Below are 57,671 nucleotides of genomic sequence, written 5' to 3' on the forward strand. Positions count from 1 at the left end.
TCGCAGGGATCTGGAGGGCAGCGAGGAAGCCGTTGGCGATCTGGCCACGGCAGGCCGCGATGATCTGGCGAAACTGACCGGCATCTGGGCCGATCTTGCCCCGTCCACCGTGGCGCGAAAGGTTTCCGCGCTGCGCCAGTTCTTCGGCTTTTGCATCGATGAAGGGCTGCGCGAGGACGATCCCTCCACCGTGCTTCCCCGCCCGCAGGCCCGCCGCCCGCTGCCAAAGGTGTTGGGCCATACAGAGATAGAGGCCTTGTTCCAGCAGGCAGAGACGGAGGCGCAGGCAGGCCGCCGGCCCGGTGTGCGGCTGCTGGCGCTGCTGGAACTGCTTTATGGCTCCGGCCTTCGCGCAACGGAGCTTGTCGCCTTGCCCGTTGCCGCCGTGCCGCGCGATGCGCCGTTTTTGACGATCACGGGAAAGGGCGGGCAACAGCGCATGGTGCCGGTATCCCGCCGTGCGCAGGCCGCCGTTGCGCGGTGGATGGAGGTGCGCGAAAGCGGATCGCCCTTCCTGTTTCCATCGCGGCAATCGCACATCACCCGCGTCAGGCTGTTTCAGCTGGTAAAGGATCTGGCCGCGCGCGCCGGGCTGGACCCTGCAAAGGTTTCGCCGCACGTGCTGCGCCATGCCTTTGCCACCCATCTTCTGGAGGGTGGGGCGGATCTGCGCATGCTGCAAACCATGCTGGGCCACGCCGATATCGCCACCACGCAGATCTATACCCACGTCGACTCCGCGCGCCTTGTTGCACTGGTGAATGAACGGCATCCCCTTGCAGCGGAGCGCGGGGCGCGGTAGCGGCCTTGGCATGACTTCATACCTCGAATTCGAGAAGCCGGTTGCCGAACTGGAAGCCAAAATATCCGACCTGCGCAAAGCCGCGGGCGAGGATAGCGATGTCGATATTTCAAACGAGCTGAAGCGGCTTGAATTGAAAAGCGCGCAGCTTCTGGAAAACACCTATCGCGATCTCTCTCCGTGGCAGAAAACGCAGGTTGCGCGGCATCCTTCTCGCCCGCACTTCCACGATTATGTCAGCATGGGTTTCACCGATTTCATGCCGATGGGCGGGGATCGGGCCTATGGCGATGATCAGGCGATCATGGGCGGACTGGCGCAGATCGACGGCCGCAAGATCGTGCTGATCGGCCATGAGAAGGGCAATGATACCGAAAGCCGCATCCGCCACAATTTCGGCATGGGCAAGCCGGAGGGGTATCGCAAAGCCATCCGCTTGATGGAGTTGGCAGACAGGTTCGGCCTGCCGGTGGTCACCCTTGTGGACACTTCCGGCGCCTTCCCCGGTATCGAGGCGGAAGAGCGCGGTCAGGCTGAGGCCATTGCCCGCTCTACCGAGGCGTGCCTTGCGCTTGGCGTGCCGCTGATCGCTGCGATCGTGGGCGAGGGCGGCTCTGGCGGCGCAGTGGCCTTGGCCAGTGCAGAGCGGGTTCTGATGTTCGAACACGCCGTATATTCCGTCATCTCGCCGGAAGGTTGCGCCTCAATCTTGTGGCGCACGGCGGAAAAGGCACCGCAGGCGGCAGAGGCGATGAAGATGACCGCGCAGGATCTGGCCAAGCTGGGCGTGATCGACAGGATCGTGCCGGAACCCATGGGCGGTGCGCAGCGCGATCCGCAGGCAGCCGTGGCGAACCTTACAAAGGCCATCGGTGAGGAGCTGGACGAACTCTCCGGCCTCAGCAGCGAAGAGCTGCGTCGCAAGCGTGAGGATCGCTTCCTGGCCATCGGACGCGAGTCGCTTCAATAGGCTGATCTGATAGTTAGCGGGCAGAAGTAAGGGCCGGTTTCGGGAACATCCCGCCGCTATTGCGGTTTTTCGGGATAACCAGTGCAAACCTCGGTTTGTATTGACGCAATTTCCCCGGAGGAGGCCCCAATGCCAATCAAGAAATTCCGCAAATTCACTGCCATGGCTCTTGCCGGGGCTGCTTCGCTTGCCCTTGGCGCATGCGCCAGCATTCCCGGCGCCAATGTCGCGCCAGGATCACCCATCACGGCGGAGGAAGCGCAGGTTGGTGCGCAGTATCACGATCAGTTCGTGGCGGAGTTCGGCGGCGAGATGACCGGACCCTACGCCCGCTATGTCGAGCAGGTAGGCTCCAACATCGCCGTGCAATCGGGCCTTGCCACCCGGCCAGATGCGTTCGACGTGACTTTGCTGAATTCCAGCGTGAACAACGCCTTCGCCGTTCCCGGCGGATATGTTTACGCCACGCGCCAGCTGGTGAACCTGATGAACAACGAGGCAGAGCTTGCCGCCGTGCTGGGGCATGAGGTTGGCCACGTGGCTGCCCGTCATTCAGCCCGCCGCCAGGAAAAAGCGCAGCGTAACCAGCTGCTTGGCCTGCTCGGCGCAGTGATCGGTGGCGGTCTGCTGGGCAGTTCGGATCTCGCGCAGCTCAGCCTGCAGGGATCGCAGCTTGCCACGCTCAGCTATTCACGCAGCCAGGAACTGGAGGCCGACCAGCTTGGCATCCAGTATCTGAACCGTGCCGGATATGATCCGCATGCGATGGCCACGCTGCTCACCAGCCTGGCCGCGCAGAATCAGCTGGATGCGCAGTTGCAGGGACGCGGCGATGCCACCATTCCCGCGTGGGCATCGACTCACCCCGATCCTGCCAGCCGCGTGCAGAATGCACTGCAACTGGCGCAAGGCGGCACCGGCGTCATCAATCGCGACACGTTCCTGAACCGAATCGATGGCATGGTTTATGGCGATGATCCGGCACAGGGCGTGATCGAAGGGCGGCAGTTCATCCATCCCGAGCTGCGCCTCAGCTTCACCGCGCCGCAAGGCTTTTACATGGTGAACGGCACCCGGGCGGTTACGATCAATGGCGATCAGGGCCGCTCTCAGATGACGGTGGGCCAGTTCAATGGCGATCTGAACAGCTATGTGCGCGATGTGTTCACCAAGCTGGGTGGGGAGCAGCAGCAGGTCACGCCGTCCAGCATTGAACGCACAACCGTGAACGGACTTCCCGCCGCCTATGGCACCGCGCGCGTCAACAATGGGCAGCAGCAGGTGGACGTTACTGTCTTCGCCTACGAGTTCAGCCCCAACACGGCCTATCACTTCATGTCGATCACCCCTGCAGGACAGGCAGGCACGTTCAATTCGCTGTACCAGTCGATGCGTCGGATCAGCGCCAGCGAGGCAGGCGCGGTGGTGCCACGCCGCGTTGACGTCGTGACAGCGGGCCGCGGCGATACGGTGCGATCGCTGGCCAACCGTATGGCTTATACCGATGCACAAGAAGCGCGCTTCCGCGTGTTGAACGGGCTATCTGCCAGCGATCAGATCGTGCCGGGCCAGGAATACAAGCTGGTCATCCGCTCAAACTAAGACAGATCGACACAACGAAAAACGGGCCGACGCACTGTCGGCCCGTTTTTATTTTACCAAACTGGCAAACAAAAAGGGCGCCAGGTTTCCCTGACGCCCTTTCTTGAACTAGGTCAGTCGACTTAGATCGAGTTATCCAGCTTGGTCGAAACCGTGCCGAACGTGTCGTCCAGGCTGTTGCCCAGGCTCTGCATTGCAGTGATGGCAGCAACGGCGATCAGGGCAGCGATCAGGCCATATTCGATGGCGGTGGCGCCCTGTTCGTCACGGATCATGTTCTTGAAGAAGGTCATTTGTAGTCTCCTGGTTAAGGTCTTCGGTTCCCGGCTCAACCGGAGTTTTCCGAGAGAGCGATTTGGTTTCTACGTATGATGTGTTGAGAAAGTGCTAATCACATCAGATATTGTTTGCGTTATCGAACTTCGTCTCCACGCCAGACCACATCTCGGTCGATTCATTGGCGAAGTCCTGCAGCGCAACGATCATGCCGATCACGATAAGGCCGGCGATAAGCCCGTATTCTATGGCGGTCGCACCCTGGGTATCGTGCATCAGACGCTTGATGAATTTCTTCGCAGACAATGCCGGTCCCCTAAGTAAAGTACGACGACCATGGGTTTTGCAGCATTGATTTAACAAAACCTTTCAACGGCAGGTGAAAGTGGAAAATAATCCGACATGGATGCTGGTGGTTGCACTGGCGCTGTTCGATAAAAGCGGCCGGATCCTGCTGCAGCAGCGATTGCCCGGAAAGCATCATGGCGGCCTGTGGGAGTTTCCCGGTGGCAAGGTGGAAAGCGATGAAACACCAAGGGTTGCCCTCGTACGGGAGATTGAGGAGGAGCTGGGCCTTCACCTGGAGCCCGGCAGCCTGACACCGGCCTTTTTCGCCGAAGAACCGGGCGATCGGGCCGTTGTACTAAATCTTTACACCGCATCCTTCGAAGGCGGGGAACTGGTTGGCCGGGATGGGCAGGCGTGGGGCTGGTTCGCGCATGAAGACGCCGCCAATCTGCCGCTTGCCCCCATGGATCGGCAACTATTGGCCTTTCTCCACAGATAGGCCCTTGCCAAGCTGCAAAGGCCCGCTTATGTGCCCGCCTCTCAAGTGCGCCAGTAGCTCAGCTGGATAGAGTACCTGACTACGAATCAGGCGGCCGGAGGTTCGAATCCTTCCTGGCGCACCAAGAAAGCCCATCCCCGCAAGGGGGTGGGCTTTTTTGTTGGTGCGGGGGTGTGTGCGGGCGCGGATCTAATGGGAACGCCGCCTTGCGACATGCGAACTTACCCCCTTTGGTCCATTCGGGCCGCGTGTCCGGAACCCTCCATCCGCTCACCTGTTCAGTCTGCAACAACCAAACAGGAGTTCCCCGACATGTCCGATGATATTTTTGCCCGCCTGAAGGAAGATCACGAATCGCATCGCAAGATTCTCGATCAGATGGCCGAGACCAGCGGCGAGAGTGACGAGCGCAAGGAACTGCTGGAACAGTTCACCAAGGAAGTGAAAAGCCACGCCGCAGCGGAAGAGCAGGCTTTGTACTCCACCATGCTGCGCAAGCCGCCCACCACAGACATGACGCGCCACTCCGTTGCAGAACATCACGAGTTGAACGAACTTCTGAACGATCTGGCTGCGCAGGACATGTCCTCATCCGCATGGATGGCTTCCTTCAAGAAGCTGGACCATGATTACCGCCACCACATCAACGAAGAAGAGGAAGACCACTTCCCCGAATTCGAACCCTATCTGACCGAAGAAGACAGGCAGCACATGCGTTCCGTCTTCGATCGCCGCAAGGCCGAGGAAAAGGACGAAGCCAAAGTCACCCCCGAAAAGATGGAAGACGCCAAGGAATAGTGACTGGACGTTTGAAGGGGAGGGCTTGTGGAAAGGCTTGAGAAACGCGTCGAGGGTTTTCACGATACCTCGATCGAGACGGGCGTGTGGCGTTATGCCCGCGCCCAACGCGTTCGTGTGGTTATCGACGGTGCGGATTATTTCGATCTGATTCAGCAGGCGATGCTGAAGGCGCGCCAGCGTATTTTGCTGATTGGCTGGGACTTCGATACCCGCATTCACCTGCAACGTGGGCGTCGCTGGTGGCAGAAGGGCTGGCGTCGCCAGTACCCATCTCGCCTGGGCAGCTTCATCGTGTGGCTAAACAATCACCGCCCGGACCTGGAAATTCGCATCCTGAAATGGAGCTATGGCTTCCTGAAATTCTTCGGGCGCGGCGCGATGGTGTTCGATCTGATTCGCTGGTCACGCCACCGCCGGATAGATTTCAAGTTCGACACGGCCCATCCCGTTGGCTGCTCACATCATCAGAAGCTGGTGATCATTGATGACGATTTCGCCGTGTGCGGCGGGATCGACATGACAACGCGCCGCTGGGACACGCGGGAACACATTGAGGTGAACGAGGATCGCACGCAGCCCAATGGCGATCTTTATGGCCCATGGCATGACCTGACGATGATGATGGAGGGTGACGTTGCCGTGGAACTGGAACGGCTTGGCCGGGCCAGGTGGGTGCGTGCAGGCGGGAAGCCGCTGTCCAAGCTGAAGGAAGACAAGGGCAGCGCCTGGCCGGACAAGCTGAAACCGCATTTCGAAGATGTCGAAATCGGCATCGCCCGCACACGCGCCGCCTATGACAATGATCCCAAGATCGACGAGATCGAGCAACTCTACATAAAGCAGATCGCCGAGGCGAAGCACTTCATTTACGCCGAGAATCAGTATTTCACCTCTCGCACCATTTCCGAAGCGATTGCGAAGCGGCTGTCGGAGCCCGACCCACCAGAAATCGTGATCGTCATGCCGATCAGTGGCGATGGTTGGGCAGAAGCTGCCGTGATGGACCCGGCGCGCGCCGAGTTGATGGAAGCGCTGGAGGAACTGGACAAGCATGACCGCTTCCACCTCTACGTTCCATTCACCGGCAAGACGCCGATCTATGTCCATGCAAAGCTGTTCATCGTTGATGACCGGATTTTGCGCGTCGGCTCTGCCAATATGAACAACCGGTCCATGGGGCTGGATAGCGAATGCGATGTGTTCATCGATTGCGATCGTCCCGGCAATGACAAGGCCGAGCCGGTTATTCGCCGCATTCGCGAATCGCTGCTGGCGGAACACTTGGGCTGTTACGAGCAGGATGTGCCGCTGAAGATCGAGAAGAACGGTTCAATTGCCGGAATGATTGCCAGCATGGGAGACAGGAATCGCCGTCACTTGCGGCCGTTGCACCCCGGCCGGCATGAGGAATGGAGCCGCGAATTGGCCGTGCGCGAGACATTCGATCCTGAAGAGCCGGAAGAGCTTTTCGAGTTCGATGCCTCCAAACGTGGCCTTTTCCATCGCGGCGGCCTATTGGCCAAGGCGCGTAACAAGCTGAAGAGAAGGCGCGACAGGGCGAATGAGTAGTCTGGTAGGTCCCGATGAGGACGATCCCCGCGGCAAGCCCGCGGTTCCCGAACATGTGCAGGATGCGATCCGCACGCTGATAGAATGGGCGGGCGACGATCCAACGCGTGAAGGCTTGCTGGACACGCCAGCACGCGTGGCACGCGCGTGGAAGGAATATTGCCTGGGTTACAACGAAGATCCAGCGCACCACCTTGCCCGCGTGTTTGAGGAAGTGGGCGGTTATGACGAGATCGTGCTGCTGAAGGATATCCCGTTCCAGAGCCATTGTGAGCATCACATGGCCCCGATCATCGGCAAGGCGGCCATCGCCTATCTGCCGACCGATCGCGTGGTGGGAATATCGAAGCTGGCCCGCGTTCTGCACGGCTATGCCCGGCGCCTGCAGGTGCAGGAGCGGCTGACGGCAGAAGTGGCGCATTGCATTCAGGAACATCTGAACCCGCGCGGCGTGGCCGTGGTGATAGAGGCCAGCCATGCCTGCATGACGGCGCGCGGCGTGCGCACCCCCGGTGTCAGCATGGTCACCAGCCAGGTGATGGGCACATTCCGCAAGGATTCCAAAAGCCGTGAAGAAGTCCTGAAACTGATGGGCTACTGATCAGCGGCACGACAAGCGGCGCCCTTGGGCCGATGAAGACATTTAATTGAAAGGAATATGATGACCGCATTGCGCGTAAGAGGCGGACAGAAACTGGTGGGCAAGATCGATCCATCCGCCAACAAGAACGCGGTGCTGCCGGTTCTGTGTGCGACGCTGTTGAGCGATGCGCCGATCATGCTGCGCAATGTGCCGGAGATTACCGACGTCCAGCGCATCCACGCCTTCTTCAGCGACCTTGGCACCACGGTGGAATGGGACAAGGACGCGAAGACGCTGCGGATCGATCACTCCACGATCTCATCCAGCGCTAAGGCCAAGCTGCCGCAGGCGATGCGCGCTTCCATCATGATGATCCCCGGCCTGCTTGCGCGCCTTGGCGAAGCCCGGCTGGAGCATGAGGTGAAGGGCTGCACACTCGGCGCGCGGGAGATCGACCCGCATGTGCAGGTGTTCAAGGCCTTTGGCGCAGAGACATCCTACGAGGGCAAGGACATCGTGTTCCGCAACACCCACAAGGTGGACGGTGCGCGCATGTGGCTGGAATATGCCTCCGTCACCACGACGGAGAATTTCATCATCAGCGCGCTGACCGCGAAAGGCACCAGCCAGATCGTGAACGCCGCGTGTGAACCTCATGTGCAGGAACTCTGCACCTTCCTGGAGAAGATGGGCGGCAAGATCCGCGGCAAGGGCACTTCGATGGTGACCGTGGAAGGCTGCGACAAGTTCCAGAGCGTGGATTATACCTTCGTGGAGGATTTCCACGAGGTCGCCACCTTCCTGGCGCTGTCAGCCGTGACCGGCGGAGATATCTCGGTGCGCAATACGCAGCCGGAAGATTTCATGCTGATCGATCGCACGTTCGAGAAATTCGGCGCGCATGTTTCGCACGAAGATGGCTGGTCACGCTTGGAAGCGCCTGCCGAACTTTGCGTGCAGCAAAATTTCACCAGCCACCTCACCACCAAGGTGGAGGCTGCGCCGTGGCCCTATATCCCGGCTGACCTGCTGCCGATCTTCATCGCGCTTGGCGTAAAGGCCAAGGGGCAGACGATGTTCTGGAACAAGGTGTATGAGGGCGGGCTGACATGGCACACCGAACTCAGCCTGTTCGGCGCGCACACCCTGCTGTGCGATCCGCACCGCCTGATCACCTTTGGCGGCGATACGCTTCGCCCGGCAACGGTCACCAGCCCATACATCATCCGCGTGGCCATCGCCCTGCTGATGGTGGCGGCCAGCATCGATGGGGAGAGCACCATTCTGGATGCCGATCCCATTCGCCGCGCGCATCCGGACTTTGTGAAGAACATCGACAGTCTTGGCGTGGATGTAAGCTGGGACGATTAACTCCGATCCTGCACAACGAGAAAGGGGCGCCTTCCGTGTGGAAAGCGCCCCCTTTTTATTCATCGTGCCTGAAAATCAAAGCTGGCCGAGCATGTGCTCTGCGCTGGAAACCCTGAATTCGCCGGGGCCTTCCACGTTGATTTCGGTCACCACGCCATCGTCCACGATCATGGAATACCGGTTGGAGCGGGTGCCCATTCCGTATCCGTCCATTTCGGTGGACAGGCCCAGTGCCTTGGCAAATTCGGCATTGCCGTCTGCCAGCATGGTGATGTCGTCAGAGCCATCGGCCTTGTTCCATGCGCCCATTACGAAGGCATCGTTCACCGATGTGCAGGCCACTTCGTCCACGCCCTTTGCCTTCAGGTCAGATGCCTTTTCGACATAGCCGGGCAGGTGCTTTGCAGAGCAGGTCGGCGTGAATGCGCCGGGTACTGCGAACAGCGCCACCTTGCGGCCCTTGAAGAAATCGCCCGACTGCACGGCCTCGGGGCCATCGCCGGTCGGCTTCACCAGCTTCACGTCGGGTATCTTGTCGCCTTTGGAAATCGTCATTGGTAATCCTCCTGTCACCGTCCGCGCATGCACATAGGTACTGCGCTGGCTGGCGCAAGCGGTTGCAGTCGTTTGCAGGGGTTGTCCAATGCGCAAGCCGCCACTAAGTGCGAGGCCAACATAGGCGTTGCATGGAGCCCCGGCGACGCATCACCCGCACATCACAGGAGAAGTGCCCGTGGCCGACGCCGCTTTTGACGACTACATCATCAAGGATATTTCGCTGGCCGATTATGGCCGCGCGGAAATCAACATTGCCGAAACCGAAATGCCGGGCCTGATGGCCACGCGCGAGGAATTTGGCGCTTCCCAGCCTCTGAAGGGCGCACGGATTACCGGTTCGCTGCACATGACGATCCAGACAGCCGTGCTGATCGAAACCCTCACCGCGCTGGGTGCAGAAGTGCGCTGGGCAACCTGCAACATCTTCTCCACGCAGGATCACGCCGCTGCCGCCATCGCCGCGCAGGATATTCCCGTATTTGCCGTGAAGGGCGAGAGCCTGGCGGATTACTGGGATTACGTGGGCAAGATCTTCGACTGGTCGACCGACGATGATGCGAACCAGACTGCCAACCTCATCCTGGACGACGGCGGCGATGCCACCATGTTCGCCCTGTGGGGTGCGCGCGTGGAAGCGGGCGAGGAACTGCCTGAGCCGGGCAATGCCGAAGAAGTAGAGATGCAGCGCGCGCTGAAGGAATTCCTGAAGCGCAAGCCCGGCTATCTGACCGCGTCTGTAAAGAACATTCAGGGCGTTTCCGAGGAAACCACCACCGGCGTCCACCGCCTTTACCAGCTGGCCAAGAAGGGCAAGCTGCCGTTCCCCGCCATCAATGTGAATGACAGCGTGACCAAGTCGAAGTTCGACAACCTCTACGGCTGCCGCGAATCGCTGGTGGACGCCATCCGCCGCGCTACCGACGTGATGCTTTCGGGCAAGGTCGCGCTGGTTGCCGGTTTCGGTGACGTGGGCAAGGGCAGCGCGCAATCGCTGCGCAACGGCGGCGCGCGCGTGCTGGTGACAGAGATCGATCCGATCTGCGCCCTGCAGGCCGCAATGGACGGTTTCGAGGTGGTAACCATGGAAGACGGCGTGAAGCGCGCCGATATCTTCGTGACCACCACCGGTAACGAGGACGTGATCACGGCAGAGCACATGAAGGCGATGAAGCCCATGAGCATCGTGTGCAACATCGGCCACTTCGATTCGGAAATCCAGATCAGCGCGCTCGACAATTACGACTGGACCGAGTTGAAGCCCGGCACGGATTTGGTGAAGTTCCCCGATGGCAAGGAAATCATCATCCTTGCAAAGGGCCGCCTGGTGAACCTGGCCTGCGCCACCGGCCACCCCAGCTTCGTGATGAGCTGTTCCTTCACCAACCAGGTGATGGCGCAGCTGGAACTTTGGGAACGCCACGACCAGTATGAGAACGACGTCTATGTCCTGCCAAAGCATCTGGACGAAAAGGTTGCCGCGCTGCACCTCGACAAGCTGGGCGTGAAATTGACCAAGCTGAGCCAGAAGCAGGCCGACTATATCGGCGTGCCCGTGGAAGGGCCTTTCAAGCCTGAGCACTACCGCTACTGATCGCAGGGTTTGCATTGCAAACATCATTTCACCCCGGCCATAGTGTCGGGGTGATTTGTTTCTGGCTTCAGGACTGTCAGCATTTGCGCAAGAGCCATTGCAACTCAACGCGCGCGCTCATAGCTGCATAACCAATGGAGCTGACCCCATCTTCCGTGGCCCTTCTGGGACTTATGCTGGCCGCCTGGACGTTTGGCGCGGTGTGGCTTGTCGTGGGATCGTTACAGCGCGCCAGGGCCGCCCGCCAGGCCCGCAGCACGGTGCGCCGCCTGTCCAAGATGATCGACGATGCGCCCGCGATCCCGCTGCTGGTGCGGTCGGACGGGAAGATCGAGGGGCCGGACAGGCTGGCCAAGTGGCTGGGGCTGGGGTCTTTGCCCGGCTTCCTGAGTGAACTGGCAGGCGGGCTGGACGAGGAGGATCTGAAGGATCTTCGCGAAGCCGTGAGCCGCACGCAGAAAACCGCCGCACCTTTCAGCATGGTGATCACCCCCAAGGGATCGATCAAGAGCCTTGCCGTGCGCGGACAGCTGGCCGACCCTGCCATCGCATCGGGCGGCGCGGCGCTGATATGGTGGTTCGATTTTTCGGACAGCCAGGGCGAACTATCCCGCTTGCGCGAGGAGACCGCGCGGGCGCGCAATGATTTTGCCGCGCTGGTGGGACTGATCGAGGCTGCGCCCATGCCGATGTGGTTTCGCGGACCTGATATGGACCTGCGCCTGGTCAACAGCGCCTATGTCACGGCCGTTGGGGCGAAGGGCGCCGCAAAGGTGGTGGAAGAACAGATCGAGCTGGTCGAAACCGTCGACGGGCTTACCGCCGCACAGGTTGCCGGACAGGCCCACAGCCGCGATTTGCCGGTGGAGCGGATCGTCCAGGCCACGGTGGGCAACCAGCGCCGCACGCTGCGCGTCAGCGATCTGCCGCTGGGCGAAGAAGGCGTTGCCGGTTACGCCATCGATATCGAGGAGATGGAAGAGCAGACCCGCGCCTTCCGCGCATTCCGCGCGGCGCAGCGATCCATGCTGGATCAGCTTTCCATCGGCGTCGCCCAGTTCGATCCGGATCGCAGGCTGGCTTTTTCCAATCAGCCGTTCCAGCGCATTTTTGCCCTGCCGCAATCCGCCCGGCTCGATCCGCCCAATTTCGATCGCTTCCTTGATATAGCTAGGGATGCGGGCCGATTGCCCGAAAGGCGCGATTTCCCTGAATGGCGCGGGGAAATGGGGCAATGGTTCACGCAGGATGCACCGGTGGAGGATGCCTGGACCCTGCCGGACAGCACGCATCTGCGCATCGTTGCTCAACCCTTGCCAGATGGCGGGCTGGTGCTGGTGGCGGAGGATCGCAGCGAACAGCTCGCCCTGTCCGCCACGCGCGACACGCTGCTGCGCACGCGCACGGCCACGTTCGATTCGCTTTTCGAATCGCTGGCCGTGTTTGCGCCCGATGGCCGCATGCAGCTGTGGAACCGCAGCTTTCCCGCGATCTGGGGTCTGCCCGAGAATTTTTTCGACAAGCATCCGCATGTAGACAAGCTGCTGGATCGCATCGCCAATCGCCTGGCCCGTCCGGCGCAGCGCAAGGCCATTGGCGAAGTGGTGCGTGCCGCCACGCTGGACCGAAAGCAGCGAGGGGGCAGGGTGGTGTTGTCAGACGGGCGCACGGTGGAATTTGCGGGGGTTCCCTTGCCCGATGGCAACGGCCTGCTGACGGTGATGGACGTTACCGATTCCACCAAGGCGGAAGAGGCGCTACGCGAACGTAACCAGGCACTGGAAGAGGCGGACGCCGTGAAGACGCGCTTCCTCGCCAACATGTCCTATGAATTCCGCACGCCGCTCACCTCCATAGGCGGCTTTGCAGAGCTCTTGCAAACCGGCGTTGCAGGAGAGCTTTCGGATCAAGGCAAGGAATACATCTCTGCCATCATCGCATCGGTAGAGCGGTTGTCCCAGCAGATCGAAAGCGTGCTGGACCTGACGCAGAGCGAGGCTGGCCTGCTGCCCATCGCCACCGAGGAGGTGGAGCTTCTGGACTTTGCCACGCAAGTGGTGCGCGCGCGTGAGGATGCGATAGAGGCGAAGAACATCACGCTGGACCTGCGCGGGGACAAGAGCGCGGGCAGCGTGCAGGCGGACCCTCGCCAATTGAGCCGTGCACTTGGCAATCTGCTGGACAATGCCATCACCGCCACGCCCGAAAACGGGCGTATCCTCGTGGCCCTGGCGCGGCGCAAGTCCGGCGTGCGGATCGTGATTTCCGACAATGGCGAAGGGATGCGCCCCAGCGAACTGGCGCGGGCGCTTGACGGTTATCGCCTGAACGGCAGTGACGGCAAGGAAGGCAAGCGCGGCCTTGGCCTGCCGCTGGCCCGCCAGCTAATAGAGGCGCATGGCGGCAGGCTGGAAATCCAGTCTGAAAAGGGCGCTGGCACCACTGCAACGATGAAGCTGCCTTGATCGTCGATCTGCCCGATCTTGACGCGATGGAGCGGTTCGGGCGGCAGCTTGCGGCAAAGCTTTTGCCCGGCGATGTGCTGGCCCTATCTGGCGGTCTGGGCGCAGGGAAAACCACCCTTTCGCGCGCCATCCTCGTCGCCCTGGGGCATGAGGGTGAAGTGCCATCGCCGACATTCACGATACTGGAGGCATATGATCATCTTTCTCCGCCCGTCGTCCATGCCGATTTCTATCGACTCGAAGATCCATCGGAGGTCTTGCAATTGGGGCTGGACGATTATCGGGAGGGGGCAGTGCTGATAGCCGAATGGCCGGAAAACGCCGGTGGCTTCGCGAATGAGCCGGAATGCCTTCAAATCACGCTGGAAACGGCGGGTAACGGGCGCAAGGCGATTGTGGAATGCGGTGCAGCTTGGCAAGGACGCTGGCCATGACCAGCAATCTTCCCGCAGGCGTCGATCAATTCCTTGCCGATGCCGGATGGCACGGCGCGCAGATCGATCCACTGCCCGGCGATGCCAGCTTTCGCCGATACTTCCGCATTCGCAGCGGTGATAATCACGCCATGCTGATGGATGCACCGCCCCCGCATGAAGATCCCGGCCCTTTCCTGCATGTCGGCAAATGGCTGAACGAACAGGGTCTGCGCGCGCCGCGTATTTATGCAGAGGCGCCTGAGCGAGGCCTCGTGCTGATCGAGGATTTCGGGCATGATCGCATGCGCGACTGGCTGGATACCAATCCGGCAGAAGAAGCGCGCGCCTATCGCGATGCGGTGGATGCCCTGGTGGAATTGCATCAGCGCCCGCCGGGTCCATTCGATCCATATTCGCTGGAAACCTATCAGCGCGAAGTGTCCCTGTTTCCGGACTGGTTCTGCAAGGCCGCCGGGATAGAGGTGGATGCCATGGGCTTTTCCGCTGCATGGCGCGAGGCACTGTCTCCGATGCTGTTGCGACAGCAGCCGGGCGTAACTGTGCTGCGCGATTATCATGCCGAAAACATTATGCTGCTGAGGCCGGGCGGTGAATATTCCGGCGAACAGGGCCTGATCGATTTTCAGGATGCGCTGGTGGGCCACCGGGCCTATGATCTGGTATCCCTGTTGCAGGACGCCCGGCGGGAGGTTTCGCCCCAGCTGGAACAGGATATGCTGGAGCATTACCGCTCGCGCCTGTCTGTCGATAGCGAGTTTGACGGTGATTACGCGCGCCTTGGTGCGCAGCGGAATGCCAAGATCGTCGGCATTTTCACGCGGCTGTGGAAGCGTGACGGCAAGGATCGTTACCTCTCCATGATTCCGCGAGTATGGGAAGCCATGGAGCGCGATCTTGCGCATCCCGCGCTGGAGCCTGTTGCACGCTGGTTCGATGCCAATGTGCCGGACGATATCCGTGCAAAACAAGGAGGGGTTCTGGCGTGAGCAAGCTGGCCAGCGATACTGCGATGGTGCTTGCCGCCGGGATGGGCAAGCGGATGCGACCCCTGACGGCCACCCAGCCAAAACCGATGGTTCGCGTCGCGGGAAAGCCGCTGGTGGATCACGCGCTGGACAAGCTGGCAGAGGCCGGCGTGGGCCGCGCCGTGGTGAACGTGCATTACCTGGCCGATTCTCTGGAGGCGCATTTGCAGGGGCGCACCGCGCCGCAGGTGATCTTCTCTGACGAGCGAGAGCAATTGCTGGAAACCGGCGGCGGCATCGTGAAGGCGGAGGGGCAGCTTCCCGATCCGTTCTTCTGCCTCAACTCAGACAATATCTGGCTGGATGGCCCGGTGAATGCCTTTGCCGATCTTTCCACCTTCTGGGATGCGGACAAGATGGATGCGCTGTTGCTGCTGGTAACGCACAAGGCGGCGCATAATTTCAACGGCAAGGGCGATTTCCACATGGATGCCAACGGCCTTTTGCGCCGCCGCGCCTCTGGCCGGATCGCGCCATACATCTTCACCGGCATCCAGTTGATTTCAAAGCGCCTGATGCGCGATGCGCCGGAAGGCGCATTTTCCACCAACGTGCTGTGGACGCGCGCGATGGAGGAGGATCGCCTCTATGGCATGGCCTTTACCGGGCAATGGTTCGAGGTCGGCACTCCGCAAGCGATCAAGCCCACTGAGGAGGCCCTGTCGGTTGGCTCACACCAGGGATAGTCTTGGTTGATGGCGGGGCCGCAGGAAATTCAGACACCACAGGTTTATTCCATCGCCGCGCATCGCGGCTTTGCTGATGCGTTGGTGGCAGGATTGGTGCCGCGTTACGCGGATGACCATTTCGGCCTGGCGCGGCTGACCCTGCTGTTGCCCAGCGCCCGCGCCGCACGCACCATGTCAGAGGCATTCGTGCGCCATGCAGGCGAGACGGGCAGTGCGGGCCTGCTGATGCCGCGCATGGTGCTGGTGGGCGATCTGGACCTTGATGAATCGCTTGGCCCCATCTTCGATTCGCTGGGCGCGGGCGCGGCCATCCCTCCTGCCGCCGACCCTACCTATCGCTGGCTGCGGCTTGCCGCGCTGATTCGAGACGTGCGCGGGGACAAGGCGCCTAGAGGTGCCGCGCTGCTGAAACTGGCGCTGGAAACAGGCCAGGTGATGGACCGGCTGCTGGTGGAGGAAATCGCCCCGGAAGAGCTGCTGTCTGACCGCGTGATAGACCTTGTCGGCGATCTGTCAGACCATTGGCGCGACAATCTGCATCTTTTCGCCACCATCCAGCGACTGTGGCTGGCTGAGCTTGATCAGCGGGGAGAGCGCGACGCCGCCGCCCGCCGCAATATCCTGTTTCGGGAGGCCGCGCGGCGGATGCGCGCCAATCCCCCGTCCACGCCCTTTGTTGCCGCCGGCGTAACCAGCGCCGCACCGGCACTGGCCCGGCTGCTGCGCACCGTGTCGCAATTGCCGCAAGGCGCGGTGATTCTGCCCGATCTCGATCTTTCGATGGATGATGCGGTGTGGGATGAATTGGGCGGTGCGGGCGATACGTCCGGCGAAACGCCATTCACCAGCGGAGACGCGCTGACCCATCCGCAATATCATCTAAAGCTGTTGCTGAACCGCATGGGCGTTGCCCGCGGGGAAGTGCAGCAATGGCACCGCGCGGGGCTGGCCAAAGGGCCGCCTGAACGCTCTCACGCGATCAGCAGCCTGTTCCTTCCGCCAGAGGCGAGCAAGGCATGGGTAACGCTGCCCGCAGCCAAACGGCGCATGGCAGGCGTCCGCCTGGTGGAAACCGCCAATCCTGAGGAGGAAGCGCAGGTTATCGCCTTGCTTGTGCGCGAGGCGCTGGAGGAGCCGGAAAGGCGCGTTGCCGTGGTGACGCCCGATCGCGGGCTGGCAGGGCGCGTGGTGCAGCATTTGCGCCGCTGGCATATCTCCGCAGACGATTCTGCCGGGCGGCCGCTGGGGGAAACCGCTGCGGGCCGCGTGCTGCTGCTGCTGGCTGAAATCGCGGCGGAGGCTGCTGCGCCTGTCCCGCTGATGGCGCTGCTGCAACATCCCCTTGTGGCCGCGGGCGAGGGCAGGGCGGCTTGGCTGCGCGCGGCGCGGCGGTTTGAACTGAAGCTGCGCGGCCCGCGCAAATCGCCAGGCTTTGCGCCGCTGCGTCCGCTAGCGAAAAAGGCCGGGGTGGAACCGTGGTGGCAAGAGGTGGAGGAAAAGCTTTCGCCTTTGCTGCAGGCGGGTGAAACCTGTGAGCTTGCACATTGGCTGGACCTGCTTGCCGCGGCGGGTGAAGCCATGTGCGGCGAAGGCTTGTGGGCAAGGGAAGATGGCCGCGCCCTGTCTGCCTTCGTGGAAGATCTGCGCCTGCATGCACGCGATGTGGCCACGCCGATAGAGGCGGATGATCTGCCCCGCGTCCTGCGCGATGCGATGGACCGTGTGGCCGTGCGACCGCCCTATGGCGGCCATCCCCGCGTGGCGATCTACGGCCTGCTGGAAGCGCGCATGACGCGGGCCGACCTGGTGATTTGTGCTGGCCTTAACGAAGGCACCTGGCCACCGCGCCCTGCCACCGATCCGCTGCTGGCACCCGGAGTGTTGCGCGCGCTGGGCGTGCCGGGCGCGGATTTCCGCATCGGCCTTTCCGCGCATGATCTGGCTGGCGCCCTTGGCGCGCCGGACGTCGTGCTTACCCGCTCTCGCCGCGATGTCGCCGGGCCTGCGATCGCTTCACGCTTCCTGCTGCGCGTTCGCGCGTTGCTGGGGGAGGATCTGGTGCAGCGGCACGAGGATAACGCGATTGTCGAGCTGGCCCGTTCGCTGGAGCCTGCCCCGCTGGAACTGCCGCGCTATCCGCAGCCAAAGCCATGCCCCGATGCAGCGATGCGTCGGCAGGATATCAGCGTCACGGCGCTGGATCGACTGCGATCCGATCCGTACCAGTATTATGCCTCCAAATTACTGCGCCTGGAAGATCTGGATCACTTGGATGCCGCACCCACGCCCGCCTGGCAGGGGGAACTGGCGCACAAGATTCTGGAAGACTGGCACAAGGGCAAGGGCTCCATCGGCGATCTGGCAGAGCAGCACCTTGATGCCATGTCCGCCCATCCATTGATGCGCGCCCTGTGGCGACCGCGCCTGATGGCCGCGCTGGAATGGGTGGCGCAGCAGATTGAGGCAGACCCCGAGCGCCAGCCCGCAGCGATAGAGCAGTGGGGCGAAATGACCGTGCGCGGTGTGCGCATTTTCGGCAAGGCGGACCGGATAGACACGCTGCCCGGCGGATCGCTGGCCATCGTCGATTACAAGACCGGCAGTCCGCCCACGGGCAAGCAGGTGGAAGAAGGCTATGCCATGCAGCTCGGCACAATCGGCCTGATCGCGCAGGCGGGCGGTTTTGATCGTATCGCGGGAGAGCCCGCCCGGTTCGAGTATTGGTCCCTCGCCAAGGCCAAGACGAAGGATCACCCCACCGGCTTTGGCAACATCACCACGCCGGTGCTGGAAGGGAACAAGAAGAAGGGCATCCCGCCCGAAGATTTCTTGCCCGAAAGCGAGCGTTATCTGCACGATGCGCTGGACCGCTGGATATTGGGCAGCGATCCTTTCACCGCCCGGCTGAACCCGGATGCGCCCGGTTACGACACCTATGATCAGCTGATGCGCCTTGCCGAATGGCAGGGACGCGAAGGTGGCGGATCATGAGCGGCAAGGTTTTCCCGCTGAAGGACAACCAGTCGCTGGCCGTGGAGCCGCGCGACAGCGTGTGGCTTTCGGCGTCCGCCGGGACGGGCAAGACGCAGGTGCTGTCTGCCCGCGTGCTGCGCCTGCTGCTGACACCGGGCGTGCGGCCGGAGCAGATCCTGTGCCTCACCTTCACCAAGGCCGGGGCCGCCGAAATGGCCACCCGCGTGAACGAGGTGCTGGCCAATTGGGTGCGCATGGAAGACACGCGCCTTGCCGCAGACCTGATCGCCATCGGCGGCGATTCCGATCCTGCCACTCTGGCCCGCGCGCGCACCCTGTTTGCCGCCGTGTTGGATTGCCCCGGCGGCGGCCTGCGCATCGATACGATCCACGCCTTTTCGCAATGGCTGCTTTCCGCATTTCCGCAGGAAGCGGGCCTGATGCCCGGCACTCGGCCCATGGAAGATCGGGACCGCGAATTGCTGGCGGACAGGGTGCTGCGCGAATTGCTGCTGGAGTGGGAAAACAGCGATCCGACGGCGATTTCAGCGCTGGAAGACCTATCCCTGCGCATGGGCGCGGACAAGGCGCAAAGCTGGCTGATGCGCTGCGCCATGGCGCGGGACATGTGGTTTGACACCGGCGCATGGCAACCACCCATGGAGCCGCGCGTGAAGCGGTTGCTGGGGCTGGATGCGGAAACTTCGATGGAAGTGGTGGCGCAGGAATGTTCGGACAATTCCGCAGTCTGTCGTTCCGTCCGCGGCATTTACGACGCTTACCTTGAATGGGGGACAAAGAGCGCGGCTAAAGTGTCGGACCCCGTGTCTAGCTGGCTCGCCGCATCACCTGAAGAACGACTTGCAGCCATACATGAAGTCTATTCGGCCATCTTCAGTAACAAGGATTTGCCCAAGTGGGCGGGCAATGTCGAAAAGAAGGTGCCTGACATTCTGGCGATTGGCGAAGCTGCACGGGCAGACCTCGCTGCGATCAAAGACACTGCGACCCTGCTCGCCCTTGCAGAGCGGATCAGTCCGGCGCTGGAAATCGGCCGCAAGTTCGCGCTTGCCTGGGATGATGCGAAGGCGCGTGAAGGGCTCGTCGATTTTGACGATCTGATCATGCGTGCCGCCAGTCTGCTGGGCAATGCCGATATGTCGGCATGGATTCGTTACAAGCTGGATCGCCGTTTCGATCATATCCTTGTGGACGAGGCGCAGGATACCAACGCCGCCCAATGGGACATTATCGATGCGCTGACCGATGATTTCTTTGCCGGACTGGGGCAGGCGGAAGACCGGTTGCGAACCATCTTCGTGGTTGGCGATTACAAGCAGGCGATCTTCCGTTTTCAGGGTACCAGCCCGGAAGAATTCGACGCCGCCCGCGCCAGCTATACAAAGCGGCTGTCCGACTGGGTGAACAATGCCGCGCAGGCTCGCCAGCGGATTGACGCGCGCGAATTGCGCAACCTTGGGCTTGGGCGGTCATACCGCACCGCGCAAAGCGTGCTGTCCTTCGTGGACGATGCCATCGATGCCATCGGATACGAAAAGTTTGGCCTGAAGGAAAAGCCGGAGCCGCATATCGGTGACAGTCGCCCCGGTCTAATAACGTTGTGGGCGCCTGTTCCCGGCCACCCAGACGAGGTGGAGGGCGAAGGCGAAGACGGCCCGGAAATCGGCATCTCCGAACCCGAACGGCGCATGGCGGAGAAAATTGCGCTGCAAATCCGCAAGATGTGGGACGGCGGCTTTGCCCTGGTGAAAGACAAGGACAATCCGCGCAACGCCACGCCCGGCGATTTCATGGTGCTGGTGCGCAAGCGCAAGGAACTGGCCGGGCTGATCGTGGCCAAATTGCATGCCGCAGGTGTGCCGGTGGCCGGTGTTGACCGCCTGCGTCTTGGCGCGCCGCTGGCGGTGAAGGACCTGATGGCAGCCCTGCGCTTTGCCGCGCAGCCGCGCGATGATCTCAGCCTTGCCTGCCTGCTCGTCTCTCCCATTCTTGGCTGGTCGCAGGATGATCTGCTGCAACATGCCGCGCGGGTGAAGGGCGTTGCCCTGTGGGATCACTTGCGCGATCTGGCGGCAGACAAACCGGCAGAGGCGGTGCGCAATCTTTCCAACCTGCTGGCGCTGGCGGATTTCGAAACTCCGCAGGCGCTGCTGCACTGGATATTGCTGGGCCCATGGCAGGCGCGGGCGAAGCTGGTGGCAAGACTGGGCAAGGAAGCGAACGACCCGATTGACGAGCTGCTGAACGCTGCGCTGCAATTTTCATCCTCCAACACCTCCAGCCTGCAGGGCTTCATCCGCTGGTTCGATGCAGGCGATGGAGAGCTGAAGCGGGAGGCAGAGGGGCAGGGCGATCTGGTACGCGTGATGACAGTGCATGGATCGAAGGGGTTGCAGGCCCCCATCGTGATCCTGGCCGATGCCTGCGGCGATCCCGATGCCTCGCGCCCGTCCGGCCTGGCGCTGGAAGAACAGTTGCCCGGCAATGATGGCAAGGGACTATCCGTGCCCTTGCCGGATTTGAAATCGGAAGAGCGGGTAGGGCGCATCGAACAGGCGGCACAGGCTGCCAAGGCCGCAGAGCGGGAGGAGCACTGGCGGCTGCTATACGTGGCGATGACGCGCGCGGAGGAGGCCCTTTTTATCGGCGGCGCGCTGGGCAAGCGTGAAAAGGAACCGAAGGAGGATAGCTGGTTCGCGCGGCTTGCACCGCTGTTCGATGCAGAACCGATAGACGATCCCATTTGGCAATGGCGGCTTGAGCTGGGCCGCCGCGCCGATCCCGTTCCGCACCGTTCGCAGCAGGCCCTGCCGATCCCGCCGTCTTTGCCTCGCTGGGCGACGAATCCCATCGGACCCGAACCGCGCCCGCCACGCCCGCTCGCCCCGTCTTCGGGGACGGAGGAACAAGGTGCCGATCCGCCATTGCCGGCGCAGCAGGCCGCCATTGCCGCGCAGCGCGGCGTGTTGATCCACGCCCTTCTGGAACGGCTGCCCGATACGCCGCACGACATGCGCGAGAGCGGGGGCAGGGCATGGCTGCTGCGCCATGCTCCGCTGTTGTCCGATGCTGAGCGGGAGGAGATGCTGTCGCGCGCGCTGGCCGTTATCGATGCACCGGAATGGCGTGATCTTTTCGGTCCCGATGCGCTGGCCGAGGTGCCATTGGCGGCCACGGTAGGGCAGCAGGTGATTGCGGGAACGGCGGACAGACTGCTGGTGCTGCCGGATCGCGTACTGGTGGCCGATTTCAAAACTGCGCGGCGCCCTCCGCGTGGGCTGGAGCAGATGTCTGCCAGCACGCTGTCGCAAATGGGAGCCTATGCCGCTGCGCTATCTGTAATCTATCCCGATCGCACGATAGAGGCCGCCGTGTTGTACACGCAGACGCCCCAGTTGATCGCGATCCCCGCCGATGTTCTGGCGGCGCACAAGCCGCAATAAGGCTGCCCTCAAGGAAAGCTTTTAGGCCCCGTGCATTGAGTCCCCGTATGACGGCCCTAGATAGGGGGCCAAGAGATATCAGGAGAACAAGAATGGCGACCAAGACTGTAACCGATGCCAGCTTCCAGGCCGATGTGCTGGATGCAGACAAGCCCGTGCTGGTGGATTTCTGGGCAGACTGGTGCGGACCGTGCAAGATGATTGCGCCTGCGCTGGAAGAACTGTCTGACGAGCTTTCCGAAAAGGTCACCATCGCCAAGATGGATATCATGGAAAATCCCGATGTGCCCGGCAAGATGGGCGTTCAGTCCATCCCGTTCCTTGTCTTGTTCAAGGATGGCAAGCCCGTGGCCCAGCAGATGGGTGCCGCGCCGAAGAATGCCCTGAAGGGCTGGCTTGAGGGCGAACTTTAAGCTGGCAGCGTGTTCAGCCGCTTAGCCATTTCCTCCCACAGGGCGGGCGTGGCGGCGGCGACCAGCCCTTTTCGATCCCACTCGTCCACCCTGTAGGGTGAACCATCATCGGGACGCGCGGCCTTTCCGCCCGCTTCCTCCAGCCACAGGCACCCGGCGGCGTGATCCCACGCCAACGTGCGTTCGAAGATGGAGACATCGTTCTCCCCCAGTGCGAGGCGCGGATATTGCTCTGCCGCGCAATAGGGAATGTCTGTGAGGCGGTAATGCTGGCAGACATGGTCTATCATGGCGGCGCGCTTCGCCTCGTCCATGAAGATCAGCGAAATGGCGGCAACGGCAGGGTCTTCCCCGGTTGGAATTGCCGTAATCTGCTCTCCGCCCACGAATGCACCCTTGCCGCGATGGGCCGCGCAGAACCGGCCTGACAGGCAATCATAAATCCACCCGCTTTGCGCCACGCCCTCGTCAGCCTGCGCAATCAATATGCCGAAGGGCGGCTGACCGCTGGCAAAGTTGCGCGTGCCGTCAATCGGGTCGACAATCCAGCACGGCCCTTTCAGCCTTTCCAGCACTGCGGGATCGGCATGGGCGCCTTCCTCTCCCACGATGGGAAGGCCCGGCGCCAGCTTCTCCAGCCCCTCGCTCAGCGCCGCCTCGCTTTCACGGTCGGCGATGGTGACGGGGTCATTGCCGCCCTTGTCCTCTATCTGATGGTCAGCAAGGTTGCGGTAGCGCGGCAGGATGACGTTTTCAGTCACGTCGCGGCACAGGGCGAGGATCTCGCGGTCGATAACACTCATGATCGGTAATCCGCATTGATCGAGATATATCCATGCGTCAGATCGCAGGTCCAAACGGTGGCCTTTCCATCGCCCAGGCCAAGATCGACGGTGATGTCGATTTCACGCCCCTCCAGATGCCTTGCTACGGGCTCTTCATCATAATCGGGCAGGGGCAGGCCATCGCGTGCGGCCCAGATGCCGCCAAAAGCGATGCCGAGCTTGTCCCTGTCCGCCGGTTCGCCTGCCTTGCCCACGGCCATCACCACGCGGCCCCAGTTGGCATCGCCGCCTGCAATCGCGGTTTTGACAAGCGGCGAATTGGCAATCGCCAGCCCCACGCGGCGGGCGCTGTCGTCGGACGCCGCGCCTGTTACGCTGACCCCGATGAACTTCTGCGCCCCTTCGCCATCGCGCACCACCAGGTGGGCAAGCTGCCGGCACATATCCTCCATCGCCGCCATGAAGGCGTCGGCTCCCGGATCGTCAAAACTGGCGAGCGGCTGATTGCCTGCCTTGCCCGTGGCAAAGGCCAGCACGGTGTCACTGGTAGAAGTGTCGCTATCCACGGTGATGCAGTTGAATGTGCCCGCGTTGGCGGCAGAGAGGCATTGCTGCAGGAAAGCAGGCTCCACCGCGGCATCGGTGAAGATGTAACCCAGCATGGTCGCCATATCGGGCGCGATCATGCCGCTGCCCTTGATTATGCCATTCAGCACCACGCGCGTATCACCCAGCATGGCCGCGGTGGTTGCTCCCTTGGCGAATGTATCCGTGGTGCCGATGGTGTTGGCCGCATCTTCCCAAGAGGCGGGGCTTTCGCTCAGCACCTTTGCGATGCCGTCGCGCGCCTTGTCCTTGGGCAGCGGCACGCCGATCACGCCGGTTGAGGATACCAGCACCTCGCTTGTGTCGCATCCCAGGCTATCCGCTACCTGCGCCATGATCTGCTCCACCGCCTCACGCCCGCGATATCCGGTGAAGGCGTTGGAATTGCCAGCATTCACCACCAATGCCCGTGCGCGTCCTGCTTTCACCTGTTCGCGTCCGATCTCCACTTCGGACGAACAGCATACGTTCCGTGTGAAGACGCCCGCCAGCGCAGTGCCCTCTGCCAGTTCGGCATAGGTCAGGTCGGCGCGGTCCCAGTTCTTGTAGCCCGCGCGCGCGACGCGCAAGGTTACCCCGTCAATGGCAGGCATGTCAGGGAAGGGCAGGGCGAGCGGTGATTTTTCGAGGTCCATGGCCCACGCCTTTAAATGCGCTTTTGGCCCGCGCCAACACGACAATTCACGACTTCACCGCCTTCGTCAGTAGACTTTAAGGAATGAGACGCTATCTGACACCCCTGATGCTTCGCCAATTGCTTACTCTTTTTGCGCTTATCTCCGGGCTTGGCCTTGCTGCCACGCCTGCCGTGGCTGCGCAGGCCAGCGTGGTAAGCGTGGTGACAGCGGGCGATGCGGAAGATTGCCAGACGGCCGTTTCCGGCCCCCTGCAATTCGTAAGCGGGACGGCAATGCTCCGGGCGACCAAGCCCAATTGCCCGGACACGCCGATCACGGTGTGGATTCCCACAGTGCAGATCCAGGTAGACCGTTCGCGCGAATAGCGCGTCGATCCCGATATTTTCTGACCTTTTCCGGCTGCGCACCCATGCGCGGCCTTTCTCCATATTATCTGACAGGATGTGTCCATCATGTGGCAAACCATCGCCAAATCCATCTTCGGCTCTGCCAATGACCGTTACGTTAGCTCGCTCGACAAGATCGTGGCGCGCATCAATGCGCTCGAAGAGCAGCTTGCTGACTTTTCCGATGAAGAGCTGAAGGCGCAGACCTTCAAGTTCCGCAAGCAGATTGCGGAAGACGGCAAGACGCTGGACGATATCATGCCCGAAGCTTTCGCCACCGTGCGGGAGGCGTCGAAGCGCGTTCTGGGCATGCGTCACTTCGATGTACAGATGGTGGGCGGCATCGTGCTGCACCGTGGTGAAATCGCCGAGATGCGCACGGGTGAGGGCAAGACGCTGGTGGCGACGCTGGCCACCTACCTCAACGCCATCGAAGGCAAGGGCGTGCACGTGGTGACCGTCAATGATTACCTGGCCGCGCGCGATGCGGAATGGATGGGCCAGCTCCACACCTTTCTGGGCCTGACGATCGGCGTGATCGTGCCCAACCTGCCAGAAGCTGCCCGGCGCGAAGCTTACGCTGCCGACATCACCTATGGCACGAACAATGAATTCGGCTTCGATTACCTGCGCGACAATATGAAGCAGGAGCGCAGCCAGATGGTGCAGCGCCCCTTCAACTATGCCATCGTTGACGAGGTCGATTCGATCCTGATTGACGAGGCACGTACCCCGCTGATCATCTCCGGCCCCACCGAGGACAAGTCGGACCTTTACGTCGCGCTGGATGCCATCGTGAAGCAGTTGGTGAGGGACCAGGAAGCCGCCGAAAAGGAAAACGGCGGCCCGCTGGATGATGAGGCGGCATTCTATCTCACCGACGAAAAGGCCCGCAGCGTCCAGCTGACGGAGGAGGGCGTCGAGGAAATCGAACAGCGCCTGATCGCGGCAGAGCTGCTGGAGACGGATAACCTCTACGATATCGAGAACACGCAGATCGTGCATCACCTGGATCAGGCCATGCGCGCGGTGGTGATGTTCAAGAAGGATACCGACTACATCGTGAAGGACGACAAGGTCGTGATCATTGATGAGTTCACCGGCCGCATGATGGACGGGCGCCGCTGGTCCAACGGCCTGCACCAGGCGGCAGAGGCGAAGGAGGGCGTGGAGATCCAGCCCGAGAACCAGACGATGGCCTCCATCACCTTCCAGAACTATTTCCGGATGTATCCAAAGCTTTCCGGCATGACCGGTACGGCCGCAACCGAGGCGGCTGAGTTCTGGGACATCTACAAGCTGAACGTGGTGGAAATTCCCACCAACCTGCCGGTGCAGCGCGTGGACGAGGAAGACGAATTCTACAAGAACACCATCGACAAGTTCAAAGCCATCGCCAAGGCCATCGGCGAGAAATCCGCCAGCGGTCAGCCGGTTCTGGTGGGCACGGTGTCCATCGAAAAGTCCGAATTGCTCAGCAAGTTCCTGGATGAAGAGGGCGTAAAGCACGAAGTGCTGAACGCCCGCATGCATGAGCGTGAGGCGCATATCGTGGCGCAGGCGGGCCGGATCGGCGCCGTCACCATCGCCACCAACATGGCGGGCCGCGGCACCGATATCCAGCTGGGCGGCAACGTGGAATTCCGCGTGGGTGACGAGCTTGCAGGGATGGAAGACGGCCCTGAAAAGGACGCCGCGATCGAAAAGATCAAGGCCGAGGTGGCCGAGGAACGCCAGCGGGTGAAGGATGCAGGCGGTCTGTTCGTGCTGGGCACTGAACGCCACGAAAGCCGCCGCATCGATAACCAGCTGCGTGGCCGTTCAGGCCGCCAGGGCGACCCCGGTCTTTCGCGGTTCTACCTTTGCCTGGAAGACGATCTGCTGCGTATCTTCGGCCCGGACACGCTGTTCTCCAAGATGATGAACTCAAATCTGGAGGATGGCGAGGCCATCGGCTCCAAGTGGCTGTCCAAGGCCATTGAGACTGCACAGAAGAAGGTGGAAGCGCGCAATTATGAAATGCGCAAGCAGGTGGTTCAGTACGATGACGTGATGAACGACCAGCGCAAGGTCATCTACGAACAGCGCGCCGAGATCATGGATTCCGAACGCGTTGACGACGTGGTGGAAGAAATGCGCCGTGACGCCATCAATTCCATCGTCGTCGCCGCATGCCCGCCCGGCTCCTATCCGGAACAGTGGGATGTCGCCGGCCTGAAGGAAAAGGTTGATGAGGTCCTCGGCCTCAATCCTCCCATCGATATCTGGATGGAAGAGGATGCGGTTGAGCCCGAACTGATCGAGGAGCGTTTGCAGGAACTGGCTGATCAGCGGCTGAGTGAGCGCACTGCCGAAATTCCCGAGGAATCGTGGCGGCGCGTTGAGAAGAGCATCCTGCTGGAACGGCTGGATTATCACTGGAAGGAACACCTCGCCACGCTGGATGCGCTGCGCCAGGTCGTGTTCCTGCGTGCCTATGCGCAAAAGCAGCCGATCAACGAATACAAGCAGGAGGCTTTCGGCCTGTTCCAGCTGATGCTGGACACGCTGCGCGAAGATGTGAGCAAGGTGCTGTTGACGGCAGAACTGCGCCCATCCGCGCCGCAACCGCCGCGCAGGCTGCCTGACTTGCCCGATTTCCTGACGGGCCATATCGATCCGCTGACGGGTGAGGACAACAGCAATGATGGTGACGGTTCTGAGAACAGGCAGCCGCTGTTCGGCACCCTGGCCAGCTCTCCCGTAGCCAGCACCGGCACCGCCGGATCTGCGCAGCGCGAGAATCCCTATGCCGATAAGGTGGTGAGCCGCAATTCGCCTTGCCCCTGCGGTTCGGGCAACAAGTACAAGCATTGCCACGGCGCCGCCGCATAAGCGGTTGCTCCACCGGGTTTAAGGTTTAGCATGGGGGCTTGAGGAGAGCCCCCATGCCTTTCACCCGATTTCCGGCGAAATTTGCCGCTGCCGCGCTTGCCGCAGCATCGCTGTCTGCCTGTGCGGTGGATCTTCCACCGGCCGCCTATTCGCAGGCCGCGATGCAGGACTATATCCTTGCCGCCGTGATCAGCCCGGCGCGCCCGGCAGAGGACGTGGCGCGGGATACGGCGCGAAAGCCGGAAGAGATCATTGCATTCTCAGGCGTGCAGCGCGGCGATGTGATTGCAGAAATCGCACCGGGCGGCGGATATTACACGCGCATCCTTGCACAGACCGTCGGCCCGGAAGGGAAGATATACGCCCTGATGCCCGCATTCTTCGCCAACCAGCCCGGCGGCCTGGATGCGATCAATGCGATTGCCGAAACCTATGGCAATGTCGAAGTCGTGGTGGTCGATGGTTATGATGCCATCGCCCTGCCGCAGCAGGTGGATTTGGTGTGGACCACAGAGAACTATCATGACCTCGCCAATCGCGAGATCGCGCCCCTCAATGCGGAGATTTTCCGCATCCTGCGCCCCGGCGGTATCTATTTCGTGGAAGATCACGCAGCGCCGGGTACGGGCACCAGCATGACGTCAACTTTGCACCGCATCGATCCTGCAGCGGTGAAGACGCAGGTAAGCTCAGCCGGCTTTGTGCTGGAGGCACAAAGCGATGTGTTGCGCAATGCCACCGATCCGCACGATGCGTTGCCCGGAGACTTCGATGGAGTGAGTGACAAGTTCGCGCTGCGGTTCAGAAAGCCGCTGTAAAAAAATTTACGCGCGCCGGGAACCAATCGGGAAAAGTTGCATTTTCGGATTCAAGGCTGCGCTGACTCCCTGGCCGACGGGTCAAAGAGGCGCGGCCTTTTTCATGTCTAAATTCAGTGACTTTGCTGAGCGCGTGCCGCGCAGTGGCTTTTTCCAACATCGCGCTGGAAAGTGGCTCCCCGAGTTGGATTCGAACCAACGACCAAGTGATTAACAGTCACCTACTCTACCGCTGAGCTATCGGGGAGCAGCCCGTCAGGCAGGAGTGCGCCTATATGGGCCGTGATTTGGATTTGCAAGGCCAGAATCGCCAGAAACGCAGCAAAACTTTATGTCACGAATTGCTCGGCCACGATCCGCTCGTCCAGAGCCTGGTGCGGATCGAACAGCAGGGTCATTTCCTTGTCGCGAGCCACCTCGATATGCACCTCCGCCACGTCGCGCACTTCCTTTGAGTCGGCAACGGCAGCAACGGGACGCTTGGCAGGCTCGTTCACCCGGAAACTCACGCGGCTTCGATCGGGCAGAATGGCCCCGCGCCAGCGCCGCGGACGAAAAGGGCTGATCGGGGTGAGGGCCAGCATATTCGAATCGAGCGGCAGGATCGGCCCGTTTGCCGACAGATTATAGGCGGTGGACCCGACCGGCGTTGACAGCAGCACGCCGTCACCCGCCAGCTGAGCAATCCGCACGCGTCCATTGACGGAGATTTCCACCTTGGCGGTTTGCCGTGTTTCGCGCAGCAGGCTGACTTCGTTGATCGCGCAATAGGTGAAATTTTCGCCCGTTTGCGTCGTTACATTCATGCGCAAAGGCAAAACCGACATGGCTTTTGCTTGGGCAAGGCGCTGTATCAAGCCCACAGCGCCATGATAACGGTTCATCAGGAAACCAACTGCACCAAGATTCAAACCGAATACGGGAAGAATTTCACCGCCGTCCAGCATCTCATGCAGGGTGTCCAACATGGTGCCATCTCCGCCCAGGGCAATAATGGCGTCGGCTTCTTCCTTGGGCACGAAGTCGAACTGTTCACCCAGTTCTTTCGCAGCTTTCAGGGCCCGGTCGCTTTCAGCATAGGCCAGGCCCAGTTTTTCAAACCTCGGTTTATCGTCTGACACGAATTACATTCCCCCGATATGTTGGCGCGACCCTATGAATGAGCGTCCCGATTTGCAACGAACCTTTCTCGCTGGCTGACTTGCGTGTGCTTACAATACAAGGCTTTGTCATGCCCGTTCCCGTACCCACTCATGATCGCCGCCGCAGGGCGGATCGCCGCCGTGCAGAGCCGCACCCCATCAGCGAAGAGCTGTCGGCTGCCTTGGCAGGGGATGCAGTGCAAATCCTGTTTCAGCCGCAATACCGATCAACCGATTCGTCGCTGGCCGGGGCAGAGGCGCTGGTGCGCTGGAAGCACCCTGAACTGGGAGAGCTTGCGGGCGATGCGATAGTGTCCATCGCGCAATCCGGCGGCATCACGCGGCGCCTTGCCCGCCATATCGCGCGCGCTGCATTCAGCGCGGCAGCGCATTGGCCGGCAGGCTTGCATCTGTCCCTCAACGTCACGGCCATGGACCTGTTCGATCGCACCTTTGGCGAAGATTTGCTGGAGATGCTGGCGGATAGCGGATTCCCGCCGGAGCGGCTGACGCTGGAAATTACTGAGCAGGCGCTGGTGGCGGATCTCGACCGGTCAGCGCGCAAGCTCAGCTGGCTGGCAGAGTCAGGTATCCAAATCGCGCTGGATGATTTCGGTGCCGGCTTCTGCAATTTTCGCTATCTCAAGGTGCTGCCACTGCATTCGCTGAAGCTCGATCGATCGATGATCGACGGCATCACCACGTGCGAGCGGGATCTCGCCGTGCTGCGCGGCATCGTGGCGATGGCAAAGGCGCTGAACATCGCCGTCACCGCAGAAGGTATCGAGACAGAGGACCAGCGCGCCGTGATCGTACAGGAAGGCTGCGAGGTGTGGCAGGGCTATCTTGGCGAAAAACCCATGCCTATCGACGGGTTCCAGGAACTGGCCTGCGCCTAGGCCTTCTGCTTCGCCGATTTCTTCACCACGCCGCTCAGCCCGCGTGTCAGTTGGAACAGGCCATTCAGGCGGCTTTGCGGATCGCCCCATGCGCGGTTGATCACCAGCTTCATATCCGGACGCAGCTTGGCCGTACCCTTCAGCCTGTCTACATAAGCGACAAGGCCCACGGGATCGGGGAAACTGTCCTTGTGGAAGGTCACCAGCGTGCCGCGCGCGCCCACCTCGATCTTGGAAATACAGGCATCAATGGCCTGCGCCTTGATCTCGATCAGGCGAATGAGGTTCTTCGTCGGCTGCGGCAGTTCGCCGAAACGGTCGATCATTTCGGCCGCGAGGCTTTCGATCTCCTGTTTGCCTTCCGCCTGGTTCAGGCGGCGGTACAGCGCCATGCGAACGGCAAGATCGGGCACGTAATCTTCCGGGATCATGATCGGCGCATCGACAGTGATCTGCGGGGATAGGCCGGTGCGATCTGCCTCCAACCCGGCGTCGCCTGCCTTGGCCGCCATGATCGCGTCTTCCAGCATGGACTGGTAGAGTTCGAAGCCAACCTCACGGATATGGCCCGATTGCTCATCGCCCAGCAAATTGCCCGCGCCGCGAATATCAAGGTCGTGGCTGGCCAGCTGGAACCCTGCGCCCAGACTGTCGAGATCGCCCAGCACCTTCAGCCGCTTTTGCGCCACTTCGGAAAGCGCCATGTCCTTATCCGTGGTGAGATAGGCATAGGCGCGAATCTTGGCGCGGCCCACGCGCCCGCGCAGCTGGTAAAGCTGGGCCAGGCCAAAGCGATCCGCGCGGTGGATGATGATGGTGTTGGCGCTGGGCAGGTCCAGCCCGCTTTCCACGATGGTGGTAGAGAGCAGCACCTCGTATTTGCCTTCGTAGAACGCGCTCATGCGCTCTTCGATCTCGCCCGCGCTCATCTGGCCGTGTGCGGCGATTACCTTCACCTCCGGCACGGTTTCACGCAGCCAGTCTTCCAGCGGGGCCATGTCGGAAATGCGCGGCACCACGATGAAGCTTTGCCCGCCGCGATGGTGTTCACGCAGCAGGGCCTCGCGCACCACCATGTCATCCCACTCCATCACATAAGTGCGCACGGCCAGACGATCGACCGGCGGGGTCTTGATGGTGGAAAGCTCTCGCAGCCCCGTCATCGCCATCTGCAGCGTGCGCGGAATGGGCGTTGCGGTGAGGGTGAGGACGTGCACGTCGGCGCGAAGCTGTTTCAACTTCTCCTTGTGGGTCACGCCAAAGCGCTGTTCCTCGTCAACGATAACGAGGCCCAGATCCTTGAACTTCGTGTTCTTCGACAGGATGGCGTGGGTGCCGATCACGATATCGATATCGCCCGATGCCAGCCCCTCGCGCGTTTCTTTCATCTCCTTGGCAGAGACGAGGCGGGAGAGACGGCCGATCTTGAGCGGAAAGCCACTGAAGCGATCGCAAAAATTCTGGAAATGCTGGCGGGCCAGGAGGGTGGTGGGGGCAATCATGGAAACTTGCTGCCCGTTCATCGCGGCGACGAATGCTGCGCGCAGGGCCACTTCCGTCTTGCCGAAACCCACATCGCCGCAGACAAGGCGGTCCATCGGGCGGCCGCTTTCCAGATCGCGCAACACATCTGCGATGGCCTGTTCCTGGTCTTCCGTTTCCTCGTACTGGAAACGGTCGAGGAACTGGTTGTAGCTGGCTTCCTCGGCCTCCAGCACCGGCGCCTTGCGCAGGGCGCGGCGGGCGGCCACCAGCATCAGTTCTCCAGCGATGGCCTGAATGCGCTCCTTCAGGCGCGAACGGCGTCGCTGCCATGCTTCGCCGCCCAGTCGATCCAGCGCGGCCCCATCTTCAGAGGAGCCATAGCGGGAGAGGACATCGAGATTTTCAACGGGAATGTAGAGCTTGTCGCCGCCCGCATATTCCAGCATCACGCAATCGTGCTGGCTCTTGCCTGCGGCGATGGGTTCAAGGCCCAGATAGCGGCCGATGCCGTGGTCCACATGCACCACCAGATCACCCCGGCTCAGTGCTTGCAGCTCTGCCAGGAAAGCGTCTGCATCTTTCTTTTTCTTGCGCCGACGAACAAGGCGGTCACCCAGCAGATCCTGCTCTGTGATGACTTCCAGCTGATCGTTGGCGAAACCGGTGTCCAGCGGCAGGATAGCTGCGGTGGCCTTGCCCTTGGCAGCCGATCCCAGCGCTTCCTGCCAGGTTTCCGCCAGGGCAACGGGCGTTCCGGCTTCCTGGATGATGGAGGTGATGCGGCTGCGCGACCCTTGCGAATAGGCGGCCAGCAATGGCCGTTTTCCGGCCTTCGCCAGATCCTTCAGATGCGCGGCTGCAGCCTCGTACACGTTCTTTCCTGCGGAACGTTCGGGCGTGAAATCGCGGGCGGAGCGGAAACCGAAATCCACCACCTTGTCGCTTTCGGGTTCTGCAAAGATGGAAGTGCGGTGGATCGGCCACTCTGCCATCGCGGTGCCAAATTCATCCTGCGCCAGATACAGCGATTCCGGCGGAATGGGGCGATAGCTGCCCTTGGCCTGGCCCGAAATATCGCCGCGCTGGCGATAGTAATCGGCAATGTCCTTCAGCCGTTCTTCGGCAGCCGGCAGCGCGCCGGAATCGATAACCAGCGCGTCTTCCGGAGAAAGGTGATCAAACAGGGTGGCGAGGCGATCCTCGAACAGGGGCAGCCAGTGCTCCATGCCTGCCATTCGCCTGCCGTCGCTCACCGCCTCGTAAAGCGGATCCTGCGTGGCATTGGCGCCAAACATCTCGCGATAGCGGCTGCGAAAGCGCTTGATGGAATCCTCGTCCAGCAAGGCTTCGCTTGCGGGCAGCAGCAGATGGCTTTCAATCGTGGCCGTGGTTCGCTGTGTGCTGGGATCGAACAGGCGCAGGCTTTCCAGCTCGTCACCGAAGAAATCCAGGCGTAAGCCAGCTTCCAGCCCACTGGGATAAATATCGACGATGGAGCCGCGCATGGCGAACTCGCCCGTATCAACCACGGTATCGACGCGGCTGTATCCCTGGCGTTGCAGCAAAGCGGCAAGGCTCTCATGCCCGATCTGCGTGCCTGCCTTGAACTCTCGCACAGCCTCCCGAATGCGAAACGGCGTGAGCACGCGCTGCAGCAGCGCGTTGATGGTGGTGACGACAAGCTGGTTGCCTTTACCGCCCGCTTGCAGCGCGTGGAGCGCAGCCAGTCTGCGCGCGCTGACGGAAAGGGCAGGGCTGGCCCTGTCATATGGCAGGCAGTCCCATGCGGGGAATTCCACCACCTGCAGTTCCGGCGCGAAGAATTGCGCGGCATCGGCCACGTCGCGCATGGCGGCTTCATCGGGTGCGATGAAAACGGCGCGCTTTTTTGCTGCGCGGGCAAGATCGGCCATCACCAGTGGCTGCGCACCGCGCACGACGGAGGTGAGGGAGAGGGGCGTCTTTGCTGTCAGGATGCGTTGGAGATCGGCCATGCGTTGTCTTAAACTCTCACTCGCTTGCGTGTTCCGGACACGAGAAAAATCCCCGCGCCAGAGACGAAGGGATTGCAGGCGTGTGCCCTAGCGCCATCAGCGCCGCAGCGCCAGCAGGGCGATCAGGAGAAAATTAGAAGGTGCAGCAGGGCTTTCATCCAGCCCGAACAGCGTCGCCTAAATGGCCTCAGCGCGGGATGTCGACGTAATCCAGCTTGCGCATGGCATCCATTTGCGGCCCGGCGAATTTCTCTGGCACAGGCGCCGTGCCCAGTGCCCATGCCATCACGTCTACGTCATCCTCGTCCAGCAAAGCTTCGAACCACAGCAGGCCCGCCTCATCCCAGGTCGCGTGATAGCGATCGAAGAAACCGCCGAACATGTAATCGGCTTCTCGCGTGCCGCGGTGCCAGCCACGAAATTTCGCGCGGGCGATGCGGGTGGAAAGGTCAGCTTGGTCAGACATGAAAACGGGGCCCCTCTGGCGAGAGGCCCCGTCTAATCACTCTGATCCGAGGATCAAGGGTGCGTATGGGTGTAAAGCTCTGTGCGCTTTTCGATCAGTCCGTTTATTTCTTCGCCGAGCGCCTTCAGTTGCGCCTCTCCGCCAGCAATGGTTTGCATTTGCGCATAGAATGCATCCCGCTCGGCATTTGCGTGGGTATCGAATGCTGCCAGTCCGCGCGGCATTTCCGAAACGATGATGAGATCGTAATCAGGGTTCATCATAACCCAATGCACCGTTTCCGGAGAAAGACCTGCAGCCTCTCGCGCGGGTACGACCATCGTCGTATAAATCTCGTTCCAACGCTCATCAGCGCCATCTGCAAGATCAACCATCGTTACGCGATAGGTTGTGCGCGGCTCTTCTTGCTCTTGCGCGACAGCAGGAGTCGCAGAGAGCGAGAATGCAGCTGCGAGTGCGAATAAGGATTTGAATTTCATAGTGATAGTCCCCCTGAATATTTCATCTGTTAAGATGTGATATTCTCAATGATGCGCCCCGATAGACTTAGTAACAGACGAAACGCTTTTTTCCTATCGCAACTGTTCACAAGGCCGCCGTGCGTCAACCCGGCGCTTCGCAAGTCGCGATACAGACGCTAAACAGCGCGCGATGCGCCCCGATATCCTCAACCCCCTGTTTGCCGAGACCGAGACCCTGGAGGGCATCGGACCCAAGCTGAAAAAGCCGCTGGAAAAGCTGGGCCTGACCCGCATCCGCGATGTGCTGTACCATGTGCCCGAACGCTTCGTGGTGCGGCGCGCGGTGGCGGATCTGGACGATGCGCAGGTGGGGGAGCAGGTGGTTATCGCGCTGGATGTGGTGGAACACCGCGCCAGTCGCTCCCCTCGCGGGCCGTACCGGGTGATGGCCAGCGATGCGAAGGGCAATATCTGCGCGCTCACCTTTTTCGGGCGCGCCAGCTACACTGCAAAGAAGCAGCTGCCTGTTGGAGAAAAACGCTGGGTCGCGGGCCGGCTGGACCAGTATGATCAGATGTTGCAGATCGTCCATCCCGATCACGTTGCCGACAAGAGCGATGGTGCGATGGGCAAGATGGTGGAGCCGATCTATCGCCTCTCCGAAGGGCTGACGCAGCCGCGCGTCGCCAGCCTTGTTTCGCAATCGCTCGACCGGGCGCCTGAACTGCAAGAATGGATAGAGCCGACCACCTTTGCCCGCGAGGGCTGGCCATCATGGCACGATGCCATCGCACTGGCCCACAAGGGTGAGAATGCAAAGGCGCGCGACAGGCTGGCCTATGACGAATTGTTCGCCAATGCGCTTGCCCTGATGCTGGTGCGACAATCGAACCGCCAGCGGAAAGGACAGCCGTTGCAGGGCGACGAACGCTTGCGCGACAGGCTGCAACTGCCATTCCCGCTTACCGGCGCGCAAACCCGTTCCATCGCAGAAATTGCCGGTGACATGGCGCAGGCCACGCCAATGCTGCGCCTGCTGCAAGGCGATGTGGGCGCGGGCAAGACGGTGGTGGCGCTGGAGGCAATGCTGGTGGCGGTAGAAGGCGGCGCGCAGGCTGCCATGCTGGCACCGACGGAGCTTCTGGCCCGCCAGCACTTTGAAACCCTGCGCACCATGGCCCGGCCCACAGGCATCGAGATCGCTCTGCTGACGGGGCGGGACAAGGGCAAGGCGCGCGAGAGTATCCTGATGGGCCTGCTGGATGGCAGCATAGATATGGTGGTGGGCACCCATGCGATTTTCCAGCAAAGCGTCGGCTACAAGAACCTTGGCCTGGTGGTGATTGACGAGCAGCATCGCTTTGGCGTCTCGCAACGGCTGATGCTGTCGCAAAAGGGCCGCGTCACCCCGCATACGCTGGCGATGACGGCAACGCCCATTCCGCGCACGCTGGTGTTGGCCAATCATGGCGAGATGGAAGTCAGCCGCCTGGATGAGCTACCGCCCGGCAGGCAGGCCATCGACACACGCGTTCTACCGCTGGACAGGTTGGCCGATATCGCGGCCGCCGTGGGCCGCCATGTGGAAAGCGGCCAGCAGGCCTACTGGGTGTGCCCGATGGTGCGCGATACGGATAGCGAGAATGACGATCTTGCCGCCGCAGAGGCGCGCTATGCCAGCCTGAAAGAGCGGTTCGGAGACGATGTGGTCCTGGTGCACGGGCAGCTTGCGCCCGAACAGAAAGACGCCGCGATGGCGCGCTTTGCGGCGGGCGAGGCCAAGGTGCTGGTCGCCACGACGGTGATTGAGGTCGGCGTGGACGTGCCCAATGCCACACTGATGGTGATCGAACAGGCAGAACGGTTTGGCCTGGCACAGCTGCACCAGCTGCGTGGCCGGGTAGGGCGGGGTAGCGAAAAGAGCACGTGCCTGCTGCTGCGCTCTGGCGAGCTGAGCGAGACGGGGAAGAAGCGCCTTGAACTGATGAAGAGCTCTCAAGACGGGTTCCTGCTGGCGGAAGAGGATCTGAAACTGCGCGGTGGCGGTGAATTGCTGGGCACGAAACAGAGCGGTGAGGAGGGTTTCTCCATCGCCAATCTGGAGCAGGTTACCCGGCTGCTGGACACAGCCAATGCCGATGCGAAGATGCTGGTGGAAAGCCAGGGCGGGCTTGCCAACCCTGATCGCGGAGAGGCGGCGCGCATAGTGCTGTACCTGCTGGAACGCGACTGGGGTGTGCAGACCTTGCGGGGCGGCTAGACTTCCCGCGTTAAGCCCGTAGTCTCTGGCGCAACCAGTTTTTGCCGGAGTCTCCACACCATGAACCGCCTGCTCGTCGCTTCTGCCATCGCCCTCTCCATCGCCATGCCGCTGCCCGCCTATGCGCAGGATGCCGAGGCGGACTTCCTGGAGCTGAGGGAGGAGGCGTGGCAGTGGATGCTGGACCAGACCCCATGGCTTGCCACCAACATTGGTGACCCGCGCGGTGACGGTAAGCTCGGCGATCCTTCGGGCCAAGGGTATGAAAAACGCAACGAAGACGTTCGCGCCTTTGTCGACCGTCTTGATGCAATCGATGCAGATGCGCTGCCGCAAAAGCTGGCGATCGATTACGCCATTCTTGAACACGATCTGCGCGATACTCTGGAAGGCGCGAAGTATCCTCACACCCGCTATATCAGCTTCACCAATCGCGGCGGACCGCAGCAAGCGATCAGTGGCCTTCCCTATTCCTCGCCCTTGTTCACCGCTTCTGACTACGACAGTTACCTGACCCGGATCGAAGCATTCCCCGAATACGTGCAGGCATTTATTGAAAACAACCGAGAGGGGTTGGAGCTGGGGCTGGCGCTGCCTTGCGAACCGATGGAGGGATATGAGAATTCCGTCAGCGGATTGATCGCCCAATCGCCTGAAGACTCCGTATGGTGGCAGGCCTTCGAAACGCGGCCCTCCGCAATTTCCGAAAGCCAGTGGGCAGACCTGCAGGTTCGCGGACGCACCGCCATCAATGACGGCGCATTCGAGGGGCTGGGCGATTTCCTGGAATATTATACCGAGGAATATGCGCCCAATTGCCGCACCGATGCGTCTCCCGGCATCGGCGGTACACCCGGCGGGCAGGAATACTACGCCTACCGCGTGCGCAGTTTCACCACCACAGAGATGACGCCGCAGGAAGTCCACGATCTGGGCCTCTCCGAAGTCGCGCGCATTCGCGCAGAGATGGAGGCCGTGGCGGCAGAGGCAGGCTTTGACACGCGGGAAGCCTTTATCGAGCACCTGCGCACCGATCCGCAATATTACCCCACCGACGAGGAAAGCTACCTCGAATACACCGCAGCGCTGGCCAAGGAGATCGACGGATGGATGCCGCGCCTGTTCGGCAAATTGCCGCGCCTGCCATACACGGTTGAGCCAATCCCCGCAGCAAGCGCGCCGGGCAACACCACGGCCTATTACGAGAGCGGCTCCATCGCGACGGGTCAGCCGGGAATTTACCGTCTGAACCTGACGGAACTCGATCAGCGTCCTTTGTGGGAATTACCCGCGCTTGGCGTGCATGAGGCCGTGCCGGGGCACCATCACCAGATCGCGTTGCAGCAGGAGCTCGATATCCACCCGCTGCGCGCCAACGGCACCTTCTTCACCGTGTTCGTGGAGGGCTGGGGCCTTTATTCGGAGCGGTTGGGCATCGAGATGGGCCTGTATGATACGCCCGCGAAACAGATGGGCCGCCTGTCATACGAGATGTGGCGCGCAAACCGCCTGGTCGTCGACACCGGCCTCCACGCCCTCGGCTGGACTCGCCAGCAGGCCGTGGATTACATGCTGGAGAATACCGCGCTGTCAGAAGGCAACATCAATGCCGAGGTCAATCGCTATATCACCTGGCCGGGGCAAGCACTGGCATACAAGCTGGGTGAATTGAAGATCCGCGAACTGCGCACCCGATCAGAGGAAGCCCTCGGCGAGGATTTCGACCTGCGCGCCTTCCACGATACCGTGCTGGAAAACGGCTCCGTCCCGCTGGACGTGCTGGAAGCGCATGTGGATGCGTGGATTGCCGGACAACTGGCCGATCAGTAGGCTGATAATGGCGGATCAAGCCGCCAATCGCACCTGATCGCGCCCGCCTTCCTTGGCATCATACAACGCCGCATCCGCCCGTGCGATCAGGCGCGTGCGATCACTGTTCGCGCCGAATTGCGCAACGCCGGAGCTGAGCGTTATGTTCAGCACATCGCCGCCTTCGGTGATGATGGTGGTGCCGGCGATGGCGCTGCGCAGCCGTTCGCACGCCTGCATGGCGGATGCCGCATCGCAATCGGGGAAGGCGACGATAAATTCCTCGCCGCCCAACCGGCCCACAAGATCCTGCTCTCGCATGAAGGATGACGTCAGCTTCCCCACCATGCGGATCACCTCGTCACCCGCCGGATGGCCATAGCGATCGTTCACCTGCTTGAACCGATCAATATCGAGTATGGCGATGGACAGCGGGCGGCCATCACGCCGCGATGAGGCAATCATCCGGTCCAGCGATCGCAGCACCTCGCGGCGGTTGGCAAGGCCGGTGAGATCGTCGGTAAGGGCAATGCGCCGCAATTCATCATTGGCACTGGATTCGCGCAGCAATGACCGCCGCAGCATGATCGCGGCAATGGTGCCCAGCAGCAACAGGGCAAGGCCCACCACGCCCAGAACGCGCTGCATGCGTTCGGACTGATCGCGTAATGTTTCCAGCCTGGCGGTGCGCTGCGCCAGCGAATCGCTTTCCGATTGCTCCAGCCTGTCGATCACCTCTGCAATGGCGGCCATCGCCTGCCGTCCCTCACCGGCGGAGACCCGCCGCATGACTTCCGCCTCGCGTCCCTCGGAAGCCAGCGTCACCATGGTGGAAACCGTGTTGAGATGATTTTCGATCCGGCGTTCAAGACGCACCAGGGTGAGGGTGTAGGCAGGGTCATCCGCCAGCAGGCCCTGCAATCGGGAAAGGCCTGCGCGCAGGGCCGTGCCATCGGACTCCACTGCGTTCAGATAGGTATCGTCGCGGGTGATCAGATAACCGCGTTCGCTGTTCATTGCGGAAAGCGCCGCCAGGCGCAGCCGCGTAGTTTCGCTCAACACCTCGCGCGCGCGCATCTCGTAATCATAGGCGATGCGCCGTTCCTGCAGCGTTTGCGAAGACAGCCAGCTCGATCCGGCAAGCATGACGGCCAGCACCAGCACCGCAAAGATGAACAGCGATCCCAGGCGGGAAGGCGCCTTGGATGCACTGCCATGGTGAAAGAGTTTCGAAAGGGCCATGGCCGCCTATAGGTGTGAGAACGTCACCCAGTGGTTAATGACCTATGCAGTTGCCAGTGGTGTAATGGGGCCCTAAACGCGTTCAAACCGCTTCAGAAATGCGAAATATTCACACGTGATCCTCTCCCCATTCGAATGGTCCATAGCCAAGCGCTATATGCTGCCCGGTCGCAGCGAAGCTGTCATCGCGCTGGTCGCTGGCATCTCCATCACTGTTGTCATGCTCTCGGTCGCAATGCTGGTGATCGTGATGAGCGTGATGAACGGCTTCCGCGCCGAATTGCTCGATCGTATTACGGGGCTGAATGGCCATGCGGTGGTGCAGATATTCGGCGGACGGCTGGAAAACTGGGAAGATATTCTCGACGAAGTGAGAGAGACGCCCGGCGTTACCCGTGCCTCCCCACTGATAGAGCAGCCTCTGCTGGCCACCTATAATGGCCGTGCGGAAGGCATCTTCGTTCGCGGCAATACCGAAGAAGACATTCAGCGGATGACGGACAATGTCGTGATCGGCGACATGTCGCTGTTGCAACCGGGGGAGCGCAATGTCGCCATCGGTTCGCGACTTCAGCAAAACCTTGGCATCAGGCTGGGTGACACGCTCACCATCATCAATCCGCAAGGCCGCCCGACACCGTTCGGCACCGTGCCACGCCAGATCGGCTATACCGTGACGGCGGTCTTCGAAGTTGGCCTGTATGATTTTGACGAACGCTTCGTGGTGATGCCCATTCCATCGGCGCAGACATTGCTGATGACGGGCGACACCGTCAGCATGATCGAAATCCAGACCGAAGACCCGGACCGCGTGAACGAGATACTCGCGCCGCTGGAGGAGAAGCTCGCAGGCCAGGCGCAGGTAACCGACTGGCAGCAGATGAACGCCTCCCTGTTCGAGGCGTTGCAGGTGGAGCGTGTGGCCATGGCCTTTGCGCTTGGCATCATCGTGCTGGTGGCGGCGTTTAATATCCTTTCCTCTCTGGTGATGCTGGTGCGCAGCAAGACGCGCGATATCGCGATCATGCGGACCATGGGCGCAACGCGCCGCAGCCTGCTGAAGATCTTTGTGACCACCGGCTCCATCGTCGGCGTGATCGGCACCGTGGCCGGGGTTTCACTGGGCCTGATAGTCCTGTTCTTCCGGCAGGGGATCATCACCTTTATCAGCACCGTTTTCGGCGTGGAACTGTGGGATCCCTCCATCCGCTTCCTGACCGAACTTCCAGCGAAGACCGATCCGCTTGAAGTGCTGGCCATCGCCGGTTCGGCAATGGGGCTGGCGTTTCTCGCCACGCTGTATCCCGCCTATCGCGCATCTAACACCGATCCGGTGGAGGTTCTTCGCTATGAATAGCCCCGTGAACACAGGTGCGCCTGTCATCGCGCTGCGCAATCTGGCGCGCAGTTTTGAACAGGGCGGCGTGCGCATCGATGTGCTGCGCGGCGTCAATCTTGAGATCGGCCAGGGAGAGATCGTGGCGCTGCTGGGGCCATCGGGTTCGGGCAAGTCCACCCTGCTGCAGGCAGTTGGCCTGCTGGAAGGCGGGTTTTCCGGCCAGATCGAACTTGCTGGCACGCAGGCGGGCGAACTGAACGCCGCGGATCGCACCACCTTGCGGCGTGAGCATCTGGGCTTTGTTTACCAGTTCCATCACCTGCTGCCCGATTTCAACGCCAGAGAGAACGTGGTGCTGCCGCAATTGCTGCTGGATGTGCCGCGCAAGGATGCGGAAATCCGGGCAGAGGAATTGCTTGGTGCGCTGGGTCTGGAACACAGGTTCGATCACCGCCCCAGCCAGCTTTCAGGCGGGGAGCAACAGCGCGTGGCCGTGGCGCGTGCCCTGGCGAACAAGCCGCAGCTGGTGCTGGCAGATGAGCCCACCGGCAATCTTGATGAAAAGACGGCGGATCGCGTTCTGGATGAATTCCTCGATCTGGTAAGAGGGCAGGGCAGTTCCGCACTGGTTGCCACGCATAATGAACGCATGGCTGCGCGCATGGACCGCGTCGTCCGCCTTCATGAAGGACGCATAAGCTAGGGGGCCGCATAAGCGAGGGAAACCCTGCGCGGTGCGATGCGTTGGTGTGAAAAGGAGGAATTTTCATGACTGACCATCCCAGCACCTACAAGGCAGAAGACACCCACCGCGAGGGAATCCAGTGGGACGACCGTGCCTTTTTGCACCATGGGGACGATGATGGTGGCCTGCTGAATGGGGTGAATTCCATCCGCGACGGCACCTTTGCTGATCTGATCCGTCACATCATGCTGCTGCCGGAAGAAAGTCGTTCCGAATACTCGATCCAGAAGGCGGGCGACCGCAAGTTTGAGTATCGTGAAATCGTCGATCTCTACAACAGCACGGATTTTCCGCGCGGCAAGTGATGTACTTTCCCCGGTTCGGTAGCCTGCATTCGTGCCGGGATGGTCGAACCGGGGCTGGTTTCGAGAAGACTTGTTACCACCAAGCCGGGTAACCCTTTGCCGCGATCCTGCGAAACAGGTGCAACGCTAGCAGGAGAGCGCAATGCTCGAAACGATCAATGACTGGATCCTTGCGCAGGGCGCGCAGTACGGGGTCAATCCCTATGTTTTCGTCACGATCTATGTTGGCGCCATCCCCTTCTTTCTTGCCTCCATCGCGTGGCTGGTGAAGCGGGCGCGTGCGGGCCGATCCACTGTTTTGCCCACCATGCTGGCGGGATTTTTCTTTGTATCTGCATATCTTTATCTGGGAATCTTCGGACTGGATATCCCCCTCTGGGTCTGGATATTTCTTGCCGTATTGATCGCATATGGTGCCTATTCCACCATACGTGACACGCGCCGCAAGATCGCCAAAACTCCTGTGGAGGAGTCAGGGGACAGCTAATTCCTCCAGCTTGGCGAATCCGGGCGACTGTCCCATATTGCGGGCATGCCGTACTCTCCCTTCGTACCCCTGCGCGTTCTCTCCAGCTACTCCATGCTGGAGGGCGCGATCGATCCAAAGGCGATTGCGAAGCTGGCGAAGGAACGCGGCTTTCCCGCCATCGCGATTTGTGATCGCAACGGCCTTTATGGCTCTAGCATGTTTGCCTCTGCCTGCATGGAAGAGGGCGTACAGCCGCTGATCGGCACGATGCTGGGCGTATTGGCGGACGATGGAGAAACCGTGGACCATCTGCCGCTGTTCGCGCAGGATGAGGACGGGTGGAACAATCTATGCCACCTGGTCAGCGCCGCGCATCTGGATCGCCCGCTTGAGCAGATGCCGCATGTCGGCATGCAAGACCTGGAAGGGCACACGGACGGCCTGATCGCGTTGAGCGGCGCGAGTGAGGGCGCGCTTACCCGTTTGCTGGCAGACGGGAAAGAGCGCGCCGCGCATGATCTTTCAGATCGCATATCCGCGCTGTTCCCACAGCGTTTTTATATCGAGCTGGCACGGCGCGGTGATCCGGTGGAGGAGGCAGCAGAGGAAGGTCTGCTCGATCTTGCCTATGCCAAGTCCTTGCCGCTGGTGGCCACCAACCCCGCCAATTTTGCCGAACCGCATATGCACAGCGCGCATGATGCCATGCTCTGCATTGCCAATTCCAGCCAGATCGACAGCGACGATCGCCCGGTTTCCAATGCGGAGGCTTACGTCAAATCGGCCGCGCAGATGGCGGACCTGTTTATCGATTTGCCGGAAGCGACTGAAAACACCCTCGTCATCGCACAGCGGTGCGCCTTCGCGCCGCCGCGTCGCAAGCCGATCCTGCCCAGCCTCGCCGGCGATCTTGAAGGGGAGGAGCGGATGCTGGAGGAGGACGCGCGCCGTGGCCTCGCCGCGCGCCTGGAGCTTTATGATGCTCTCTCCGACGAGGAACTGAAGGTTTATACCGACCGGCTCGATTACGAAGTCGGCATTATCAAGAACATGGGTTTCCCCGGCTACTTCCTGATCGTTGCCGACTTTATCAAATGGGCAAAGGATCAGGGCATCCCCGTGGGTCCAGGCCGCGGTTCCGGTGCAGGTTCGCTGGTGGCGTGGGCGCTGACCATTACCGATCTCGACCCGATCCGGCTCGGCCTGCTGTTCGAACGCTTCCTGAACCCGGAACGCGTTTCCATGCCTGACTTCGATATCGACTTCTGCGAAACCCGGCGCGGTGAAGTGATCCGCTATGTGCAGGATCGTTATGGCAAGGACAAGGTCGCCCAGATCATCACCTTCGGCAAGATGAAGGCCCGCGCCGTGCTGCGCGATACGGGCCGCATCTTGCAGATGCCCTATGGACAGGTGGACCGGCTGACGAAGATGGTGCCCAACCATCCCGGCGATCCGTGGACACTGCCGCGCGCGCTGAATGGCATTGCCGAGTTCAAGCGCGAATATGACAATGATAACCAGGTAAAGCGCCTGCTGGACCTGGCGATGAAGCTAGAGGGCTATCCGCGCAATTCCTCCACCCATGCCGCGGGCGTCGTGATCGGAGACAGGCCGCTCAGCCAGCTTGTGCCGCTGTATCGCGATCCGCGTTCCGATATGCCGGTGACGCAATTCGACATGAAGCATGTCGAGGATTCAGGGCTGGTGAAGTTCGACTTCCTCGGCCTGAAGACCCTGTCTGTTCTGCGCAAGGCGGTGGACCTGCTGAAGCGGCGCGGCATTACCATCGATCTCGACACCCTGCCGTGGGACGATGCGGGCGTGTTCGACCTGCTGAAGCGCGGCGATACGGTGGGCGTGTTCCAGCTGGAATCGGAAGGCATGCGCCGCACGCTGACCGCGGTGAAACCGACCAAATTCGAAGACATCATCGCGCTCGTCTCCCTCTATCGGCCGGGCCCGATGGACAACATTCCAAGCTTCGGCAAGCGCAAGGCGGGGGAGGAGGACATCGTCTATCCGCACCCCAAGCTGGCGGGCATTCTGGAAGAGACCTACGGCATCTTCGTTTATCAGGAACAGGTGATGCAGGCCGCGCAGATCCTCGCCGGTTATTCACTTGGCGATGCAGACCTGCTGCGCCGCGCGATGGGCAAGAAGAAGCAGAAAGAGATGGACCAGCAGCGCGCCCGCTTCTGCGAGGGCTGCAAGGAAATCTCCGGCATCGAGAAGGACGAGGCAAACCGCCTGTTCGACTTGATCGACAAGTTCGCAGGCTATGGTTTCAACAAATCGCACGCCGCCGCCTATGCTCTGCTGAGTTATCAAACAGCGTGGCTAAAGGCCCATTATCCGGAGGAATTTTACGCCGCATCAATGTGCTTCGACATGCACCAGTCGGAAAAGCTGGCGGTCTTCGTCGACGATCTGCGGCGCAATGGCGTGGCTTTGCTGGGGCCTGATATCGGCGCATCGGAAGCAGAGTTCTGCGTGGAGCCCACGGACGAGGGATATGCCGTGCGCTATGCCCTGGCCGGCATTCGCAACGTGGGTGAGCGCGCGATGGAGCAGGTCTGCGCCGAACGGGAGGCGCATGGCCCCTTCGAAAACTTGCAGGACGTATTCCAGCGCCTGCCTTCGGGATCGATGAACCGCAAGCAGTTGGAAGGCTTGGCCGGGGCCGGCGCGTTCGATGCGTTCGAACCAAACCGCGCCAAGGTGCTTGCCAATGCTGACATGCTGCTGGCCGTGGCCGACGCCGCCAATCGGGAGCGCAGCAGCGGGCAGGCCGGATTGTTTGGCGGGGAGGATACGGCAGAGCCTGACCTGCGCCTTGTCGATACCCCGTCATGGCCACGATCAGAGCAAATGGCCGTGGAGCGTGATGTGTTCGGCTTCTATTTTGCCGAACATCCGGTGCAGGAATTCCGCGAAGTCGCATCATCCAACGGTGCGCGCACCTATGCCGCCATCATGGGAAGCGGCGTGGAAGGTGGCCGCCAGCCCGCAGTGATGGCCGCCATGGTGGAAAGCGTGAACAAGGGCCGCACAAAGCGGGGCGCGGAATTCATTCGGGCGGATTTCTCGGACAGTTCCGGCCAGTTCAGCGCCGCCTGTTTCGAGGAAACGCTGGTCGATAATTTTGTGGAGTGGGCGCAGGAAGGAACCTGCGTGCTGCTGAATGTCGAACTCGATTCGCCGAATCCCGACGATCCGCCACGCATCACGGTTCGCGGAGCGCGTCCCCTTGTCGATGTGAAAAGCACGGCCAAAATGCAATTGACGGCGGATGTCCATCAGGCAGACGCGATCGTCGCCCTGAAGGACATGCTCGAAATCGGGCGTGCCGGACATGGCGAAGTGGTCCTGCACCTGCGGATCGGTGAGGAGCACGAACCGCAGGTGCTGCTCGGCAGCGATTTCAAGCTTGGGGGAGACATGGTGGACAGGCTTTCGACCATTCCCGGCCTGGCCAATGTGGCAATTTCCCCGATCCGCGGGGTGGGGCACCTCCGCCTTGTTGCATGACGAATAGCGTCAATGAGCTGAGCGAAAAGGAGAAGGAGGCCCTTCGCCTCCTGTTCGCCGGCCATGATGCCAAGTCCAGCGCGCGGGAATTGGATCTCTCCTTCCATACGATCAACGACAGGTTGCGCAGCGCACGCCGCAAGCTGGGCGTATCCAGCAGCCGGGAAGCTGCAAGGCTGTTAGTCGAGGCCGAGACATTGGCAGTGCCGGGAAATGCGACACCCGAAAGCGTTGCGCACACGCATTTCGGGGTCGCCAGTGCAGGCCATCACGCCAATGATGATGACAGCGTAGCCACGGAGGACGGGGATACTCCCCGGCCCATTTGGCAACGCAAAGGAGTTCTCATCATGACCATATCCCTCGCTATCGTGGCAATGGCAGCTGCCCTCTCAACCTCGGGTGAAGATGCCGGTCGAGCCGATGGCCGCTCACACGATAATCTTGCACAAAAAGCTGGCGATGGTGCGCCGGCCTCCGGCAGTGAGGTAGGCGTGGAACAGCATGCCCGCGATTGGCTTGCCCTGGTCGATAACGGAAACGCCGAGGCCAGCCGCGCTGCTGCGGGCGCTGCAATGCGCGAGCGACACAGTCAGGGAGTGTGGGAGTTGGGCGTAGCCCTGCGCCAGAACAATTGGGGCGTCCCCTTGCGCAGAAATCTGGTGGAAACCAAAATGCGCCCGGCTGAAGAGAGCGGCGCGTTGGGCGATTTTGCCATTCTCACGTTCGAGAGTGAATTCAGCAACCGCGCGCAGGTGACGGAGCAGGTGACCATGCAGAGGGTTGGCGGTGATTGGGTCGTCGCCGATTATGACGGTGATGACGGTACTGACGATTGACGATTTTCCCCACGGGCTGCCGATTGTGCAGCCTAAAGCACAAACAAAAAGGGCCGGGATTGCTCCCGGCCCTTCTCGTAATCATCGAAGCGAAGTCGCTTACATGCCCGAACCCGGACCGTAGGTGATTTCCACGCGCCGGTTCTGCAGCTCACGAACACCGTCAGCGGTCGGCACGCGAGGCATGCTTTCACCGAAGGCTTCGGTCGTGATGCGGGTCGACGGAATGCCGCGACCGGTCAGGTAGTTCTCGACCGAGTCGTTACGACGTTCGGCGAGACCGATGTTGTACTGGACGCTGCCCGAACGGTCAGTGTGACCGGCCAGCATGATTGCTGCCGTGCCGCAATCGCCATAGGCGGTGATTGCAGAGTTCAGAACCGTGGCTGCTTCCGGCGTGATGTCCGACTGATCCCAATCGAAGAACACGATGTACGGGCCCTGCTCACACACTGCGGCCGGAGGCGGCGGCGGCGGGGGAGGAGGAGGCGGGGGAGGCGGCGGAGGCGGAGGCGGCGGCGGGGGAGGAGGCGGCAGGGCCTCTTCACCGCCGAAGTTGAACATTAGGGTCGCCAGAACGGAATGCGTGCTGATGTCGCTTTCAAACTCGCGGCCCAGCTGATCGACATAGGTCGGGTTGGTCACGCGGTGGAACTTGTACTTCAGCGAAGCATCGACCGAATCCGTCAGCGGCGCGCGCAGCTGTGCGATGGCCTGCCATGCGAAGCGTGCATCGTCATCATCGATGAAACCGCCGCCGCGCGTGTTTGCGGTGAACTTCTCAAGCTTGGCGTTGGAAATGCCAACGCCGCCACCCAGGGAAACACCGATGCCATCGTTGCCGCCGAAATCGAGCAGGCCATTCAGCATGCCGCTCCAGATCGCAAGATCGCCCGACGAAGGTTCGATCGGATCGACGAAGCCGATCAGCGCCGTGGTGGGTCCGGGAACGCCAACGCCAGCGGCATCGATCGCTTCCACGCCGATGCGCTTGTAGGCGCCTTCCACTTCGAGGCGGACGGGGCCAGCATCGTAGCCGAGTACTGCCTCGGCTTCCCAGCCAAGATCGGTGTCGACGACGATCTCGTCAGTCGGGTTGAGGCGCAGATCGATGTCTTCCGACACTGCACCGCCGGCGCCCACGCCGACGTAGAACTCGTTATCGCCGGCAACTGCTGGCGTGGCGATGAACGCCGTGGCCGACAGCAGGCCGATTGTGAACTTCTTCATCAATGATTCCCCCATACTAAGGAATGGAATTTATAGCTGTACAACGCAGTGGAGAAATCCCCGCTTGAGCGTTGAAACTGCGAGGGTTGTTAGAGCAATCCCACATCCATTGCGATGGATTTCAGAGCAGACTGAGTTGACCGTCCCTTGTGGGTGATCGAAATGCAACGGTTTCCAGATTAAATGCTTTGTTTTCAATGCCAGCCCGTCTGCATGCGATACGAAATCGTGCGCGAAACAGGTCTGCCCACACGCCGCTGGGCTTGAAACGGCCGAAGAAGCTGGGGTCATTGTCACGTCCCTTGCGGATGGAGCGGACGATCTGCATCACCTTGCCCGCGCGATCGGGATAGTGAACGTCCAGCCATTCACGAAACAGCGGCGCCACTTCATGCGGCAGGCGCAGAGGTATCCAGCCACAGCCATCCACGCCGATGATGCCCGCCCGGCGAATGATCTCTTCCATGAATTCATCCGTAATCGCGGGTATGACAGGAGAGATCGAACAGTGAACCGGCACGCCCGCCTGCACCAGCTTTTCCAATGCTGAAAGCCGTTTAGTCGGCGATGCTGCCCTTGGTTCAAGCTTTCCGGAAAGCACGGGATCCATGCTGGTGACAGATATGGCAACCACAACAAGGTTGTGTGTCGCCATCTCAGCCAGCAGATCGATGTCCCGCAAGACCCGATCAGATTTCGTGGTGATAGTGACGGGATGGCGTGTTTCAAGGCACAGTTCCAGCACCTGCCGCGTGATCTCATACCGCTTCTCAATCGGCTGATAGGGATCGGTATTGGTGCCCATGGCGATGGGGCGAGGAATATATTTCGGCCTGGACAGCGTCTCCCTCAGCAGCCGCGCGGCATTGGGCTTTGCAAACAGCTTCGTCTCGAAATCGAGACCGGGCGACAAATCGTGATAGGCGTGGGTAGGGCGCGCGAAGCAGTAAACGCAGCCGTGCTCGCATCCTCTGTAGGCATTGATCGAACGATCGAAGCGAATGTCAGGAGACTGGTTGAAAGTGAGGATCGTCTTGGGATGTTCCTCCGTCACCGTGGTGCGCAGTTTTACCGGCGGACCGTCAAGCGCTTCCATCGCGTCGCGCCAGTCGCCATCAGCCTCCCGCGCGGCGAGGCCGAAACGCTGCGACACTTCGCCCGATTGCGCGCCGCGACCGCGATGACGAGGTTCCAGTTTGCTCATAGAACATAAATAGAACAAACGCGCTCAAAGGCAAGCCGCTGATGCTGTGCTAGCGTTCTTTCAAGCGCGGCATCAGCTCAACGAAATTGCAGGGGCGGTTCCGGCTGTCCAGCTGCTCTGCCAGAATGCCGTCCCAGCCATCCTTAACCGCGCCATTCGAACCGGGCAGGGCAAAGATGTACGTGCCGCCTGCCAACACCGCCATCGCGCGCGATTGCACTGTGGAGGTGCCGATGGTCTTGTAGCTGATCCAGCGGAAAAGCTCTCCGAAACCGGGGATTTCCTTGTCCTTGATCCTGTTCAGCGCCTCTGGCGTGACATCGCGGCCCGTCAGCCCGGTCCCGCCGGTCGAAACAACGGCATCGATTGTTGGATCGTCTACCCAGCGGCGCAGCAGCGAAACAATGGCGGAGGCACTGTCCTTTGCGATAGCGCGCGTGGCCAGGTTATGTCCGGCATCGCTGATGCGCTGGGCCAGGATATCGCCCGATGTGTCCTCATCCGAGCTGCGAGTGTCCGATATGGTGAGCAGGGCGATGTTGATCGGCCGAAATTCGCGGCTCTCATCGATAGCCATTATTGTCCCCCTGACATGTAGACACGGCCAGTGCTGCCGGCTTCGGGGAACATCGGCCAGTTGTTCTGCGCTAGTGCCACGCGTGTGGGCGATGCTGCATTCGCCTGACGCTCATACATCCAGTAGTTGCGCATCACGATGGCGACGTAGCCGCGCGTCTCCCAATAGGGGATCGCTTCCATATACATCAGCGGATCGCCGCCGTCGTTCACCTCCTGCGTCCATCGCGTGATCGGCGTGAGGCCCGCGTTATAGGCGGCCATGATCTGCGGCAGGCGGCCTTGCGTGGCAGGGTTTCTGGCCACCATCTGCAAATTGCATTGCCCCAGTGCCAAGTTCATTTCCGGCTCGAAAACGTCGATCGCGCCTGCCGGGCGTCCAACGCAGCCAGCATGCTGGCGAAGGGTAGGCGGCGTGATCTGCATCAGGCCCTGCGCATTGGCGGGGCTGACAGCATCGGATCGGAAGGCTGATTCCTGCAGGATATGCGCAAAGGCGAGGCCGGGATCGATCTGCCAGCCTTCGCGCGGCGCAATCTTCGGGGCGGGGTAGTGGGAGGCGGGATCCGCCTCACCGCCCGTCGGTGCGTTCAGGGCCATGTACAGCTGCGTTTGCGGGAAGCCCAGATCGCGCGCCAGCCGTGAATAGGCATCATAATCGCGCGGATTGCCGATGCGGGCCTGGTGCAGCAGAACCTGGCTGCCCAGCACATCGCGCCCGATTTCCGCCAGAGCCACGGCGATGCGCGTATTGGTGTTACCGCCGATGGCCTGCCAATCTTGCGTGGAGAAGTCGGCGCTCTCTACCCGGTCCGGCAAATTGCGGCCCAGCTGTTCGCTGGCCAGCATTCCGTACAGTGTTTCATCCAGCAACGCGGCGTTGTTCAGCAAATCCTGGCTGAGCGCCGGCTGACGGCAGCGAAGCGCAGCGCGCGAGCCCCAGAACAGCGAGGCGGCGCGTAATGTGGGATTGATTGCACCCTGCGCGGCGCGCTGGAAGGATGCGGCAGAGGTCTCGCAATCATTCAGGCGCCATGCCGCGAGGCCTGCAGTCCATTCGCCTTCAGCCACCCAGGCACCGCGCCCCTGTGATACAGTCTGCGCCATGGCCAGGGCCTGCGCGTCGCGGTTTTCGATGAAATAGCTCCACGCGATGCGTTGACGCCATTCTGCCAGCGCCTCCGGGCTGAGCGATGCTTCTACACCGTTCAGCAGCAGGCGCGCGCCGGTGGGATCATCATTGGTGATGTGATCGAGAATGGCTGCGCGCACATCGGATGGCATCGTTCCGTCATTCACCGAACGCGGACGTGTTCTGCGCGGGATCGATCGCTGCGATACCAGATCGCGCGCGTAGGGCAGGTTTGGCTCCCCGGTCAGCCCACGGGTCTGGCCAAGGCGCACGAGTTGCGCTGCCTGCGGCAGTTCATATCCGGTTTCCAGCCAGCGGGTAATCTGGTCCAGCTCCACCCGCGGGGAATTGGCCGCAAGGTAATATTCGGCGCGCGCCACATCATGCAGCAGGCCGGTGGGCCTTTGCGCCAACAGGCCTTCTACCTGCGTCCAGTCACCCCTTTCGATGGCGGAGAACAGCCCGCGGTAATATTCCCGATCCTGCGCCGATAATTGCTGCGGAGCGGGGTTCTGGGAGAGACGGGCGGTGAAGTAGGTGCGCGAATCCTGTTGCTGGGCAAATGCAGGGGATGTTGCAAGACAGGCAAGGGCGGCAGCCGCCGCGGCAAGTCGCTTCATAAAGTGGCAGTCCATTGGCAAAGCCGTTTCCAAAGTCGAGCACGCTGGCGCGCGTGATCCAGGAGACGGTCGGGGGAAAAGGTTGCGAGGGTCGGTATGTCGGCAATGCGGCTGACGGATTCAGGGGGCGCGCTGGCGTCATGACCCAGAAGAGTGGGCAGATTGCTGCCGAAAAGCAGGATTTTCTGCGGTTTCGCCAGTGCAAGATGATGAGCGACGACGCCGCCCAGTCCGGTGCGGCCAAGCTCTGCCCAATCGGGCAGGGTGGTGTGTGATGGCAGCGCACTGGCAAAATAGGCCGTGTTGGGGTCCACATCGATGGCGCGCAGGATGTTGCCCAGCAGCCTGCCTTGCGGGCCGGACAGCAGTGTGTCGCGATCGTCGATCTCCGGCATGGCAGACATCACCATGATGGGCGCGCCTTCCACGCCGATGGGGGCAAGGCGATGGGATTGCCCGTGCGCAAAGGGATTGTCCGGGCCCACCCACCAGTCACGAAAATCGGCTAGAGTAGTTGGCAGGTCATTGATATCGACCTTTTGTTCCGGCTGTTCTTCAACCTCAGGCTGCGCTTTCGCCACGGATGGTGGGGGCGCAGGCTTGGTATCGTCAGCCAGCAGCGGCTCTATCTCGTCCGTAAACACGAAATCCACGCCAGCATCACGCCACCAGTCGATGGTTGCAGCATACTGCTGGCCAAGAGTGATATCGTTGCGAATTTCCATGATCGGGCTGTTGTTGGTCTTGACGGTTAGCAAGCCAACGATCAAGTCCTGACCGATGGATGTTCCGCAAAACGAGGCGAAATGATGAGTGAACGCGAATCGATGCCAGTCGATGTTGTGATCGTAGGCGGCGGTGTCGCAGGCCTCTCCGCATCGATCCGGCTGAAGCAGTTGAATGAAGAGCTTGAAGTCGTGGTGCTGGAAAAGGGCTCCGAAATCGGGGCGCATATCCTTTCAGGCGCCGTGGTTGATCCCAAGGCGCTGGACGAATTGTTTCCCGACTGGCGCACGATGGACTGCCCGATGGCGGAAACGCCGGTTACGGATAACTGGCACTGGATGCTCGGCAAATCGGGCAAGATCAACATGCCGCACGCAATGATGCCGCCATTGATGAGCAATGATGGCTGCTACACTGGTTCGCTGGGCAATCTCACCCGCTGGCTGGGTGAACAGGCAGAAGCTTTGGGCGTCATGGTGTTCCCCGGCTTCCCGGCTTCGGAGGTTATGTTCGATGATGCGGGCGCCGTCAGCGGCGTCATCACGCAGGACATGGGCGTTGCCGCCGATGGATCGCACAAGCCCGATTATCAGCCCGGCATGGAAATCCACGCGAAATACACGCTGTTTGCGGAAGGTGCGCGTGGCAACCTGACGAAGCAGATGAAGGCAAAGTTCGATCTGGAGGCCGATTGCGAGCCGCAGGTCTATGGCCTTGGTATCAAGGAATTGTGGGATATCCCCGCAGAAAAGCACGTGCCCGGCCGCGTTATTCACACGCAGGGCTGGCCGCTGAGCGAGAGTGACACCTGGGGCGGGGGCTTCCTGTATCACCAGGCCAACGGCCAGGTCGCGCTCGGCTTCGTTACGGCGCTGGATTACAAGAACCCCTATGTCTCTCCATTTCAGGAATTCCAGCGGTGGAAGCACCATCCCGCCATTCTTGAATATCTGGAAGGCGGCACCCGCGTTGCCTATGGCGCGCGGGCCATTAACGAGGGTGGCTGGCAGAGCGTGCCCAAGCTGGCGTTCCCCGGCGGCGCGCTGATCGGGTGTGCCGCGGGCTTCGTCAACGTTCCGCGTATCAAGGGCAGCCACACCGCGATGAAAAGCGGCATGCTGGCCGCTGAAAGCGTTGTTGCGGCCATTGCAGATGGGCAAGAGCACACCGAACTGGCCGATTACGATGCAAACCTGCGCGACAGCTGGATCGCGAAAGAGCTGAAGACAGTGCAGAACGCGCAGCCGCTGGTTGCGAAGTTCGGCGGCGATGTGGGCACCGTGCTGGCAGGCGCGGATATGTGGCTGCGCACGCTGGGCCTTGGCCTTGGCGCGATGGGCCATCACCGCGATTATGCCGAAACGCAGCGAGCCGATCTGTACAAGCCCATCGATTACCCCAAGCCCGACGGCAAGATCAGCTTCGATCGCCTCACCAGCGTATCCTATTCCTTCACCAATCACGCGGAGGACCAGCCCAATCACCTGAAGGTGAAGGACATGGAACTGCAGCGTGAAAGCGAGCTTGAAGTGTTTGCCGGCCCCTCCACCCGCTATTGCCCTGCAGGGGTTTACGAGTGGGTGCAGGAGGGGGCCGAGGAGCCCAAGTTCGTGATCAACTCGCAGAACTGCGTCCACTGCAAGACCTGCGATATCAAGGACCCGAACCAGAACATCAACTGGACCACGCCCGAAGGCGGCGGCGGGCCGAACTATCCCAACATGTGATCCGCAACTTGCGGCTTGTTGAAACAGCCTATGCCAAGATCAACCTCGCGCTGCATGTCCGCATGCGGCGCGAGGACGGCTATCATGAGCTGGAAACGCTGTTCGCCTTTGTTGACGCAGGTGACACGTTGACGGTGCGCTCTGCCGCGCAGGACCGGCTGATAACTACCGGTGAATTTGCGGCCAAGCTGGACAATCCGTTCGACAATATCGTGATGCAGGCACTGGGCGCTTTGCCGCGCACCGATGGACTGGAAATCGCTCTGGAGAAAAACCTGCCGGTGGCTGCCGGTCTTGGTGGCGGTTCTGCCGATGCAGGCGCAGTGTTTCGCATTGTGGAGCAGGCCCATGGTTTACCGGATGGCTGGCATGCGCGCGCCACGCGCCTTGGTGCAGACGTGCCCGCCTGCGTCTGCAGCGAAATGGCAGTCGGGCGCGGCACGGGGACCGAACTGGAGCCGGTTGAGAACGACATGGCTGGCATGGCCGTCCTGCTCGTGAACCCGCGCATCGCCGTATCTACCGGACCTGTGTTCAAGGCATGGGATGGCAAGGATCGCGGCCCGATGCCGCATGGAACAGCGCGCGAGATTGCGCAGGCGGGGCGCAATGATCTGCGCGACCCGGCGATCTCCATCTGCCCGGCCATCGCAGACGTTCTCTCCGCGCTGGAGGCCAGCGATCCGTGGCTGCACGAAATGTCCGGTTCCGGCGCAACGTGCTTTGCCCTTTATGAATCTGCCGAAATCCGCGATAGGGCGTCACAAAAGCTGGCATTCGATCATCCCGATTGGTGGCAGATGAAAGGACAATTGCGATGAGCGAAACGGTCTTCCGCCATATTGGCGAGGCCAAGCCCGGCGGCATTGTTGCTGTGTGCGACCATGCCTCGAACCATGTGCCAGAAGGCATTGAACTGGGCGTTTCGGCTGCGACACTGGAAATGCACGTGGCATATGACATTGGCGCGAGCGGAGTTTGCGACAGGCTGGCGCGCCGCCACGGCATTGGCGCCTATCTTTGTGAAGTAAGCCGCCTGGTGGTCGATATGCACCGGGAGGAGGATCACGAAGCCCTGATCCCCGTGAACACGGATGGCATTCTTGTGCCCGGCAATATCGGGGCCAATCGCGATGCGCGGGTAAAGGATTATTACCAGCCCTATCACGCCAATCTGGCGAAATGGCTGGACGAGGTTGATCCAGGCCTGATCCTGTCGATCCACAGCTTCACACCCGCGCTGGAAAGCGATCCTGATAAGGAGCGCCCCTGGGAAATCGGCCTGCTCTACAATGAAGACGATCGCGCCGCGCGGCACGCCATTCGGCTGTTTGGCGAACTGGGTGTGACGGTTGGCGATAACGAGCCGTATTCTGGCAAGCAGCTTAACGCGACGATGAACCGTCATGCAGAGGCGAAGGGCCGCCCGTATTGCGCCATCGAAATCCGCAATGACCTGATCGCCACGGAGACGGGGCAGGCGCGCTGGGCCGCCATTATCGCCGATGTCGCAGGCCGCGTTAAACTGGCGGTGGACACTTACGAATAGGAAGGCGACTGATCGGGCGACTGAGCAGGACTTGGTGCGAGCCAAGCTTTTCCTCTTTCGGTTCGGGTGGTCTATACTTTAGGGGTGCGGCGACAAGCTTTACCAGGATAGACCATGCCCGATTATCGTTCACGCACTTCCACCCACGGCCGCAACATGGCGGGTGCCCGCGGCCTGTGGCGCGCCACCGGCATGAAGGATGGCGATTTCGGCAAGCCGATCATTGCCGTGGTCAACTCCTTCACGCAGTTCGTGCCCGGCCATGTCCACCTGAAGGATCTTGGCCAGCTGGTGGCGAGAGAGATTGAGAAGGCGGGCGGCGTTGCCAAGGAATTCAACACCATAGCCGTGGATGATGGCATCGCCATGGGCCATGACGGCATGCTGTATTCGCTGCCCAGTCGTGATCTGATCGCCGACAGCGTAGAATACATGGTCAACGCCCATTGCGCCGATGCGATGGTGTGCATCTCCAATTGCGACAAGATCACCCCCGGAATGCTGATGGCGGCAATGCGGCTGAATGTGCCGGTGGTGTTCGTCAGCGGCGGCCCGATGGAGGCCGGCAAGGTGGTGCTGAAGGGCAAGGAAGTGGCGCTTGACCTGGTTGACGCCATGGTTGCTGCGGCGGACGAGAGCTATAGCGATGAAGAGGTGGCGGACATCGAGCGTTCGGCCTGTCCCACCTGCGGATCGTGCAGCGGGATGTTCACCGCCAACTCCATGAACTGCCTGACAGAGGCGCTGGGCCTTTCGCTTCCCGGCAATGGGTCGCAGCTTGCCACGCATTCGGATCGGCAGGGCCTTTTTGAACGGGCAGGGCGCCTCGTCGTGGCACTGGCAAAGCGGTATTACGAGGAGGACGACGACAGCGTCCTGCCGCGCTCCATCGCCAACTTCCAGGCTTTTGAAAATGCCATGAGCCTGGACATTGCCATGGGCGGGTCCACCAACACGGTGCTCCACCTGCTCGCCGCCGCGCATGAGGCGGGGATCGATTTCACCATGGCCGATATCGACAAATTGAGCCGCAAGGTGCCGTGCCTGTCGAAAGTCGCGCCTGCAAAAAGCGATGTGCACATGGAAGACGTCCACCGCGCAGGCGGGATCATGGCGATCCTTGGTCAGCTTGACCGTGCAGGATTGCTCCACACCGCGCTGCCCACGGTGCACAGCCCCACGATGGGTGATGCGCTGGACGATTGGGACGTTTCGCGCACCGGCAATCCCAAGGTCCATGAATTCTACAAGGCTGCACCCGGCGGCGTTCCCACGCAGACAGCCTTCAGCCAGTCCCGCCGGTGGGACGAGCTGGACCTGGACCGTGAAAACGGCGTGATCCGCAGCGCCGAACATGCTTTTTCTCAGGATGGCGGGCTTGCCGTTCTGTATGGCAATATCGCCCGCGATGGCTGCATCGTGAAAACCGCCGGCGTGG

Annotated in this window: 46 protein-coding genes, 2 tRNA genes and 1 pseudogene (2 of these 49 running past the window's edge); 33 read left to right on the forward strand and 16 right to left on the reverse strand. The window is 61.2% G+C overall.

The window, feature by feature from the left end; all coding sequences use genetic code 11:
* The 3 genes from GRF63_RS07795 to GRF63_RS07805 form a co-directional block, all read left to right on the forward strand.
* A protein-coding gene (locus tag GRF63_RS07795; protein WP_160485481.1) for a tyrosine recombinase crosses the window boundary here: on the forward strand, positions 1 to 802 show its 3' portion. 77 nt of this gene lie to the left of the window's left edge; the window shows 802 of its 879 coding nt (coding positions 78-879); its start codon lies off the left edge, out of view; it ends in the stop codon at positions 800 to 802.
* Between the two features lie 10 nt (positions 803 to 812).
* Positions 813 to 1,772 carry an acetyl-CoA carboxylase carboxyltransferase subunit alpha gene (locus GRF63_RS07800; protein WP_160485482.1) on the forward strand — a complete coding sequence of 320 codons (960 nt, stop codon included), beginning with the start codon at positions 813 to 815 and terminating at the stop codon, positions 1,770 to 1,772.
* A 129-nt stretch (positions 1,773 to 1,901) separates the two neighbouring features.
* Complete coding sequence (locus GRF63_RS07805; protein ID WP_202131657.1) at positions 1,902 to 3,374, forward strand: M48 family metalloprotease; 1,473 nt, start codon at positions 1,902 to 1,904, stop codon at positions 3,372 to 3,374.
* A gap of 122 nt (positions 3,375 to 3,496) precedes the next feature.
* Here GRF63_RS07805 and GRF63_RS07810 read toward each other — a convergent pair whose 3' ends face one another.
* Together GRF63_RS07810 and GRF63_RS07815 are read right to left on the reverse strand one after the other, a co-directional pair.
* A complete protein-coding gene (locus tag GRF63_RS07810) occupies positions 3,497 to 3,667 on the reverse strand; it encodes a Flp family type IVb pilin (RefSeq protein ID WP_160485483.1) in 171 nt (56 codons plus the stop codon).
* A 103-nt stretch (positions 3,668 to 3,770) separates the two neighbouring features.
* Positions 3,771 to 3,926 (reverse strand): Flp family type IVb pilin, encoded by a 156-nt coding sequence (locus tag GRF63_RS07815; RefSeq protein WP_160485484.1) that lies wholly within the window; start codon positions 3,924 to 3,926, stop codon positions 3,771 to 3,773.
* A gap of 103 nt (positions 3,927 to 4,029) precedes the next feature.
* Here GRF63_RS07815 and GRF63_RS07820 point away from each other — a divergent pair, with 103 nt between their 5' ends.
* From GRF63_RS07820 to GRF63_RS07845, 6 genes are all read left to right on the forward strand, one after another.
* Positions 4,030 to 4,437, forward strand: coding sequence for a (deoxy)nucleoside triphosphate pyrophosphohydrolase (locus tag GRF63_RS07820; protein WP_337189635.1), 408 nt, complete (start codon positions 4,030 to 4,032; stop codon positions 4,435 to 4,437).
* Positions 4,438 to 4,484: 47 nt separating this feature from the next.
* A tRNA-Arg gene (locus tag GRF63_RS07825) sits at positions 4,485 to 4,561 on the forward strand.
* Positions 4,562 to 4,749: 188 nt separating this feature from the next.
* Positions 4,750 to 5,235, forward strand: coding sequence for a hemerythrin domain-containing protein (locus GRF63_RS07830; RefSeq protein ID WP_160485485.1), 486 nt, complete (start codon positions 4,750 to 4,752; stop codon positions 5,233 to 5,235).
* Between the two features lie 27 nt (positions 5,236 to 5,262).
* Positions 5,263 to 6,807, forward strand: coding sequence for a phospholipase D-like domain-containing protein (locus tag GRF63_RS07835; RefSeq protein WP_337189636.1), 1,545 nt, complete (start codon positions 5,263 to 5,265; stop codon positions 6,805 to 6,807).
* Positions 6,800 to 7,408, forward strand: coding sequence for a GTP cyclohydrolase I FolE (folE, locus tag GRF63_RS07840; RefSeq protein ID WP_160485486.1), 609 nt, complete (start codon positions 6,800 to 6,802; stop codon positions 7,406 to 7,408). The genes GRF63_RS07835 and folE overlap by 8 nt, the downstream gene beginning before the upstream one ends.
* Positions 7,409 to 7,465: 57 nt before the next feature.
* Positions 7,466 to 8,761, forward strand: coding sequence for a UDP-N-acetylglucosamine 1-carboxyvinyltransferase (locus GRF63_RS07845; protein WP_202131658.1), 1,296 nt, complete (start codon positions 7,466 to 7,468; stop codon positions 8,759 to 8,761).
* 75 nt (positions 8,762 to 8,836) lie between these two features.
* Here the strand turns inward: GRF63_RS07845 and GRF63_RS07850 are convergent, their stop codons facing one another.
* On the reverse strand, positions 8,837 to 9,316 hold the full coding sequence (locus GRF63_RS07850) for a peroxiredoxin (protein ID WP_160485487.1): 480 nt from the start codon (positions 9,314 to 9,316) through the stop codon (positions 8,837 to 8,839).
* Between the two features lie 178 nt (positions 9,317 to 9,494).
* On the opposite strand from GRF63_RS07850, the gene ahcY reads away from it, so the two are divergent.
* From ahcY to trxA, 8 genes are all read left to right on the forward strand, one after another.
* Positions 9,495 to 10,910 carry an adenosylhomocysteinase gene (gene ahcY, locus GRF63_RS07855; protein WP_337189637.1) on the forward strand — a complete coding sequence of 472 codons (1,416 nt, stop codon included), beginning with the start codon at positions 9,495 to 9,497 and terminating at the stop codon, positions 10,908 to 10,910.
* Positions 10,911 to 11,044: 134 nt separating this feature from the next.
* Complete coding sequence (locus tag GRF63_RS07860; protein WP_160485489.1) at positions 11,045 to 13,375, forward strand: PAS domain-containing sensor histidine kinase; 2,331 nt, start codon at positions 11,045 to 11,047, stop codon at positions 13,373 to 13,375.
* Positions 13,372 to 13,809, forward strand: coding sequence for a tRNA (adenosine(37)-N6)-threonylcarbamoyltransferase complex ATPase subunit type 1 TsaE (gene tsaE / locus GRF63_RS07865; protein ID WP_160485490.1), 438 nt, complete (start codon positions 13,372 to 13,374; stop codon positions 13,807 to 13,809). Before GRF63_RS07860 ends, tsaE begins: the two co-directional genes overlap by 4 nt.
* The gene (locus GRF63_RS07870) at positions 13,806 to 14,798 is read left to right on the forward strand and encodes an aminoglycoside phosphotransferase family protein (RefSeq protein WP_160485491.1); all 993 of its coding nucleotides are present in this window, start codon (positions 13,806 to 13,808) and stop codon (positions 14,796 to 14,798) included. The genes tsaE and GRF63_RS07870 overlap by 4 nt, the downstream gene beginning before the upstream one ends.
* Positions 14,795 to 15,523 carry a nucleotidyltransferase family protein gene (locus GRF63_RS07875; protein ID WP_337189638.1) on the forward strand — a complete coding sequence of 243 codons (729 nt, stop codon included), beginning with the start codon at positions 14,795 to 14,797 and terminating at the stop codon, positions 15,521 to 15,523. The genes GRF63_RS07870 and GRF63_RS07875 overlap by 4 nt, the downstream gene beginning before the upstream one ends.
* A gap of 9 nt (positions 15,524 to 15,532) precedes the next feature.
* Complete coding sequence (locus GRF63_RS07880; RefSeq protein WP_160485493.1) at positions 15,533 to 18,517, forward strand: PD-(D/E)XK nuclease family protein; 2,985 nt, start codon at positions 15,533 to 15,535, stop codon at positions 18,515 to 18,517.
* On the forward strand, positions 18,514 to 21,963 hold the full coding sequence (gene addA / locus GRF63_RS07885) for a double-strand break repair helicase AddA (protein ID WP_160485494.1): 3,450 nt from the start codon (positions 18,514 to 18,516) through the stop codon (positions 21,961 to 21,963). Before GRF63_RS07880 ends, addA begins: the two co-directional genes overlap by 4 nt.
* Positions 21,964 to 22,055: 92 nt before the next feature.
* Complete coding sequence (gene trxA / locus GRF63_RS07890) at positions 22,056 to 22,376, forward strand: thioredoxin (RefSeq protein ID WP_160485495.1); 321 nt, start codon at positions 22,056 to 22,058, stop codon at positions 22,374 to 22,376.
* Here trxA and GRF63_RS07895 read toward each other — a convergent pair.
* Together GRF63_RS07895 and argJ are read right to left on the reverse strand one after the other, a co-directional pair.
* A complete protein-coding gene (locus tag GRF63_RS07895; RefSeq protein WP_160485496.1) occupies positions 22,373 to 23,179 on the reverse strand; it encodes an inositol monophosphatase family protein in 807 nt (268 codons plus the stop codon). The two genes, trxA and GRF63_RS07895, sit on opposite strands and share 4 nt — an antisense overlap.
* Positions 23,176 to 24,402, reverse strand: coding sequence for a bifunctional glutamate N-acetyltransferase/amino-acid acetyltransferase ArgJ (argJ, locus tag GRF63_RS07900; protein WP_160485497.1), 1,227 nt, complete (start codon positions 24,400 to 24,402; stop codon positions 23,176 to 23,178). Before argJ ends, GRF63_RS07895 begins: the two co-directional genes overlap by 4 nt.
* Before the next feature lie 107 nt (positions 24,403 to 24,509).
* Between argJ and GRF63_RS07905 the strand changes: the two genes are divergently transcribed.
* The 3 genes from GRF63_RS07905 (at position 24,510) to GRF63_RS07915 (ending at position 28,483) form a co-directional block, all read left to right on the forward strand.
* Entirely contained in the window at positions 24,510 to 24,770 is a 261-nt protein-coding gene (locus GRF63_RS07905) for a hypothetical protein (RefSeq protein ID WP_160485498.1), read from the forward strand.
* An 87-nt stretch (positions 24,771 to 24,857) separates the two neighbouring features.
* Positions 24,858 to 27,665, forward strand: coding sequence for a preprotein translocase subunit SecA (gene secA, locus GRF63_RS07910; RefSeq protein ID WP_160485499.1), 2,808 nt, complete (start codon positions 24,858 to 24,860; stop codon positions 27,663 to 27,665).
* A gap of 53 nt (positions 27,666 to 27,718) precedes the next feature.
* Positions 27,719 to 28,483, forward strand: a complete 765-nt coding sequence (locus tag GRF63_RS07915) for a class I SAM-dependent methyltransferase (RefSeq protein ID WP_160485500.1) — start codon at positions 27,719 to 27,721, stop codon at positions 28,481 to 28,483.
* A 172-nt stretch (positions 28,484 to 28,655) separates the two neighbouring features.
* Here GRF63_RS07915 and GRF63_RS07920 read toward each other — a convergent pair.
* Positions 28,656 to 28,730, reverse strand: a tRNA-Asn gene (locus GRF63_RS07920).
* Between the two features lie 82 nt (positions 28,731 to 28,812).
* Positions 28,813 to 29,604: an NAD kinase gene (locus tag GRF63_RS07925; RefSeq protein WP_160485501.1), complete on the reverse strand. Its 792-nt coding sequence runs from the start codon at positions 29,602 to 29,604 to the stop codon at positions 28,813 to 28,815.
* Positions 29,605 to 29,714: 110 nt separating this feature from the next.
* Here GRF63_RS07925 and GRF63_RS07930 point away from each other — a divergent pair, with 110 nt between their 5' ends.
* Positions 29,715 to 30,524: an EAL domain-containing protein gene (locus tag GRF63_RS07930; RefSeq protein ID WP_160485502.1), complete on the forward strand. Its 810-nt coding sequence runs from the start codon at positions 29,715 to 29,717 to the stop codon at positions 30,522 to 30,524.
* Here GRF63_RS07930 and mfd read toward each other — a convergent pair.
* The 3 genes from mfd to GRF63_RS07945 form a co-directional block, all read right to left on the reverse strand.
* Entirely contained in the window at positions 30,521 to 34,003 is a 3,483-nt protein-coding gene (gene mfd / locus GRF63_RS07935; RefSeq protein WP_160485503.1) for a transcription-repair coupling factor, read from the reverse strand. The genes GRF63_RS07930 and mfd overlap by 4 nt on opposite strands.
* A 187-nt stretch (positions 34,004 to 34,190) precedes the next feature.
* A complete protein-coding gene (locus tag GRF63_RS07940) occupies positions 34,191 to 34,469 on the reverse strand; it encodes an FAD assembly factor SdhE (RefSeq protein ID WP_160485504.1) in 279 nt (92 codons plus the stop codon).
* A gap of 53 nt (positions 34,470 to 34,522) precedes the next feature.
* Positions 34,523 to 34,948: a hypothetical protein gene (locus GRF63_RS07945; RefSeq protein ID WP_160485505.1), complete on the reverse strand. Its 426-nt coding sequence runs from the start codon at positions 34,946 to 34,948 to the stop codon at positions 34,523 to 34,525.
* Positions 34,949 to 35,111: 163 nt separating this feature from the next.
* On the opposite strand from GRF63_RS07945, the pseudogene recG reads away from it, so the two are divergent.
* Positions 35,112 to 37,190 (forward strand): annotated as a pseudogene (gene recG / locus GRF63_RS07950) (ATP-dependent DNA helicase RecG); the annotation flags it as partial.
* Positions 37,191 to 37,250: 60 nt separating this feature from the next.
* Positions 37,251 to 39,020, forward strand: a complete 1,770-nt coding sequence (locus GRF63_RS07955) for a DUF885 domain-containing protein (RefSeq protein WP_160485507.1) — start codon at positions 37,251 to 37,253, stop codon at positions 39,018 to 39,020.
* Positions 39,021 to 39,035: 15 nt separating this feature from the next.
* On the opposite strand, the gene GRF63_RS07960 is transcribed toward GRF63_RS07955, so the two are convergent.
* Positions 39,036 to 40,241, reverse strand: a complete 1,206-nt coding sequence (locus tag GRF63_RS07960; RefSeq protein WP_160485508.1) for a GGDEF domain-containing protein — start codon at positions 40,239 to 40,241, stop codon at positions 39,036 to 39,038.
* 115 nt (positions 40,242 to 40,356) lie between these two features.
* Between GRF63_RS07960 and GRF63_RS07965 the strand changes: the two genes are divergently transcribed.
* From GRF63_RS07965 to GRF63_RS07990, 6 genes are all read left to right on the forward strand, one after another.
* Entirely contained in the window at positions 40,357 to 41,598 is a 1,242-nt protein-coding gene (locus GRF63_RS07965; protein WP_160485509.1) for a lipoprotein-releasing ABC transporter permease subunit, read from the forward strand.
* Positions 41,591 to 42,283: an ABC transporter ATP-binding protein gene (locus GRF63_RS07970; RefSeq protein ID WP_160485510.1), complete on the forward strand. Its 693-nt coding sequence runs from the start codon at positions 41,591 to 41,593 to the stop codon at positions 42,281 to 42,283. The genes GRF63_RS07965 and GRF63_RS07970 overlap by 8 nt, the downstream gene beginning before the upstream one ends.
* A gap of 65 nt (positions 42,284 to 42,348) precedes the next feature.
* A complete protein-coding gene (locus GRF63_RS07975) occupies positions 42,349 to 42,630 on the forward strand; it encodes a hypothetical protein (protein WP_160485511.1) in 282 nt (93 codons plus the stop codon).
* 142 nt (positions 42,631 to 42,772) lie between these two features.
* Complete coding sequence (locus GRF63_RS07980) at positions 42,773 to 43,117, forward strand: hypothetical protein (RefSeq protein ID WP_160485512.1); 345 nt, start codon at positions 42,773 to 42,775, stop codon at positions 43,115 to 43,117.
* A gap of 45 nt (positions 43,118 to 43,162) precedes the next feature.
* Positions 43,163 to 46,630, forward strand: coding sequence for a DNA polymerase III subunit alpha (gene dnaE / locus GRF63_RS07985; protein ID WP_160485513.1), 3,468 nt, complete (start codon positions 43,163 to 43,165; stop codon positions 46,628 to 46,630).
* On the forward strand, positions 46,627 to 47,469 hold the full coding sequence (locus GRF63_RS07990) for a helix-turn-helix domain-containing protein (protein ID WP_160485514.1): 843 nt from the start codon (positions 46,627 to 46,629) through the stop codon (positions 47,467 to 47,469). The genes dnaE and GRF63_RS07990 overlap by 4 nt, the downstream gene beginning before the upstream one ends.
* Before the next feature lie 99 nt (positions 47,470 to 47,568).
* On the opposite strand, the gene GRF63_RS07995 is transcribed toward GRF63_RS07990, so the two are convergent.
* The 5 genes from GRF63_RS07995 to GRF63_RS08015 form a co-directional block, all read right to left on the reverse strand.
* The gene (locus GRF63_RS07995; RefSeq protein ID WP_160485515.1) at positions 47,569 to 48,699 is read right to left on the reverse strand and encodes an OmpA family protein; all 1,131 of its coding nucleotides are present in this window, start codon (positions 48,697 to 48,699) and stop codon (positions 47,569 to 47,571) included.
* A 121-nt stretch (positions 48,700 to 48,820) separates the two neighbouring features.
* The gene (locus GRF63_RS08000) at positions 48,821 to 49,903 is read right to left on the reverse strand and encodes a PA0069 family radical SAM protein (RefSeq protein ID WP_160485516.1); all 1,083 of its coding nucleotides are present in this window, start codon (positions 49,901 to 49,903) and stop codon (positions 48,821 to 48,823) included.
* A gap of 49 nt (positions 49,904 to 49,952) precedes the next feature.
* Complete coding sequence (gene moaB, locus GRF63_RS08005) at positions 49,953 to 50,480, reverse strand: molybdenum cofactor biosynthesis protein B (protein WP_160485517.1); 528 nt, start codon at positions 50,478 to 50,480, stop codon at positions 49,953 to 49,955.
* Positions 50,480 to 52,231: a transglycosylase SLT domain-containing protein gene (locus tag GRF63_RS08010; RefSeq protein WP_160485518.1), complete on the reverse strand. Its 1,752-nt coding sequence runs from the start codon at positions 52,229 to 52,231 to the stop codon at positions 50,480 to 50,482. Before GRF63_RS08010 ends, moaB begins: the two co-directional genes overlap by 1 nt.
* Positions 52,228 to 53,001, reverse strand: coding sequence for a hypothetical protein (locus GRF63_RS08015; RefSeq protein WP_160485519.1), 774 nt, complete (start codon positions 52,999 to 53,001; stop codon positions 52,228 to 52,230). The genes GRF63_RS08010 and GRF63_RS08015 overlap by 4 nt, the downstream gene beginning before the upstream one ends.
* Positions 53,002 to 53,040: 39 nt before the next feature.
* Here GRF63_RS08015 and GRF63_RS08020 point away from each other — a divergent pair, with 39 nt between their 5' ends.
* From GRF63_RS08020 to ilvD, 4 genes are all read left to right on the forward strand, one after another.
* Entirely contained in the window at positions 53,041 to 54,684 is a 1,644-nt protein-coding gene (locus tag GRF63_RS08020) for an electron transfer flavoprotein-ubiquinone oxidoreductase (protein WP_160486271.1), read from the forward strand.
* 8 nt (positions 54,685 to 54,692) lie between these two features.
* Positions 54,693 to 55,505 carry a 4-(cytidine 5'-diphospho)-2-C-methyl-D-erythritol kinase gene (locus GRF63_RS08025; RefSeq protein WP_160486272.1) on the forward strand — a complete coding sequence of 271 codons (813 nt, stop codon included), beginning with the start codon at positions 54,693 to 54,695 and terminating at the stop codon, positions 55,503 to 55,505.
* Positions 55,502 to 56,233, forward strand: coding sequence for an N-formylglutamate amidohydrolase (locus tag GRF63_RS08030; protein ID WP_160485520.1), 732 nt, complete (start codon positions 55,502 to 55,504; stop codon positions 56,231 to 56,233). Before GRF63_RS08025 ends, GRF63_RS08030 begins: the two co-directional genes overlap by 4 nt.
* A 114-nt stretch (positions 56,234 to 56,347) precedes the next feature.
* Positions 56,348 to 57,671, forward strand: the 5' portion of a protein-coding gene (gene ilvD, locus GRF63_RS08035; RefSeq protein WP_160485521.1) for a dihydroxy-acid dehydratase. It continues 539 nt past the right edge of the window; 1,324 of the gene's 1,863 nt are visible here — the first part of the coding sequence; its start codon is at positions 56,348 to 56,350; the stop codon falls past the right edge of the window.

Origin of the sequence: Aurantiacibacter rhizosphaerae (assembly GCF_009807005.1) — a bacterium.
GTDB classification, from domain to species: domain Bacteria; phylum Pseudomonadota; class Alphaproteobacteria; order Sphingomonadales; family Sphingomonadaceae; genus Alteraurantiacibacter; species Alteraurantiacibacter rhizosphaerae.

Excerpts from the sequence above, each read along its gene's own strand:
- GRF63_RS07800 (WP_160485482.1), top strand. The coding sequence starts at position 813 with ATGACTTCATACCTCGAATTCGAGAAGCCGGTTGCCGAACTGGAAGCC.
- GRF63_RS07805 (WP_202131657.1), top strand. The coding sequence starts at position 1,902 with ATGCCAATCAAGAAATTCCGCAAATTCACTGCCATGGCTCTTGCCGGG.
- GRF63_RS07810 (WP_160485483.1), bottom strand. The coding sequence starts at position 3,667 with ATGACCTTCTTCAAGAACATGATCCGTGACGAACAGGGCGCCACCGCC.
- GRF63_RS07815 (WP_160485484.1), bottom strand. The coding sequence starts at position 3,926 with ATGCACGATACCCAGGGTGCGACCGCCATAGAATACGGGCTTATCGCC.
- GRF63_RS07830 (WP_160485485.1), top strand. The coding sequence starts at position 4,750 with ATGTCCGATGATATTTTTGCCCGCCTGAAGGAAGATCACGAATCGCAT.
- folE (WP_160485486.1), top strand. The coding sequence starts at position 6,800 with ATGAGTAGTCTGGTAGGTCCCGATGAGGACGATCCCCGCGGCAAGCCC.
- GRF63_RS07845 (WP_202131658.1), top strand. The coding sequence starts at position 7,466 with ATGATGACCGCATTGCGCGTAAGAGGCGGACAGAAACTGGTGGGCAAG.
- GRF63_RS07850 (WP_160485487.1), bottom strand. The coding sequence starts at position 9,316 with ATGACGATTTCCAAAGGCGACAAGATACCCGACGTGAAGCTGGTGAAG.
- GRF63_RS07860 (WP_160485489.1), top strand. The coding sequence starts at position 11,045 with ATGGAGCTGACCCCATCTTCCGTGGCCCTTCTGGGACTTATGCTGGCC.
- GRF63_RS07870 (WP_160485491.1), top strand. The coding sequence starts at position 13,806 with ATGACCAGCAATCTTCCCGCAGGCGTCGATCAATTCCTTGCCGATGCC.
- GRF63_RS07880 (WP_160485493.1), top strand. The coding sequence starts at position 15,533 with ATGGCGGGGCCGCAGGAAATTCAGACACCACAGGTTTATTCCATCGCC.
- addA (WP_160485494.1), top strand. The coding sequence starts at position 18,514 with ATGAGCGGCAAGGTTTTCCCGCTGAAGGACAACCAGTCGCTGGCCGTG.
- trxA (WP_160485495.1), top strand. The coding sequence starts at position 22,056 with ATGGCGACCAAGACTGTAACCGATGCCAGCTTCCAGGCCGATGTGCTG.
- GRF63_RS07895 (WP_160485496.1), bottom strand. The coding sequence starts at position 23,179 with ATGAGTGTTATCGACCGCGAGATCCTCGCCCTGTGCCGCGACGTGACT.
- argJ (WP_160485497.1), bottom strand. The coding sequence starts at position 24,402 with ATGGACCTCGAAAAATCACCGCTCGCCCTGCCCTTCCCTGACATGCCT.
- GRF63_RS07905 (WP_160485498.1), top strand. The coding sequence starts at position 24,510 with ATGCTTCGCCAATTGCTTACTCTTTTTGCGCTTATCTCCGGGCTTGGC.
- secA (WP_160485499.1), top strand. The coding sequence starts at position 24,858 with ATGTGGCAAACCATCGCCAAATCCATCTTCGGCTCTGCCAATGACCGT.
- GRF63_RS07915 (WP_160485500.1), top strand. The coding sequence starts at position 27,719 with ATGCCTTTCACCCGATTTCCGGCGAAATTTGCCGCTGCCGCGCTTGCC.
- GRF63_RS07930 (WP_160485502.1), top strand. The coding sequence starts at position 29,715 with ATGCCCGTTCCCGTACCCACTCATGATCGCCGCCGCAGGGCGGATCGC.
- mfd (WP_160485503.1), bottom strand. The coding sequence starts at position 34,003 with ATGGCCGATCTCCAACGCATCCTGACAGCAAAGACGCCCCTCTCCCTC.
- GRF63_RS07940 (WP_160485504.1), bottom strand. The coding sequence starts at position 34,469 with ATGTCTGACCAAGCTGACCTTTCCACCCGCATCGCCCGCGCGAAATTT.
- GRF63_RS07945 (WP_160485505.1), bottom strand. The coding sequence starts at position 34,948 with ATGAAATTCAAATCCTTATTCGCACTCGCAGCTGCATTCTCGCTCTCT.
- GRF63_RS07955 (WP_160485507.1), top strand. The coding sequence starts at position 37,251 with ATGAACCGCCTGCTCGTCGCTTCTGCCATCGCCCTCTCCATCGCCATG.
- GRF63_RS07960 (WP_160485508.1), bottom strand. The coding sequence starts at position 40,241 with ATGGCCCTTTCGAAACTCTTTCACCATGGCAGTGCATCCAAGGCGCCT.
- GRF63_RS07970 (WP_160485510.1), top strand. The coding sequence starts at position 41,591 with ATGAATAGCCCCGTGAACACAGGTGCGCCTGTCATCGCGCTGCGCAAT.
- GRF63_RS07975 (WP_160485511.1), top strand. The coding sequence starts at position 42,349 with ATGACTGACCATCCCAGCACCTACAAGGCAGAAGACACCCACCGCGAG.
- GRF63_RS07980 (WP_160485512.1), top strand. The coding sequence starts at position 42,773 with ATGCTCGAAACGATCAATGACTGGATCCTTGCGCAGGGCGCGCAGTAC.
- dnaE (WP_160485513.1), top strand. The coding sequence starts at position 43,163 with ATGCCGTACTCTCCCTTCGTACCCCTGCGCGTTCTCTCCAGCTACTCC.
- GRF63_RS07990 (WP_160485514.1), top strand. The coding sequence starts at position 46,627 with ATGACGAATAGCGTCAATGAGCTGAGCGAAAAGGAGAAGGAGGCCCTT.
- GRF63_RS07995 (WP_160485515.1), bottom strand. The coding sequence starts at position 48,699 with ATGAAGAAGTTCACAATCGGCCTGCTGTCGGCCACGGCGTTCATCGCC.
- GRF63_RS08000 (WP_160485516.1), bottom strand. The coding sequence starts at position 49,903 with ATGAGCAAACTGGAACCTCGTCATCGCGGTCGCGGCGCGCAATCGGGC.
- moaB (WP_160485517.1), bottom strand. The coding sequence starts at position 50,480 with ATGGCTATCGATGAGAGCCGCGAATTTCGGCCGATCAACATCGCCCTG.
- GRF63_RS08010 (WP_160485518.1), bottom strand. The coding sequence starts at position 52,231 with ATGAAGCGACTTGCCGCGGCGGCTGCCGCCCTTGCCTGTCTTGCAACA.
- GRF63_RS08020 (WP_160486271.1), top strand. The coding sequence starts at position 53,041 with ATGAGTGAACGCGAATCGATGCCAGTCGATGTTGTGATCGTAGGCGGC.
- GRF63_RS08030 (WP_160485520.1), top strand. The coding sequence starts at position 55,502 with ATGAGCGAAACGGTCTTCCGCCATATTGGCGAGGCCAAGCCCGGCGGC.